This is a genomic window from Stenotrophomonas sp. AR029 (assembly GCF_047520695.2).
GTDB classification, from domain to species: Bacteria; Pseudomonadota; Gammaproteobacteria; order Xanthomonadales; family Xanthomonadaceae; genus Stenotrophomonas; species Stenotrophomonas sepilia.
Genome location: NZ_JAXBQQ020000001.1, coordinates 404,883 through 459,458 on the forward strand (window position 1 = coordinate 404,883; position 54,576 = coordinate 459,458).

At 65.6% G+C, this 54,576-nt stretch carries 60 protein-coding genes, 4 tRNA genes and 1 pseudogene (2 of these 65 running past the window's edge); 15 read left to right on the forward strand and 50 right to left on the reverse strand.

Annotated features, from left to right (window positions below):
• Together ACM0PB_RS01915 and ACM0PB_RS01920 are read right to left on the reverse strand one after the other, a co-directional pair.
• Positions 1–4, reverse strand: partial view of a DUF3011 domain-containing protein gene (locus ACM0PB_RS01915; RefSeq protein ID WP_005417825.1) — the 5' end (the start) only. The gene continues 554 nt to the left of window position 1, outside the view; the window shows 4 of its 558 coding nt (coding positions 1–4); it begins with the start codon at positions 2–4; the stop codon falls past the left edge of the window.
• Positions 5–137: 133 nt separating this feature from the next.
• A complete protein-coding gene (locus ACM0PB_RS01920; RefSeq protein ID WP_065196610.1) occupies positions 138–344 on the reverse strand; it encodes a hypothetical protein in 207 nt (68 codons plus the stop codon).
• A gap of 402 nt (positions 345–746) precedes the next feature.
• On the opposite strand from ACM0PB_RS01920, the gene ACM0PB_RS01925 reads away from it, so the two are divergent.
• Genes ACM0PB_RS01925 through ACM0PB_RS01935 form a run of 3 tightly spaced genes read left to right on the forward strand, consistent with a single transcriptional unit; the run spans position 747 to position 1,643 of the window.
• Positions 747–1,031, forward strand: coding sequence for a hypothetical protein (locus ACM0PB_RS01925; protein WP_065196609.1), 285 nt, complete (start codon positions 747–749; stop codon positions 1,029–1,031).
• Positions 1,032–1,043: 12 nt separating this feature from the next.
• Complete coding sequence (locus ACM0PB_RS01930) at positions 1,044–1,277, forward strand: DUF1653 domain-containing protein (protein ID WP_171955570.1); 234 nt, start codon at positions 1,044–1,046, stop codon at positions 1,275–1,277.
• Between the two features lie 33 nt (positions 1,278–1,310).
• Positions 1,311–1,643, forward strand: a complete 333-nt coding sequence (locus ACM0PB_RS01935; RefSeq protein ID WP_065179577.1) for an SMR family transporter — start codon at positions 1,311–1,313, stop codon at positions 1,641–1,643.
• Positions 1,644–1,679: 36 nt separating this feature from the next.
• Here ACM0PB_RS01935 and ACM0PB_RS01940 read toward each other — a convergent pair whose 3' ends face one another.
• The 5 genes from ACM0PB_RS01940 to ACM0PB_RS01960 form a co-directional block, all read right to left on the reverse strand.
• Positions 1,680–1,853 (reverse strand): DUF1328 domain-containing protein, encoded by a 174-nt coding sequence (locus ACM0PB_RS01940; RefSeq protein WP_005417836.1) that lies wholly within the window; start codon positions 1,851–1,853, stop codon positions 1,680–1,682.
• A gap of 94 nt (positions 1,854–1,947) precedes the next feature.
• The gene (locus ACM0PB_RS01945) at positions 1,948–2,589 is read right to left on the reverse strand and encodes a LysE family translocator (protein WP_005417837.1); all 642 of its coding nucleotides are present in this window, start codon (positions 2,587–2,589) and stop codon (positions 1,948–1,950) included.
• Between the two features lie 98 nt (positions 2,590–2,687).
• Positions 2,688–3,296 (reverse strand): ATP-dependent Clp protease proteolytic subunit, encoded by a 609-nt coding sequence (locus ACM0PB_RS01950; RefSeq protein WP_005417839.1) that lies wholly within the window; start codon positions 3,294–3,296, stop codon positions 2,688–2,690.
• Positions 3,297–3,333: 37 nt separating this feature from the next.
• Entirely contained in the window at positions 3,334–3,684 is a 351-nt protein-coding gene (locus tag ACM0PB_RS01955; protein ID WP_065179579.1) for an SRPBCC family protein, read from the reverse strand.
• On the reverse strand, positions 3,684–3,995 hold the full coding sequence (locus tag ACM0PB_RS01960; RefSeq protein WP_005417843.1) for an ArsR/SmtB family transcription factor: 312 nt from the start codon (positions 3,993–3,995) through the stop codon (positions 3,684–3,686). Before ACM0PB_RS01960 ends, ACM0PB_RS01955 begins: the two co-directional genes overlap by 1 nt.
• Before the next feature lie 86 nt (positions 3,996–4,081).
• Between ACM0PB_RS01960 and ACM0PB_RS01965 the strand changes: the two genes are divergently transcribed.
• Positions 4,082–4,774: an aspartate/glutamate racemase family protein gene (locus ACM0PB_RS01965; protein ID WP_053499236.1), complete on the forward strand. Its 693-nt coding sequence runs from the start codon at positions 4,082–4,084 to the stop codon at positions 4,772–4,774.
• Positions 4,775–4,786: 12 nt separating this feature from the next.
• Here the strand turns inward: ACM0PB_RS01965 and ACM0PB_RS01970 are convergent, their stop codons facing one another.
• Positions 4,787–5,182, reverse strand: a complete 396-nt coding sequence (locus ACM0PB_RS01970) for a hypothetical protein (RefSeq protein ID WP_032954354.1) — start codon at positions 5,180–5,182, stop codon at positions 4,787–4,789.
• Positions 5,183–5,423: 241 nt separating this feature from the next.
• On the opposite strand from ACM0PB_RS01970, the gene ACM0PB_RS01975 reads away from it, so the two are divergent.
• Positions 5,424–5,939 (forward strand): DUF3011 domain-containing protein, encoded by a 516-nt coding sequence (locus ACM0PB_RS01975; protein WP_005417847.1) that lies wholly within the window; start codon positions 5,424–5,426, stop codon positions 5,937–5,939.
• Between the two features lie 137 nt (positions 5,940–6,076).
• Positions 6,077–6,163: pseudogene (locus ACM0PB_RS01980) on the forward strand (GNAT family N-acetyltransferase); the annotation flags it as partial.
• Here the strand turns inward: ACM0PB_RS01980 and ACM0PB_RS01985 are convergent.
• Together ACM0PB_RS01985 and ACM0PB_RS01990 are read right to left on the reverse strand one after the other, a co-directional pair.
• Complete coding sequence (locus ACM0PB_RS01985) at positions 6,142–6,483, reverse strand: low molecular weight protein tyrosine phosphatase family protein (RefSeq protein WP_414604304.1); 342 nt, start codon at positions 6,481–6,483, stop codon at positions 6,142–6,144. The pseudogene ACM0PB_RS01980 and the gene ACM0PB_RS01985 sit on opposite strands and share 22 nt — an antisense overlap.
• Positions 6,480–6,680 (reverse strand): hypothetical protein, encoded by a 201-nt coding sequence (locus ACM0PB_RS01990; RefSeq protein ID WP_005417854.1) that lies wholly within the window; start codon positions 6,678–6,680, stop codon positions 6,480–6,482. The genes ACM0PB_RS01985 and ACM0PB_RS01990 overlap by 4 nt, the downstream gene beginning before the upstream one ends.
• 556 nt (positions 6,681–7,236) lie before the next feature.
• Here ACM0PB_RS01990 and ACM0PB_RS01995 point away from each other — a divergent pair.
• Complete coding sequence (locus tag ACM0PB_RS01995) at positions 7,237–7,698, forward strand: carboxymuconolactone decarboxylase family protein (protein ID WP_069139815.1); 462 nt, start codon at positions 7,237–7,239, stop codon at positions 7,696–7,698.
• Between the two features lie 115 nt (positions 7,699–7,813).
• On the opposite strand, the gene ACM0PB_RS02000 is transcribed toward ACM0PB_RS01995, so the two are convergent.
• Together ACM0PB_RS02000 and ACM0PB_RS02005 are read right to left on the reverse strand one after the other, a co-directional pair.
• On the reverse strand, positions 7,814–8,257 hold the full coding sequence (locus ACM0PB_RS02000; protein ID WP_005417857.1) for a RidA family protein: 444 nt from the start codon (positions 8,255–8,257) through the stop codon (positions 7,814–7,816).
• A 70-nt stretch (positions 8,258–8,327) separates the two neighbouring features.
• Positions 8,328–8,831, reverse strand: a complete 504-nt coding sequence (locus ACM0PB_RS02005; protein WP_414604305.1) for a hypothetical protein — start codon at positions 8,829–8,831, stop codon at positions 8,328–8,330.
• Positions 8,832–8,850: 19 nt separating this feature from the next.
• Here ACM0PB_RS02005 and ACM0PB_RS02010 point away from each other — a divergent pair, with 19 nt between their 5' ends.
• Positions 8,851–9,324: a tyrosine-type recombinase/integrase gene (locus ACM0PB_RS02010; RefSeq protein WP_005417861.1), complete on the forward strand. Its 474-nt coding sequence runs from the start codon at positions 8,851–8,853 to the stop codon at positions 9,322–9,324.
• A gap of 82 nt (positions 9,325–9,406) precedes the next feature.
• On the opposite strand, the gene ACM0PB_RS02015 is transcribed toward ACM0PB_RS02010, so the two are convergent.
• The 9 genes from ACM0PB_RS02015 to thrS all read right to left on the reverse strand — a co-directional run bounded on the left by ACM0PB_RS02015 (position 9,407) and on the right by thrS (position 17,201).
• Positions 9,407–9,483: transfer RNA gene (locus ACM0PB_RS02015), tRNA-Pro, on the reverse strand.
• Positions 9,484–9,551: 68 nt separating this feature from the next.
• A complete protein-coding gene (locus ACM0PB_RS02020) occupies positions 9,552–9,908 on the reverse strand; it encodes a MerR family transcriptional regulator (protein ID WP_005410431.1) in 357 nt (118 codons plus the stop codon).
• Positions 9,889–10,188, reverse strand: a complete 300-nt coding sequence (locus tag ACM0PB_RS02025) for an integration host factor subunit alpha (RefSeq protein WP_005410432.1) — start codon at positions 10,186–10,188, stop codon at positions 9,889–9,891. Before ACM0PB_RS02025 ends, ACM0PB_RS02020 begins: the two co-directional genes overlap by 20 nt.
• Before the next feature lie 27 nt (positions 10,189–10,215).
• Positions 10,216–12,597, reverse strand: a complete 2,382-nt coding sequence (pheT, locus tag ACM0PB_RS02030) for a phenylalanine--tRNA ligase subunit beta (protein ID WP_065186676.1) — start codon at positions 12,595–12,597, stop codon at positions 10,216–10,218.
• 87 nt (positions 12,598–12,684) lie between these two features.
• On the reverse strand, positions 12,685–13,680 hold the full coding sequence (locus tag ACM0PB_RS02035; protein WP_005417865.1) for a phenylalanine--tRNA ligase subunit alpha: 996 nt from the start codon (positions 13,678–13,680) through the stop codon (positions 12,685–12,687).
• A 193-nt stretch (positions 13,681–13,873) separates the two neighbouring features.
• Positions 13,874–14,233, reverse strand: a complete 360-nt coding sequence (rplT, locus tag ACM0PB_RS02040) for a 50S ribosomal protein L20 (RefSeq protein ID WP_005410435.1) — start codon at positions 14,231–14,233, stop codon at positions 13,874–13,876.
• An 11-nt stretch (positions 14,234–14,244) separates the two neighbouring features.
• The gene (gene rpmI / locus ACM0PB_RS02045) at positions 14,245–14,442 is read right to left on the reverse strand and encodes a 50S ribosomal protein L35 (protein ID WP_005410436.1); all 198 of its coding nucleotides are present in this window, start codon (positions 14,440–14,442) and stop codon (positions 14,245–14,247) included.
• Between the two features lie 266 nt (positions 14,443–14,708).
• Positions 14,709–15,251, reverse strand: a complete 543-nt coding sequence (infC, locus tag ACM0PB_RS02050; RefSeq protein ID WP_080104334.1) for a translation initiation factor IF-3 — start codon at positions 15,249–15,251, stop codon at positions 14,709–14,711.
• Positions 15,252–15,299: 48 nt separating this feature from the next.
• On the reverse strand, positions 15,300–17,201 hold the full coding sequence (thrS, locus tag ACM0PB_RS02055) for a threonine--tRNA ligase (RefSeq protein WP_005417872.1): 1,902 nt from the start codon (positions 17,199–17,201) through the stop codon (positions 15,300–15,302).
• Between the two features lie 428 nt (positions 17,202–17,629).
• Here thrS and ACM0PB_RS02060 point away from each other — a divergent pair, with 428 nt between their 5' ends.
• Genes ACM0PB_RS02060 through ACM0PB_RS02070 form a run of 3 tightly spaced genes read left to right on the forward strand, consistent with a single transcriptional unit; the run spans position 17,630 to position 19,759 of the window.
• Entirely contained in the window at positions 17,630–17,926 is a 297-nt protein-coding gene (locus ACM0PB_RS02060; protein WP_005410439.1) for a hypothetical protein, read from the forward strand.
• Positions 17,926–18,189, forward strand: a complete 264-nt coding sequence (locus ACM0PB_RS02065; RefSeq protein ID WP_049413666.1) for a hypothetical protein — start codon at positions 17,926–17,928, stop codon at positions 18,187–18,189. The genes ACM0PB_RS02060 and ACM0PB_RS02065 overlap by 1 nt, the downstream gene beginning before the upstream one ends.
• Positions 18,190–18,199: 10 nt before the next feature.
• A complete protein-coding gene (locus ACM0PB_RS02070; protein ID WP_414604306.1) occupies positions 18,200–19,759 on the forward strand; it encodes a PepSY-associated TM helix domain-containing protein in 1,560 nt (519 codons plus the stop codon).
• A 24-nt stretch (positions 19,760–19,783) separates the two neighbouring features.
• Here ACM0PB_RS02070 and ACM0PB_RS02075 read toward each other — a convergent pair whose 3' ends face one another.
• Positions 19,784–20,188, reverse strand: a complete 405-nt coding sequence (locus tag ACM0PB_RS02075) for a VOC family protein (RefSeq protein ID WP_005417880.1) — start codon at positions 20,186–20,188, stop codon at positions 19,784–19,786.
• 97 nt (positions 20,189–20,285) lie between these two features.
• On the reverse strand, positions 20,286–21,476 hold the full coding sequence (locus tag ACM0PB_RS02080; protein ID WP_414604307.1) for a glycoside hydrolase family 18 protein: 1,191 nt from the start codon (positions 21,474–21,476) through the stop codon (positions 20,286–20,288).
• Positions 21,477–21,691: 215 nt separating this feature from the next.
• Between ACM0PB_RS02080 and ACM0PB_RS02085 the strand changes: the two genes are divergently transcribed.
• Positions 21,692–22,684: a tetratricopeptide repeat protein gene (locus ACM0PB_RS02085; RefSeq protein ID WP_231109138.1), complete on the forward strand. Its 993-nt coding sequence runs from the start codon at positions 21,692–21,694 to the stop codon at positions 22,682–22,684.
• A gap of 121 nt (positions 22,685–22,805) precedes the next feature.
• Here ACM0PB_RS02085 and pnp read toward each other — a convergent pair whose 3' ends face one another.
• From pnp to ACM0PB_RS02220, 27 genes are all read right to left on the reverse strand, one after another.
• Positions 22,806–24,914 (reverse strand): polyribonucleotide nucleotidyltransferase, encoded by a 2,109-nt coding sequence (gene pnp, locus ACM0PB_RS02090; RefSeq protein WP_053499253.1) that lies wholly within the window; start codon positions 24,912–24,914, stop codon positions 22,806–22,808.
• Between the two features lie 151 nt (positions 24,915–25,065).
• A complete protein-coding gene (gene rpsO, locus ACM0PB_RS02095) occupies positions 25,066–25,326 on the reverse strand; it encodes a 30S ribosomal protein S15 (RefSeq protein WP_414604308.1) in 261 nt (86 codons plus the stop codon).
• A gap of 173 nt (positions 25,327–25,499) precedes the next feature.
• Complete coding sequence (truB, locus tag ACM0PB_RS02100) at positions 25,500–26,408, reverse strand: tRNA pseudouridine(55) synthase TruB (protein ID WP_414604309.1); 909 nt, start codon at positions 26,406–26,408, stop codon at positions 25,500–25,502.
• Between the two features lie 108 nt (positions 26,409–26,516).
• Positions 26,517–26,900 carry a 30S ribosome-binding factor RbfA gene (gene rbfA / locus ACM0PB_RS02105; RefSeq protein WP_005410447.1) on the reverse strand — a complete coding sequence of 128 codons (384 nt, stop codon included), beginning with the start codon at positions 26,898–26,900 and terminating at the stop codon, positions 26,517–26,519.
• Positions 26,901–26,992: 92 nt separating this feature from the next.
• Positions 26,993–29,641, reverse strand: coding sequence for a translation initiation factor IF-2 (infB, locus tag ACM0PB_RS02110; protein ID WP_053499259.1), 2,649 nt, complete (start codon positions 29,639–29,641; stop codon positions 26,993–26,995).
• Positions 29,642–29,733: 92 nt separating this feature from the next.
• Entirely contained in the window at positions 29,734–31,245 is a 1,512-nt protein-coding gene (gene nusA, locus ACM0PB_RS02115; RefSeq protein ID WP_005417911.1) for a transcription termination factor NusA, read from the reverse strand.
• A 4-nt stretch (positions 31,246–31,249) separates the two neighbouring features.
• Complete coding sequence (gene rimP, locus ACM0PB_RS02120) at positions 31,250–31,840, reverse strand: ribosome maturation factor RimP (protein ID WP_005417913.1); 591 nt, start codon at positions 31,838–31,840, stop codon at positions 31,250–31,252.
• Between the two features lie 367 nt (positions 31,841–32,207).
• Positions 32,208–32,284 (reverse strand) — tRNA-Met (locus ACM0PB_RS02125).
• A gap of 82 nt (positions 32,285–32,366) precedes the next feature.
• A tRNA-Met gene (locus tag ACM0PB_RS02130) sits at positions 32,367–32,443 on the reverse strand.
• 127 nt (positions 32,444–32,570) lie between these two features.
• Positions 32,571–34,031: an NADH-quinone oxidoreductase subunit NuoN gene (gene nuoN, locus ACM0PB_RS02135; RefSeq protein ID WP_065179770.1), complete on the reverse strand. Its 1,461-nt coding sequence runs from the start codon at positions 34,029–34,031 to the stop codon at positions 32,571–32,573.
• 15 nt (positions 34,032–34,046) lie between these two features.
• The gene (locus tag ACM0PB_RS02140; RefSeq protein WP_005410452.1) at positions 34,047–35,555 is read right to left on the reverse strand and encodes an NADH-quinone oxidoreductase subunit M; all 1,509 of its coding nucleotides are present in this window, start codon (positions 35,553–35,555) and stop codon (positions 34,047–34,049) included.
• Between the two features lie 23 nt (positions 35,556–35,578).
• Positions 35,579–37,744, reverse strand: a complete 2,166-nt coding sequence (nuoL, locus tag ACM0PB_RS02145) for an NADH-quinone oxidoreductase subunit L (RefSeq protein ID WP_065186671.1) — start codon at positions 37,742–37,744, stop codon at positions 35,579–35,581.
• A 7-nt stretch (positions 37,745–37,751) separates the two neighbouring features.
• The gene (nuoK, locus tag ACM0PB_RS02150; protein ID WP_005417921.1) at positions 37,752–38,057 is read right to left on the reverse strand and encodes an NADH-quinone oxidoreductase subunit NuoK; all 306 of its coding nucleotides are present in this window, start codon (positions 38,055–38,057) and stop codon (positions 37,752–37,754) included.
• Positions 38,054–38,710, reverse strand: coding sequence for an NADH-quinone oxidoreductase subunit J (locus tag ACM0PB_RS02155; RefSeq protein ID WP_005417923.1), 657 nt, complete (start codon positions 38,708–38,710; stop codon positions 38,054–38,056). Before ACM0PB_RS02155 ends, nuoK begins: the two co-directional genes overlap by 4 nt.
• 9 nt (positions 38,711–38,719) lie before the next feature.
• Positions 38,720–39,208, reverse strand: coding sequence for an NADH-quinone oxidoreductase subunit NuoI (gene nuoI / locus ACM0PB_RS02160; RefSeq protein ID WP_005417924.1), 489 nt, complete (start codon positions 39,206–39,208; stop codon positions 38,720–38,722).
• A gap of 3 nt (positions 39,209–39,211) precedes the next feature.
• On the reverse strand, positions 39,212–40,306 hold the full coding sequence (gene nuoH / locus ACM0PB_RS02165) for an NADH-quinone oxidoreductase subunit NuoH (RefSeq protein WP_065186670.1): 1,095 nt from the start codon (positions 40,304–40,306) through the stop codon (positions 39,212–39,214).
• Positions 40,303–42,537: an NADH-quinone oxidoreductase subunit NuoG gene (gene nuoG / locus ACM0PB_RS02170; RefSeq protein ID WP_171955642.1), complete on the reverse strand. Its 2,235-nt coding sequence runs from the start codon at positions 42,535–42,537 to the stop codon at positions 40,303–40,305. The genes nuoH and nuoG overlap by 4 nt, the downstream gene beginning before the upstream one ends.
• Positions 42,534–43,874 carry an NADH-quinone oxidoreductase subunit NuoF gene (nuoF, locus tag ACM0PB_RS02175; protein ID WP_005417934.1) on the reverse strand — a complete coding sequence of 447 codons (1,341 nt, stop codon included), beginning with the start codon at positions 43,872–43,874 and terminating at the stop codon, positions 42,534–42,536. The genes nuoG and nuoF overlap by 4 nt, the downstream gene beginning before the upstream one ends.
• Before the next feature lie 4 nt (positions 43,875–43,878).
• The gene (gene nuoE, locus ACM0PB_RS02180; protein ID WP_005410460.1) at positions 43,879–44,406 is read right to left on the reverse strand and encodes an NADH-quinone oxidoreductase subunit NuoE; all 528 of its coding nucleotides are present in this window, start codon (positions 44,404–44,406) and stop codon (positions 43,879–43,881) included.
• 97 nt (positions 44,407–44,503) lie between these two features.
• Positions 44,504–45,811 (reverse strand): NADH-quinone oxidoreductase subunit D, encoded by a 1,308-nt coding sequence (locus ACM0PB_RS02185; protein ID WP_005417935.1) that lies wholly within the window; start codon positions 45,809–45,811, stop codon positions 44,504–44,506.
• Positions 45,808–46,557: an NADH-quinone oxidoreductase subunit C gene (locus tag ACM0PB_RS02190; RefSeq protein WP_005410462.1), complete on the reverse strand. Its 750-nt coding sequence runs from the start codon at positions 46,555–46,557 to the stop codon at positions 45,808–45,810. The genes ACM0PB_RS02185 and ACM0PB_RS02190 overlap by 4 nt, the downstream gene beginning before the upstream one ends.
• Before the next feature lie 33 nt (positions 46,558–46,590).
• Positions 46,591–47,145 (reverse strand): NuoB/complex I 20 kDa subunit family protein, encoded by a 555-nt coding sequence (locus ACM0PB_RS02195; protein WP_005417936.1) that lies wholly within the window; start codon positions 47,143–47,145, stop codon positions 46,591–46,593.
• On the reverse strand, positions 47,136–47,492 hold the full coding sequence (locus ACM0PB_RS02200) for an NADH-quinone oxidoreductase subunit A (RefSeq protein WP_005417937.1): 357 nt from the start codon (positions 47,490–47,492) through the stop codon (positions 47,136–47,138). The genes ACM0PB_RS02195 and ACM0PB_RS02200 overlap by 10 nt, the downstream gene beginning before the upstream one ends.
• A gap of 111 nt (positions 47,493–47,603) precedes the next feature.
• Positions 47,604–47,688, reverse strand: a tRNA-Leu gene (locus tag ACM0PB_RS02205).
• A gap of 51 nt (positions 47,689–47,739) precedes the next feature.
• A complete protein-coding gene (gene secG, locus ACM0PB_RS02210) occupies positions 47,740–48,177 on the reverse strand; it encodes a preprotein translocase subunit SecG (protein WP_065179767.1) in 438 nt (145 codons plus the stop codon).
• Between the two features lie 31 nt (positions 48,178–48,208).
• A complete protein-coding gene (gene tpiA / locus ACM0PB_RS02215) occupies positions 48,209–48,964 on the reverse strand; it encodes a triose-phosphate isomerase (RefSeq protein WP_005417939.1) in 756 nt (251 codons plus the stop codon).
• Positions 48,965–49,759: 795 nt separating this feature from the next.
• Positions 49,760–50,737, reverse strand: a complete 978-nt coding sequence (locus ACM0PB_RS02220; protein WP_049414703.1) for an isopenicillin N synthase family dioxygenase — start codon at positions 50,735–50,737, stop codon at positions 49,760–49,762.
• 150 nt (positions 50,738–50,887) lie between these two features.
• Between ACM0PB_RS02220 and ACM0PB_RS02225 the strand changes: the two genes are divergently transcribed.
• The 3 genes in view from ACM0PB_RS02225 to ACM0PB_RS02235 are tightly spaced (at most 20 nt apart) and all read left to right on the forward strand, a layout consistent with a single transcriptional unit that may run on beyond the window.
• Positions 50,888–52,765, forward strand: a complete 1,878-nt coding sequence (locus tag ACM0PB_RS02225; protein WP_414604494.1) for a DUF3413 domain-containing protein — start codon at positions 50,888–50,890, stop codon at positions 52,763–52,765.
• A 20-nt stretch (positions 52,766–52,785) separates the two neighbouring features.
• The gene (locus ACM0PB_RS02230) at positions 52,786–53,931 is read left to right on the forward strand and encodes a glycosyltransferase family 4 protein (protein ID WP_065179154.1); all 1,146 of its coding nucleotides are present in this window, start codon (positions 52,786–52,788) and stop codon (positions 53,929–53,931) included.
• Positions 53,924–54,576: the 5' portion of a polysaccharide deacetylase family protein gene (locus tag ACM0PB_RS02235; protein WP_065179155.1), read on the forward strand. 205 nt of this gene lie beyond the right edge of the window; the window shows 653 of its 858 coding nt (coding positions 1–653); it begins with the start codon at positions 53,924–53,926; its stop codon lies beyond the right edge, outside the window. Before ACM0PB_RS02230 ends, ACM0PB_RS02235 begins: the two co-directional genes overlap by 8 nt.

A 54,576-nucleotide genomic window follows, 5' to 3' on the forward strand; every position in this document is an offset into this window, starting at 1 on the left:
CCATCGAGATCTCCAGATGAATACGATGGCGCAAGCATCCGGGATTCACGGCCCGGCGCACAGAGGGAGGCGCGATGGCAGTTGTTCCTCCATTCAAACAACTCAACCGTGGCTGACTGCACTACGGGGGGCTGGCGTCACTCTCCAACGTAAAGCGCGTCTACCGTGTTGCCAAGCGCCTCGACCCGCACCGTGCTGCGCTGGCCGGTGCGGCGGTGATGCTCCAGGGCCAGCGCGGCGGCGGCATCAAAGGCGTCGGCGCCCCGGGCGTAACCGGTGGTGTCGCTCATCTGCGGATGCAGTACGGACCAGCGCTGGGCATTGCATTGGACGGTGATGACCATCGGGAGGCTCCTGCGGATGAAAGGGTGCAGTGGCAGGCAGCGGGCCGCTTGCCGTTACACCATCAGGCTAGCGACCGCCTCCGGGATGGCCTATCAGATTTGTACGAAAATGCCGCGCCTTCGCGTCGGATCTTGGCTTTCCTCACATCCCTGAGTCCGTTTAGCCCGTTCATTCCGTGATCCTTGTCACGGAGTCAGGCTGGCTTCACACTACCGTCATCAACAGGGGCCCCTTCCACATGCGCACCTTCTTCTCACAGCAACGCTGGACGTTGCTGAAGTTCTATTTCGTGGCCAGCTATCTGATCCTGATCGAAGAGTTGATCCGCGCCGCCGTGCATTGAGCGCTTGCTGTCGAGCTATTTGCGACAGAAAATGTCGCTTTAGGCGCGGAGCTCGCACATGAAGGTGCTTCTTCTGATCCCGGCCCTGCTGGCTCTGGCCGGCTGTGCCAGCCAGGACACGGCGACCGCGCGCGCTGATGCCGCTGAGGCGTCGCCAGCGACGCCGGTGGTGGGGGGCGACCGTGATGCGCACGGCTGTATCGGCTCTGCCGGGTATCAGTGGTGCGAACACAGCCAGCGCTGCGAGCGCCCCTGGGAGCTGGCGCAGGCGCAGGGCCTGGCCAACACGGCCGAGGCCATCGACGCGTACTGCGCCAAGCCCGCCAGCCCGGCGCGCAAGTGAGCACGCCCTGCCATGGCTGAGCTGACTCCCCTGCCCGATCTCGCCCGTGGCCGGTATCGCCACTTCAAGGGCGGCGACTACGAGGTGATCGACATCGTCCGCAGCAGCGAGACGTTGGAGCCGATGGTGCTCTATCGCGCACTCTATGGCGAAGGCGGCCTGTGGGTACGCCCCTACCCGATGTTCATCGAGCAGGTTCCGGGCGAATACGGCCCGCAGGCGCGCTTCGCTCGCATCGACGACTGATCCGGTGCGACCCGCAGTGAACCGGAGCCCACGATGAACCCCTATGTCTACCTGGCCGCCGCCATCGTGCTGGAAGTGATCGCCACGTCGCTGCTGAAGGCCTCGGACGGCATGAGCCGGCTGTGGCCGACAGTGGGCGCGCTGGTTGGCTATGGGCTGTGCTTCTACCTGCTGTCGGTCACCATGAAGTCGGTGCCGACCGGCATCGCCTATGCAATCTGGTCCGGCGTCGGCATCGTGCTGATCTCGCTGATCGGCTTGGTGGTGTTCAAGCAGCGGCTGGATGCACCGGCATTGATCGGGATCGGCCTGATCTGCGCCGGCGTACTGGTGATCAATCTGTTCTCGCGCAGCAGCGCGCACTGAAGACGCTGCTGCGCGAACGGCGATAGCTGACCTTCTTCAGCTGACCTTCTTCGCCACGCTCATGCCGATCAGGAACAGCACCACGGCGATGATGATGCCTGCCCAGAACAGGAACTTGGCGATGCCCACGGCGGCGCCAGCGATGCCGCCGAAGCCCAGCACGCCCGCGATGATGCCGATGATGGCGAAGATGATGGCCCACTTGATCATGTCGATCCTTTCCCAGCAGGGAATGCAAACGGTGCGATCAGGCTAGGCCTCCACCGATGCGGCGCTCGTGAACGGGCCGCGTGTGCGGCGTGAATCAACGCGGCCGGAAGCGCAACAACGCCACTGCGAAAGCCAGGAACACGCTTCCCACCAGCCGCTCGAACCAGCGCCGTGCGAATGGCTTGGCGAGCCAACGGCGCAGGCCGTGACCACCGGCCGCATACATCACGTACCAGAACAGTTCGCAGGCCGCGAAGGTCGCCACCAGCACGCTGTACTGCACGGCCTGGCTGCGCGACGGGTCGACGAACTGTGGCAGGAACGCTGCGGCGAACAGCAGTAGTTTGGGATTGCTCAGGCCGACCCACAGGCCGCCGCGGAACACCGTTCCTGCGCCATGTACCGGCGCCAGTGTGACCTCGTCAGCATCGGCCACCGCGGGTGCGGGCCGGCAACTGTCGCGCCAGGCCTTGATGCCGAGCCAGGCCAGGTAGGCCACACCGAGATAGCGCAGCACCTCGAACAGCATGGGCGAGGAATGCAGCAGCGCACTCAGGCCCGCTGCGGAAGCCGCCAGCACCAGCAGCATCGCCAGCAGGCAGCCGGCCATGGCCGGCACGCTGCCGCGAAATCCCAGCCCGACGCTGCGGCCAAGGATGTGCAGCATGTTGGGCCCAGGCGTCCCGCACAGCACGAAGACCGTGGCCAGGAACCACCACCAGGTATGCAGGGCCATGTCGGGCGTCCACTTCAGAACATCCAACCAGCATAGAGTGCGCCGGCCTGGCGCGGCACACACAGTGCAGCATGGATGCGGTGGTTACAGAGGCAGGCTCAGGCCGCGAGCGCGTCGCGCCGTACCAGTACCTGGTCGATCAGGCCCCATTCGCATGCCTGCTCGGCGCTCATGAACCGATCGCGGTCCAGGGTCTGTTCGACCTCCTCGAAACTGCGTCCGCAATGCCGCGCATACAGCTGGGTGATGCGCTGCTTGGTGCGCTGCATCTCCTCGGCGTGGATGAAGATGTCCGAAGCCTGGCCCTGCACCCCGCCCAGCGGCTGGTGCACATGCAGGCTGGCATTGGCCAGCGCCGCGCGGTGACCCGGCTCGCCGGCCATCAGCAGGAACGAACCCATCGACCGCGCGGTGCCCATGCACAGCGTATGCACCGGGGCCGAGATGTATTGCATCGTGTCGTACATCGCCAGGCCGCTGGAGATCACCCCACCCGGCGAGTTGATGTACAGATGGATCGGCTTCTCCGGATTTTCAGATTCAAGGAACAGCAGTTGCGCGCAGACCAGCGCCGATACGGTGTCATCGACTTCGCCGTTGAGAAAGATGATGCGCTCGCGCAGGAGCCGCGAGTAGATGTCATAGGAGCGCTCACCGCGCTCGCTGCGTTCCACCACCATCGGTACCAGCTGCATTCTGTCCCGCATGTGCCTGCTCCCTGTAGCGTTCGATCCAGGCGCCGGCTCACGCCGCGCGCATCACCGTGCGATGGTCATCGTTGGACGCCGGCGGTATCAGCGCGCGCCGGTCGGTGAGCCGATGCACGATGGTCAGCACCGTTCCCCCATCCTCATCAGCGCGCAGCCGGAAACACACCAGGCTGTGCAGATGTGGGGGCTGTGCATCGCGCAAGCGGAATCCGAGCTCCCGCCCCTCCTCGAACAGGCAGGGCTTTGGATCGGCAAGATCGGCGGCAGGCAACCAGCGCTCACGCAGTGCCGGATCGAACAGTGCGCGCCAGACCCGTTCCGGTGGCGCAGGCAACCGCTGCTCCATCACCAGCGCGGGAGCCGCTTCCTTCAGAACATCGTCCATCAGTCCATCTCCTCCAGCAGGTTCTGCAGTGCGGACATCCGCGCCGGCCAGTAGGCCCGGTAACGCTGCAGCCAGCGTCCGATGTGGGCCAGCCCGCGCGGATCGACTTCATAGTGGACGAAGCGCCCCTGGCGCTGCTCACGCACCAGCCCTGCATCGCGCAGCACTGCCAGGTGCTGGGACATCGCAGACTGGCTGATCGCAATGCCCTCGCGCAGCGCGCTGGCATGCCGCCCGCCATCGGCCAGCTTTTCGAAGATGTGGCGGCGGGTGGGGTCAGCCAGCGCCTTGAACAGGGCGTTCTCGATCATGATCAACACATTAGCAACTACTAATGTGTAGTGCAACTGCCACAGCCGCTGTGCTGCAATGACGGCTTCCTGGCATGGAGCAGTGCATGAAGACCCTTGGCCTGATCGGCGGCATGAGCTGGGAAAGCTCGGCGCAGTACTACCGGCTCATCAACGAGGCGGTGCGGAATCGCCTCGGTGGCGCGCATTCGGCGCAACTGCTGCTGTGGTCGGTGGATTTCGCCGACATCAAGCAGTTGCAGCACGACGGTCAGTGGGATGTGCTGGGCAACCACATGCTCGATGCCGCGCGGCGACTGCAGGCCGGTGGCGCCGAGCTGCTGGTGATCTGCACCAACACCATGCATATGCTGGCCGGCCGGATCGAAGCCGAATGCCCGCTGCCCCTGCTGCATATCGCCGACCCGACCGCCACGGCGATCCTGCAGGCAGGCATCCGCAAGGTGGGACTGCTCGGCACCGCCTTCACCATGGAGCAGGCGTTCTACCGCGACCGGCTGCAGGACCGCTTCGGGCTGCAGGTACTGGTTCCGGAGGCTGATGATCGCCGCTGCGTGCACGACATCATCTACCAGGAGCTGATCGCCGGCGTGGCCAGCGAGCACTCGCGGCAGGTGTACGCCGGCGTGATTGCGCGGCTGGTCGCGCGCGGCGCCGAAGCGATCATCCTCGGCTGTACCGAGATCATGCTGCTGGTGCGCCCCGAGGACAGTGCGGTGCCGTTGTTCGACACGACCACCCTGCACGCGCTTGCGGCGGTGGACGCTGCGCTGGCCTGACCGCGCGCAGCGTCAGCCTAGGCCCTGGACTTCCAGTGCGGTGATCAGCCAGTCGACCACAGCCTGCGAATCACACAGGAAGAAGATGGCATCGCCCGAACGCGCTTCGGTCAGCAGCCGATAGACGGTAATCGCCACCGCCGACTGGTTGGCGATGAACACCTCCGGGCTGCGCGGCCCTTCGCTGTGGCCGGCCACGGCGTGCAACGCCTTGCGCGCAGCCACGGTGGCGGGCGGGTCTGCGCTGCGGGTCAGTTCCGGCCCGCGCAGGCCCCACGCAATGAACACATGCTTGCCCTTGAACGTGGTGTCCAGGACACGCACCTGCCCGGCCTCTGCGCCAGCCGAGCGATGAATGACGGTACTGCTGATCAACGCAACCCCCTGTGGTCGTCGTGGTCCGCGCATCCTCCTCCGCAAGCCGGCTGCACGCCAGTGACGGCAGCCACAGGCTGCGCCGGCATGCGTGGGAGACATGTAAGAAGGTGTAAGCCGATGCGATCGGATGTGCCGCGATGATAAGGGATGTAAGGCCCTGCATGGGCCGGTGCGCACTACTAAATCCCCACTGAGCCAGCGCCGGAACGATCCGTTCCGACGGCCTCGGGCTGGTCCATTCTTGCGGCCCATTCCCCTGCCGAGGCTCTCCATGACCCATCGCCTGTTGCCGCCCATTGCCACCTCCGCCCTGGCCCTGCTGCTGGTGGCCACCACGGTGGCCGCCCAGGACTACGACAGCGATCACATTCCGCCGCTGCGTTGCGAGTCGCAGTTCAACAAGACCCAGCAGTGCCCGATCGAAGGCCGCATGCGCATGGCCAGGCAGCTGTCGGTCACCCGCTGCGTCGAGGACCAGAACTGGGGCCAGAGCCGCCGCATGCTCTGGGTCACCGAAGGCTGCCGTGCTGAGTTCGTGGCAGACGAACAGGGACGCGGCCGCTGGCCGGGGCGCGGCCGGGATCGTGATCGGGATGACGACGGCGAGCGCCTGGTCTGCGAGTCCTACGAGCAGAAGGACAAGGAATGCCGCATCCGGGTGCGCCATGAAGTGCGCCTGGTCAAGCAGAAGTCGGTGACGCCGTGCGTCGAGGACCGCAACTGGGGCTGGGACCGCCGCGGGGTGTGGGTCAGCGACGGCTGCCGTGCCGAGTTCCGCGTGTATTGACTGCCGACCACACGCTGGCTTTGGCGGATACGCAGACACGGCCGACGTGATCGATGGACTGGGCGCATCCAGTCCAGGAGCCTGCGATGGCACCACCCGATCCTTCCTCGACGATGCTGCATATCCGCGAGGTGATGCCCGCCTCGGGTTTCATCGACAGCGGCATCGGGCATGGATTGGACGAAGGCGATCCGGAGCTGATCTACCGCTTTTCCGGCAGCTGATCGAGATACGTGGTCACCTTTGCGTCCAGCAGGTCCATCAACACCGGATCCATGCAGCGATAGTCGTCGGGGATGTCCAGGCAATGCAGGCGCTTGTGTTCCAGCAGGCGCGCGTATGCGGCCCGCAGGCGATGCTGGTGCTTGGCCTCCATCACGAAGATGACATCGGCCCAGCGGATATCCGCCGGGCCGATGGGGCGTCGTGCATGCGGGCTGGTGCCGGCCGACAGCGCGTTGAAGCCGGGCCGCCGTCGCCACATGGTTTCGGCGGTCGGGCTCCGCAGCTGGTTGCGGCTGCAGACGAACAGCAGGTTGATCATTCCTGTTCCTGCAGTTGCCGGGCGCTGAGGACCGGATAGGTGAAGCCCAGCTGGCGTGCACGCGCGAGCTTGGCATCGCGCGTATACAACAGCTTCCAGCTCTTCTCGGGCTTGTAGCGGTAGGCGGTCGTGGCGCGGTCGCCACCACGATTGCGGGCCTGGCTGCGACGCCAGGCACGGTTTCTTGCAGATTCCATGATGTGTTCTCGTGAGTACCGGGTTCAGCAGCCGCGGTAGTACGAGTGGCGCGCAGCATACACCGCACGCACAAAAAAGCCCACGCATCGCTGCGCGGGCTTCTTGATTCATCACAGTGGTCGGGACGGCCGGATTCGAACCGACGACCCTCTGCCCCCCAGGCATCGTTCCAGATAGGCCCATCCCGTTGATCTGTAAGGGTTTCAGGCCTTCGCAGGGCATCCCAAAAGTGCAAATTGCGCCCCAATCCGATCAATCACTTACGAGCCGATAGGGTGCATATGGCGGCTCTACCCGACGCCATCCGAACGGCGGCGATGCGATCCCCCCATCAGCCAATCCCCTTCCCTGTCCCGCCAATCGAGGATCTTCTCCGGGTGCTCCCCGCCGCGCCCCGTATCTAGCGCCCCACGGCCAGCATCCCCTTCCTCGGCGAGCGTACATGCAGCGGATCGCGACGAGCCTAGGCAGGTGTCACGAACTGCTGCCCGTCGGCGTCCTTGCTTCGGGTGGGGCGGTTCCGGCCCCACAGATACCCGAAAAGGACCCATTAAAATGAATCGAGCGAACTGGTTCGTAGTCTCTCCCGAGGGCGCCAAAGCCGTGGGGCAACTGCATCACTTTGTGACCGCGAACACATCTCTGCCGCCGAAACTGGTGCATCTGGTGTTTTTGCGTGTGTCGCAGCTAAACGGCTGCGCCCACTGCATCGACATTCATACCCGTGATCTGCTTAAGGAAGGCATGCCGTTCGACACAATCGCTCTCCTACCTGTTTGGCACGAGGCCGCCTATCTATTCTCGGAACAAGAGCGCGCCGCACTGGCATGGGCAGAGGAAGTGACGCTCGTGAGCGAAACCCATGCATCTGATGAGGCGTACGAAAAAGTAGCCGCAGTATTCGGCGAGAAAGACCTGGTCGACCTCACGCTCACCATTGCGGCCATGAACGCGATCAACCGGATGGGCGTGAGCTTCAGATTGAAGCCCCGCGCCAAGCCCGCTGCGGAGAAGTAGCGTACGGCACGCCGGAGATCGTCCTGGCTTTGTCCGGGCCGAGGCGCTCGTAGGAACCATCGGTGGCCTACTCACCGCAAGGAACGGGCGGAGCAAGCCCCGCCCACATAGTGCCTTAACCCTGGACTTCCGCCCGGAAGGCAATCTCAATCAGCTGCTCGGGGAAGGCCAACGCCGAGACCCCGATCAGGTTGCTGGCCACCTGCGGCACCGGCTGGCCATACACGGCCGGCCGGACTTTGCTACTGGCCGCGAAAGCGGCCGGAACGTCGATGACGAACAGCGTTTCCTCGACCACGTCCGCGATCGACCCACCCAGCTCTGCCAGCAGCACCTGCGCGTTCTCGTAGGTGCGCCTCATCTGGGCTTCCATGGTATCGAAGTTGGCGGGCTTGCCGTCGGCCCCCAGCTCCGCCGGCGCAACCAGCTCGCCCTGCGGCGTGTGCGAGAGCTGGCCGGACACGAAGATCGTGTTGTTGACGCGGACGGCCTGTACGTACCCGTAGGCCGATTCCCACGGCACTCCGAAGCTGGCGGTCTTTCGATTGGTAGCGTTCATCATTGCTCTCTCTGGTGAAAGGGCAAGTGTGGCAAGCATTTTGAGTCGACCGCCTCCCCTGAACGGGGGATCAGATTCGAGCGCGGGACAGCTGCTCTCTACCTGCCTTGACCCACGCCTTCATCGGATCCCTCGCCCTGGGCTTGGTCTCCTTCGGCGGTCGGCGCGGTTCCAGCGCTTCCTTGATCCGCGCCAGTTCCAACCGCCCGGCCTCGGCCAGGCGCCGGGCCTGTTGCTGCTGCTCGCGCGTCGGCGGCAGGCCTGGCAGCGGCGGCTCGGGCTGGATCGGAGTGCTGTCGGTCAGCCGGGCGACCGCCTGGCGCAGGGGAAGATCGGGATACAGCCTGGCCGCGCACCAGCGCCCGGCGTACCGCTTCGCCTGCCGGACGTTGGCCGCGCGCACTTCCTTCACCTGCCACATCTTCTGGCCTTCCATCCATAGCCGGACCCCGGAACCGCCGTCGGGCGTGACGCTGGCCGTCTCCCGGCCGTTGTACCAAAGCGCCCAGCGCTCGCCGGTCTGGACCCAGCCAGAGGGGATTGGGGCGGTGCGGAAGCCGTGGGAAGAACGCATGGCCGGAAGGATACGGCTGGTGACGGTGAAGTTTGCCGACGTGCGCGACGGCCACCTGTGGGTAGTGCCGTCGAAAACCGAGGGCTCGACGAACGTTCGACTACAGATCGCCGTGGCCGGGCCGCTGCTCGACCTGCTGGCCAGGTGCCGCGATGACGTGGTTTCGCCGTTCGTGATCCACCGCCTGCCGGAAAAGGCCAGGCCCAGCGACAAGCGCGCGAAGGACCGAGCGCACCACACGCAGGTGCTGCCCGAGCAGCTGTCGCGTGCGTTCGCAAAGGCACGCGATGCTGCCGGCGTGGGTGGCGAAGCACCGCCAACATTCCATGAGATCCGCAGCCTGGGCGGTGCGCTGCTGCGCGATGCGGGCTGGACCACGGAACAGATTCAAGCGCTGATGGGACACGGCAACGCGTCGATGACTGAGCATTACCTGGGTGGCCATGAAGCGCCGTGGCAGCCGGTCACCACGGGTATCGCGCTACCTCGATAGGGTGGCGATAGGGTGGTAATAGGGTGCACAACGAAAAAGGGCCTGCACCGCATGGCGCAAGCCCTTGTTCTATCGCTGCTTTTGGTCGGGACGGCCGGATTCGAACCGACGACCCTCTGCCCCCCAGGCAGATGCGCTACCAGGCTGCGCTACGCCCCGACTGATGCTGCGATGTGCCCGCCAGTGCGGCGGGCCGTGAAGTATAGCGGATTACGATGGAAATTGGATCAGCGGCGCAGCAACTGCAGCACTTCTTCCAGCTCCATGCGCACCTGCTTGATGATCTGGTTGCTCAGCGCCGATTCCTCGCGGGCATCGGGACCATCCAGGCGCAGGCGTGCACCACCGATGGTGTAGCCCTGTTCGTACAGCAGGCTGCGGATCTGCCGCACCATCAGCACGTCATGGCGCTGGTAGTAGCGGCGGTTGCCTCGGCGCTTGGCCGGCTCAAGGCTGGGAAACTCGGTTTCCCAGTAGCGCAGGACGTGCGGCTTGACGTCGCACAGCTCGCTGACCTCACCGATGGTGAAGTAGCGCTTGGCCGGGATCGGCGGTAGTTCGCGATTACTGCCCGGATCCAGCATAAGCTTCCACCCTCTCCTTGAGCTTCTGGCCCGGACGGAAGGTGACCACCGTACGGGCGGAAATCGGAATTTCCTCGCCGGTCTTCGGGTTGCGACCCGGGCGCTGGTTCTTGCGCCGCAGATCGAAATTACCGAAGCCCGACAGCTTCACCTGACGTCCCTGTTCCAATGCTTCACGCAGCACATCGAAAAACGCGTCGACGAATTCCTTGGCTTCCCGCTTGTTCAGACCGACTTCGTCGAACAGCTTTTCCGCCATCTCCGCCTTGGTCAATGCCATTGCCTGCTACCCCCGAGTGCCGCCCGCTCAGCCGCGGATCCGGGCGTGGTGTTCACGCTCGATGGCAGTGACCGCCTCGGCCACCACCGCATCCACGTCGCGGTCCGTCAGAGTGCGCGACTTGTCCTGCAAAATCAAGCCCATAGCGAGACTCTTGAATCCCGGCTCGACGCCCTGGCCGACGTAACGGTCGAACAGGTTCAGGTCGCGCAGCAGCGGGCCGGCGGCCTGGCGCACGGTCGCCGCCAGATCGGCCCAGGCCACCTGTTCAGGCACCAGGAACGCGAGGTCGCGACGCACCGCCGGGAAGCGCGACAGCTCGCCGGCACGTGGCAGGCGACGGGCGGTCAGCGGTTCCAGATCCAGCTCGAAGGCGTAGACATCGGCCTCGATATCCATCGCCTTGGCCAGACGCGGGTGGATCTGGCCGATCCAGCCGATCACCACGCCATCGCGGTACACCTCGGCCGACCGCGCCGGGTGGCCGTAGGCACGGGCCGACGGGCGGAACTCCAGTACCGCACCACTGGCAGCCGCCAGCGATTCCAGGTCGCCCTTCAGGTCATGGAAGTCGACCTTGCGAGTCGGCAGGCCCCACTGCACCGCCTGCGCGTCACCGCAGACAGCTGCCGCCACGCGCGGCGTTTCCAGCGGTGCCGGCTGGCCATCTCCGGCCTGCTGGGCGAACACGCGGCCGAGCTCGAACAGGCGCACGCGGCCGAGCTGGCGGGCGGCGTTGCGGCCCAGTGTGGCGACCAGGCCCGGCAGCAGCGACGGACGCATTACCGCCAGTTCGGCCGACAGTGGATTGGCCAGTGGCACCAGGCCGTCGCGCAGCTGCCACTGGGCCAGCAGCGCATCGTCGACGAAGGCGAAATTGACGGTTTCCTGCTGGTCACGGGCGATCAGCTGGCGGCGCACGCTCAGCGCGTCCAGCTGGGTCTCGCTCGGCATCGCCACGCGGGCGGCACCGCCCGGCAGCGTGGTCGGGATCTGCTCGTAACCGTGGATGCGGGCCAGCTCTTCGATCAGGTCTTCTTCAATGGCGATGTCGAAGCGGCGGCTCGGCGCGACCACCTGCCAGCCGTCGGCAGCAGCAACCACGTCCATGCCCAGCGCGCGCAGGATGCGCTCGACTTCCGCATCGTCGATGGTGATGCCGAGCACGCGGGTGATGCGGGCGCGGCGCAGCACGATGGTTGCCGGCTGCGGCAGATCGGCTTCACGCACGGCCTCGGTAACCGGCGCCGGGGTGCCGCCCGCCAGGTCCAGCACCAGGCGAGTGGCGTACTCGATCGCGATGCGCGGCAGCGCCGGATCGACGCCGCGCTCGAAGCGGTGGCCGGCATCGGTGTGCAGGCCCAGCTTGCGGCCACGGCCCATGATCGCAGCCGGCGCGAAGTGCGCGGCTTCCAGGAACACGGCGGTGGTTGCGTCGGTGACACGGGTGTCGAAGCCGCCCATCAGGCCAGCCAGGCCGATCGCACGATCGGCGTCGGTGACCACCAGGAAGCTGTCGTCCAGCGCGGCATCGCGGCCGTCCAGCAGCTTCAGCGTCTCGCCCGCGCGCGAACGGCGCACGGCAATGCTGCCCTGCAGGGTGCCGAGGTCGTAGGCATGCATCGGCTGGCCCAGCTCCAGCATCACATACTGGGTGATGTCGACCAGCAGCGAGACCGGACGCACGCCACTGCGGCGCAGGCGCTCGGCCATCCACAACGGAGTCTTGGCGGCGGCGTTGACGCCCTCGATGACACGGCCCAGGTAACGCGGCGCTTCGGCGCCGGCGTCGAGCTGGATGCTCAGCTCACGGCTGCCGACTGCCGGAATGGCCTCGGCAGCGAAGTCCAGCACTTCGCTGCGGGTGGCGGCGGCGACGTCATAGGCGATGCCGCGCAGGCTGAAGCAGTCGGCGCGGTTCGGGGTCAGCTTGATCTCGATGCTGGCGTCCGGCAGGCCCAGGTAGTCGACCAGGGCGTGGCCGACCGGCGCGTCATCGGGCAGCTCCAGCAGGCCGGAGGCATCGTTGTCCAGGCCCAGCTCCTTGGCCGAGCACAGCATGCCGTTGGACTCGACGCCGCGCAGCTTGGCCGGCTTGATCTTCAGCTCGCCGATCTGCGCACCCACCATGGCCAGCGGCGCGACCAGGCCCGGGCGCGCGTTCGGTGCGCCGCAGACGATCTGCAGCAGTTCGCCCTGCCCGGCATCGACCCTGCACACCTGCAGGCGATCAGCTTCGGGATGGCGCACGGCCTCGACGATGCGCGCCACGACCACGTGATCGAGGCCTTCGCCCAGCGCGGTCACTTCTTCCACTTCCAGGCCGATGGCGGTCAGCACTGCACTCAGTTCATCGCGCGAGGCGCCGGTCGGGACATGGCTGCGCAGCCAGTTTTCGGAGAATTTCATGGTGTCACCCTGGTGGGCCCGGCGCATGCGCCTGGGCCTGCGAATTTAGGAGCAGCCGAGCATGGCTCGGCTCTACATGGTTGCGGCTTACGCGAACTGTTTCAGGAATCGCACGTCGTTCTCGAAGAACGCGCGCAGATCGTTGACGCCGTAACGAAGCATCGCGAAACGCTCCACGCCCATGCCGAACGCGAAGCCGGTGTAGCGCTCCGGATCGATGCCGACGTTGCGCAGCACGTTCGGATGGACCATGCCGCAGCCCAGCACTTCCAGCCAGCGGGTGCTGCCGTCGGGCTGCTGCCAGGCAATGTCCACTTCCGCGCCCGGCTCCACGAACGGGAAATAGCTGGGGCGGAAGCGCATCTCGAAGTCGCGCTCGAAGAACGCGCGCACGAACTCGGCCAGCGTGCCCTTCAGGTCGGCGAAGGTCGAATGCTCGTCCACCAGCAGGCCTTCCACCTGGTGGAACATCGGCGAATGGGTCTGGTCGCTGTCGCTGCGGTACACCTTGCCGGCGGCGATCATGCGCAGTGGCGGCGCGTGGTCGCCCATGTAGCGCACCTGCACGCCGGAGGTGTGCGTGCGCAGCAGGCGGCCGTCGCCGAAGTAGAAGGTGTCGTGCATGGCGCGCGCCGGATGGTGCGGCGGGAAGTTCAGCGCCTCGAAATTGTGCCAGTCGTCCTCGATCTCCGGCCCTTCCGACAGCTCGTAGCCCAGCCGGCCGAAGATGCCGGTGATGCGCTCCAGGGTGCGGGTGATCGGGTGCAGGCCGGCACGGTCGCCGTTGCGGCCCGGCAGGGTGATGTCGATGGCTTCGGCGGCCAGGCGCGCATCCAGCGCCGCGTCCTCCAGCAGCGCCTTGCGCTCGCCCAGCGCGCGGGTCAGCGCGTCGCGGGCCTGGTTGATCGCTTCACCAGCGGCCTTGCGCTCGTCCGCCGGCAGGGCGCCGAGCTGCTTGAGCTGCGAGGTGATGCTGCCACTCTTGCCAAGCAGGGCCACGCGCAGCTGTTCCAGCACGTCGGGACTCTGTGCGGCGGCCACATCGGCCAGCGCCTGGGTGGTGAGGGATTGGATGTCGCTCATGGGGGGCCGGAACTCCAGTCGATCTGCCATCGCGATGCGCGAAGGGCCGACCCCTGTCGCCACCGCCGTCCCCGCGCTGCCGCCATGGCCTCGCCGGAACCCAAAAAAGAATGGGGAAGGACTTGCGCCCTTCCCCATGCATTGCCTTGACCTGACACCGTTCCGAGTGAACGGTTACGGCATCGGGAAGGACTTATGCCGCCAGCGCGCCCTTGGCCTTTTCGGCCAGCGCAGCAAAACCGGCTGCGTCGTGCACGGCGATGTCAGCCAGGACCTTGCGATCCAGGGTGATGCCAGCCTTCAGCAGGCCGTTCATGAAGCGGCTGTAGCTCAGGCCGTTGATGCGGGCAGCCGCATTGATACGGGTGATCCACAGCGAACGGAAGTTGCGCTTCTTCTGCTTACGGCCGATGTAGGCGTACTGCTGTGCCTTGATGACCGCCTGCTTGGCGACGCGGAAGACCTTGCGACGGGCGTTGTAATAGCCCTTGGCGAGATCCAGAATCTTCTTGTGGCGGCGACGCGCCTGTACGCCACGCTTAACTCGTGCCATTTTTCAGTTCCTCAGAGGTAAGGGAGCATGCGGTCCAGACGGCCTGCGTCTTCTGCACGGACATGGCCCGTCTGACGCAGATTACGCTTACGCTTGGTCGCTTTCTTCGTGAGGATGTGGCTACGGTTGGCGTGGCCGCACTTGTACTTGCCCGAGGCGGTCTTGCGGAAACGCTTGGCCGCTGCCCGGTTGGTCTTGATCTTGGGCATTGCAATGTCCTTGATGGGATATGACCCTGGTTTCTGACTGATCTGGCGGCGGCCTGGGCCGCTCTTTCCGTCCTGCCATGATCGGCGTACGACCCGTCCTGGGTGGGTCGAGCCGGGCATGATACAGGCAAAACCGCCCTGCCACCAGCCCCTGCAGCCCTTTCGCCGGCACTTCACCGGCATCCTGCAAAAGCAAAGGGACGCCAGCGGCGTCCCTTTATCCTGAACCATTCAGCCAGGCGCCCCGGAAGGCGGCCCGTCCGGCCTCAGGTCTTCTTCTTCGGCGCGATCATCATGACCATCTGGCGCCCTTCCAGGCGCGGACGGGATTCAATGACGATGTCCTCGCCCAGATCGGCCTCGATCCGGTTGGCCATTTCACGACCCAGTTCCTGGTGGCTCATTTCACGGCCACGGAAGCGGATGTTGACCTTGATCTTGTCGCCTTCTTCAAGGAACCCGCGCATCTTGCGCAGCTTGATCTGGTAGTCGCCCTCGTCCGTGACCGGACGGAACTTCACTTCCTTGATCTCGACCTGCTTGGTCTTCTTCTTGGCCTCGCTGGCCTTCTTCTGCGCTTCGAACTTGAACTTGCCGAAGTCCATGATCTTGCAGACCGGCGGATCGGCCTGCGGCTGGATCTCGACCAGGTCCAGGCCTTCATCTTCGGCCATGGACAGCGCTTCGTCGCGCGACAACACGCCGATCATTTCTCCGTCACTGCCGATCACGCGGACGCGCGGCACACGGATTTCCTGATTCTTGCGGTTCTGTTTGTTGTCAGGGGTGCTGATATTACGTTCTCCCAAGGGTATCGAACCGGTCCGGGTGCCTGTGCGCCCGGACCGGACCTTTGCTTACGCGCCCTCGGCCTGGAGCCGCTCGATGAAGGCCTGCAGGCTCATGCTGCCCAGGTCTTCGCCAGAACGCGTACGCACCGCCACAGCCCCATTCTCCTTCTCGCGGTCACCGATGACCAGCAGGTAGGGCACGCGCTGCAACGTATGCTCGCGGATTTTATAGCCGATCTTCTCGTTACGCAAATCCGAGCTGACGCGGAAGCCTTGCTCCGCAAGGGTTTTGGTCACGCCCGAGACGTAGTCGGCCTGGGCGTCGGTGATGTTGGCCACCACCACCTGGGTCGGTGCCAGCCAGGCCGGGAACTGGCCGGCATGGTGCTCGATCAGGATGCCCAGGAAGCGCTCCATCGAGCCGACGATGGCGCGGTGCAGCATGACCGGGTGCTTCTTCTGGCTGTTCTCGTCCACGTACTCGGCGCCCAGGCGGCCCGGCATCATGAAGTCGACCTGCATGGTGCCCAGCTGCCAGGTACGGCCGATCGCGTCCTTCAGGTGGTACTCGATCTTCGGGCCGTAGAAGGCACCCTCGCCCGGCAGCTCCTGCCATTCCACGCCACAGGCGGTCAGCGCCGAGCGCAGCGCGCCTTCGGCCTTGTCCCAGGTGGCGTCGTCACCCAGGCGCGACTCCGGACGCAGCGCGATCTTGATCTGGATCTCGTCGAAGCCGAAGTGCCGGTAAACCGCCAGCGCCTGCTGGTGGAAGGCCGTCACTTCCGACTCGATCTGGTTTTCCGTGCAGAACACGTGGCCGTCGTCCTGGGTGAAACCACGCACGCGCAGGATGCCGTGCAGCGCGCCGGACGGCTCGTTGCGGTGGCAGGAACCGAACTCACCGTAGCGGATCGGCAGGTCGCGGTAGCTGTGCAGGCCCTGGTTGAACACCTGGATGTGGCCCGGGCAGTTCATCGGCTTGACCGCGTACGTGCGCTTCTCCGATTCGGTGAAGAACATGTTGTCCTGGTAGTTGTCCCAGTGGCCGGACTTCTTCCACAGGCTCACGTCCAGGATCTGCGGGCAGCGCACTTCGCCGTAGCCGCTGCTGCGGTAGACCTTGCGCATGTACTGCTCGACCACCTGCCACAGTGCCCAGCCCTTCGGGTGCCAGAACACCAGGCCCGGGGCTTCTTCCTGCAGGTGGAACAGGTCCTGCTGCTTGCCGATGCGGCGGTGGTCGCGCATCTCGGCTTCCTCGATGCGCTTGATGTACGCCTCCAGCTGCTTCTTGTCAGCCCAGGCGGTGCCGTAGATGCGCTGCAGCTGCTCGTTCTGCGCGTCGCCGCGCCAGTAGGCGCCGGAGATGCGGGTCAGCTTGAAGGCCTTCAGGAAGCGCGTGTTCGGCACGTGCGGGCCCCGGCACATGTCCACGTATTCCTGGTGGTAGTACATGCCCATCGCCTGGATGTCGTCGGACATGTCTTCGATCAGGCGCAGCTTGTAGTCCTCGCCACGGGCCTTGAAGATCTCGATCACCTCGGCGCGCGGCGTCATCTTCTTGATGACGTCGTAGTCCTGGGCGATCAGTTCACCCATGCGCTTCTCGATCGCGGCCATGTCGTCCGGCGTGAACGGGCGCTCGGAATAGATGTCGTAGTAGAAGCCCTCGGCAATCACCGGGCCGATCACCATCTTCACGTCCGGGTACAGCTGCTTGACGGCGTGGCCGACCAGGTGGGCGCAGGAGTGGCGGATGATCTCCACGCCCTCCTCGTCCTTGGCGGTGATGATGCGCAGGCTGGCATCGTGGTCGATGACGTCGCTGGCATCGACCAGCACGCCATCGACGGAACCGGCGATGGTGGCCTTGGCCAGGCCGGCACCGATCGACTGGGCGACGTCCATGACGCTGACGGGATTTTCGAACTCGCGGCGGCTGCCGTCGGGAAGGGTAATGTTGATCATCGCAGTGGCTTCGTGCGGGGCCCGCGGGGCGGGCTGGAAAGCGTTCCCGGGCCGCGGCCCGGGCAATAAAAAAGCGCCGCGAGGGCGCCTGGAACACAGGGCCTTCGGGGGCAGGTCAACAGTGGGCGGTGGTAGTGCTCATGTCGCACGCTCGGCCGGCGCTGGGCGCGGGCCACCTTGTTCCAGTCAGGAGTCTGCGACGATCTTAAACCAGCGCACCGGAAAGCCCAAGGGCTGCCGTGCGGTCCGCTGAATGGCCGGCGCTGGCGGCGTGAAAACGCAATGATTACCATGTCCGCGCAGCCCGCCCCGTGCCAGCCTGCCCGCTTCCCCCAGGACCTCGTGATGCGCCACCCGCTCCGACCGGCTCCCGCCGGCCCCGCCCGTGCCCCGCGTTCGCCGGCCCACTGCCGCGGCGCCCGCCCGCAATGATCACCGTCGGCCTTTCCACCCTGGGCTTCTGCAGCCTGGGCATGCTGGCAGCGATGTTTTCGGCACTGGCCTTCTATGCCGCCTCGCCGCACTGCCGTTGGCCCCGCCTGCGCCGTGCCGGTCGTCTCGGCCGCCAGATCGGCCTGGTCGCCGCCGCTGCTGCCCTGTGGTTGTGGATGGCCGAACTCGGCTTCGCTGCCGGCCTGGTGGCGATGCTGTGCACCTGGATGCTCGCTGCGATGCTGTTGCCGGCGCTGGCCGCCTGGCATCGCCCGGGCACGGAGTCACCCTGATGTGGCCGCGCGCCTTCGCCGGCATCATCGCTGGCTTCCTGCTTGCGGCCGCCGCTACCGGCCTGCTGGCCTGGCTGCCGCCCGGCCCGTGGCAGCGCGCACTGGTGCCGACCCTGATCGCCTTCATCCCGTTATGGATGCTGGCCGCCCTGTGGGCGTTCAGCTTCCGCAGCGCACTGCGCGCCTGGCTGGTTCTGGGTGGCAGCGCCGCGGCCGGCTTCGCCGTGCTCGGGCTGCTGCGCCTGACCGGCGCGGTGCAATGAGAGCTCCCCCATGAAGTTCAGTTCGCAGACGCTGCGCACGTTCACCACCCTGCACACCTGGGTCGGCCTGGTCGCCGGCTTCGGCCTTTTCGTGGCCTTCTATGCGGGTGCGCTGACCCTGTTCCATCACGACTTGCCGCTGTGGCAGACCCCGGGCGCAGCCACCGCCTTGCCGGCGGGCCTGGACGATGCGCAGTACCTGCTGGAAGACGTACTGGCGACACACCCGGAGGCCCGCCGCCACGTTGGCATGACCTTCCCCGGTACCGAACACCCGCAGCCCCTGGCGTACTGGCAGGCCGATGACGGCAGCTGGCGCTACGCCTGGCCGGGCCAGATCGCCGGCAGCCCCGCGCCGCCGCAGACCGGACTGGCAGAACTGGTCAACGAACTGCACTACAGCCTCGGCCTGCCGGTGGCCGGCATCTATGTGATGGGCATCGTCAGCCTGCTGTATGGCATGGCGCTGCTGAGCGGCCTGGTGATCCACCTGCCGAGGCTGTTCGGCGACCTGTTCGCGCTGCGCCCGGGCCGCAACCTGAAGCAGCTGTGGCAGGACGCGCACAACGTGATCGGCGTGCTCAGCCTGCCTTTCCACCTGATGTTCGCAGTCACGGGCGCCCTGCTGTGCCTGGTGTTCGTGCAGATGGCCCTGCTCAATCCGCTGATCTACGACGGCAAGGCGCTGCAAGCGGTACCGACCGCGATGGACACTGCGCCGGTGCGCGATGCCAGCGGGATTCCGGCACCACCGGGCAGCCTGCGCGTGCTGCATGCGCGCGCACTTGAAGTGGCCCGCGCGCAGGGCGTGGCCAACTTTGAACCGGCCTATCTGAAGCTTGCCAATGGCGGCGATGCCAACGCCACGATCGAGATCACCGGCGAGGCCAGTGGCACCCTCGGCCCGCTTGGTGCCGTGGCATTGGACGTCGCCACCGGCAACCTGCTCGCGTCGCAGCTGCCGGGCCAGCGCGACGCCAACCACGCCACGCTCAGCGCCGCCTACGCGCTGCACTTCGGTGAGTTCGGCAACGGCGTGGTGGTCTGGCTGTACTTCCTGCTCGGCCTCGGCGGTGCGTTCCTGTTCTACTCCGGCAACCTGCTGTGGATCGAGTCGCGGCGCAGGCGTCGCCAGCCACAACAGCCACGTGCCGGTGTGAACATGGCGCGGGCCACGGTCGGGGTGTGCATCGGCCTGTGCGTGGCGATCTCGATCGCGTTCGTCACCGCACTGGTGCTGGAGCGGCTGGCACCGTCGGCGCTCGACCACGGCATCCGCTGGGCCTGCTTCGGCAGCTGGGCAGCCTGTGCGCTGTGGGCTGCACTGCGCCGCCCCGCGCAGGCCGCGCGCGAACTGCTGTGGGCCGCAGCGATCAGCACTGCACTGGTGCCGGTCCTGCACGGTGCACTCAATGGTGACTGGCTGTGGCGCGCCGCCGCGCGTGGCCAGTGGCCGCTGTTCTGGATCGATGCCATCGCGCTGGCCATGGCCTTCGGCTTCGCCCGCCTGGCCGTCGCCAGCCATCGCCGCGCCCGCAACGGCGATCCGAACAGCGTCTGGGCGAACTGAAGCGTCGCCGGACACGGGCCGGCGCTACCGCTGCGGGCGCTCTTCGCCCGGGTAACGACTCACTTCGATCAGGTTGCCATCCGGGTCGCGGAAGTACACTGATTCGATCGGTCCCAGCGCACCGGTACGCGCGACCGGCCCCTCCTCCACCACAATGGCCTGCGCCTGCAGGTGTGCCAGCACATCGACCATCACTGTGCGCGTGACCAGGCACAGATCGGCACTCCCCGGCGTGGGTCGCAGCGCATGCGGCTGCAGTGGCGCATTGGCCGGATGCAGGTTGATCTTCTGCTGGCCGAACTGCAGCGCGCTACGTCCCGCGCCGAAGCGTACGACCTGCATGCCGAGCACGCGCTGGTAGAAGTCACAGCTGCGTTCGATGTCGGCGACGGTGAGAACCAGGTGGTCCAGGCGTTCGAGATGGATCATGCGCAAAGCGTAGCGCCGCCGGCGTCATCGCACTGTGCGGTGCCGGGTCGCTGGCGTTGCAGCATGGCGCCGGACATCGGCCGGCGCCACCCGGTGCTCAATCGCCGATGCGCGCCTTCTGCCACGGGCCGAGCATGGCGTTGAGCAGGCTGGCCTGATCGTCGTCACCGGTCAGCTCCCACATGAACACTCCGGCCAGGCCCTGCTCGCGGGCGAACTGCGCACGCAGGCCGATCGAACGCGGGTCCTCATAGCTGATGAGGATCTTCTGCCCGGCGTTGTACAGCCACGGGCTCTGCGCCTGCGGCTGCCAGTGCCTGGTCCAACCCGGCTGGTCGAGATAGCGCGCCTTGATCACCCGCCAGTCGCCGGCATCGGCCGGTGCACTGTAGGGCTGATACAGGCCGTCCGGTGCATCGCCGGTGACCTTGAAGCCGCGCCCGTAGAACGGCACGCCCAGCACCAGCTTGTCGGCCGGCACGCCATGTTCACGGTAGTACTGCACGGCGCCGGCCACGTTGTTCCAGCGGCGCAGCTCCGGCGCCAGCGGATCGGCCGGCACTTCATGCAAGGGCGCATTGAAGGTCGACACCGACGAGAAGCCGGTGCCCATGTCGTAGCTCATCAGGTTGATGAAATCGAACACTCTGGCCAGCGCCGGCAGGTCGTAGCTCGCCGCCGGATCATAGGGGCCATCGGTCTGCAGGCGACCGGCGGCCAACGCGGCGGTCAGCAGCATCGGCTGGCCAACCTTGCGACCGCGCGCATCGAGTGCCTGGCGGAAGGCCTGCGCAAGCCGGGTCAGGTTGGCGCGATCCTGCGGGCGGTGTGCCAGCTCCTTCGGCCCACCACTGACCGGGAATTCCCAGTCGATGTCCACACCATCGAAGCTGCCTGCATGGCGCTCGAAGAACAGCGCAATGCATGAGTCGACCAGGCGCTTGCGGCTGGTTTCGGTCAGTGCCGCATCGGAGAAGCCGCCTGCGCCCCAGCCGCCAATGGAAATCAGCGTGCGCAGCTGCGGGTGCGCCTTCTTGAGTTCGGCCAGTGCGGCGAAATTCTTCGGCGCTTCCGCACCGACCGTGCAGCGGCCGTCCTCGATGGTGGAGAACGCGTAGAACAGGTGGGTCAGGCGCTCGGCCGGAATGCTCGACACCGGATAGCGCTCGGCCGATCCGCCAGGGTAGTAGGCGCCGAAGATCGGCGGCTGTGCGGGCGCTGCGTGCGCGGCAATGGGCAAGGCACCGGCAATCAGCACGGCAAGGACGGCCACGGTCTGGCGGAACATGGGATCTCCCGGTTCAAAGGCGCCGCCACGTTAGCAAACGGAAGGACCCATGGGACGGATGTCGCGGCATGTCGCCCCGTGACAGGCACACCGCATCCCGTGACGACAGCGGGGCAGACACGCGATTGCCGTCATGCACTGCAGCAGGACACGCACCGACGCCGCCGCCCCATGCATCGGCTAAGGTAGCCGCAGACCTTCAATCGCGCATGGACATGAGCATCGACTACGACAGTATCGACGACGGCGACCTGCTTGGCGACGAAACCCTCGACGACCGCGAGGCACTGGAGGCGCGCGCCTACGCCGCCTTCCGCGAAGGCGACCTGCAGCAGGCGGTGGCGCTGTTCGGCGAGCTGATCGCACTCGCTGCCGAAGTGCCGTACCTGCATTACATGCGCGGATTGGCACACAAGTACCTGCGCGACTGGGCCTCCTCACTGCAGGACAACCTCCAATCAGAACAGCTGCGCGGCGAGTTCGATGAAGCCACCGCGTGGAATGCCGGTATCGCCGCCACCGGCGTCGGTGACTGGGCCGAAGCACGCCGCCAATGGTCCCGCTGTGGCATCACCCTGCCCGAGGGCGAAGGCCCGATCGAGGGCAACTTCGGCGTAGCCTGCGTGCGCTTGGCACCGTGGTCCGACGCCGAAGTGGTGTTTATGAGCCGCATTGATCCGGTGCGTGCACGCATCGACAACGTACCGCTGCCTGAAAGCGGCTTCCGCTTCGGCGACATCGTGCTGCACGACGGGGCCTCGACCGGCCAACGTGCCTATGACGAGCGCCAGGTGCCGGTGTTCAATGCCATGCAGCGCCTGCAGCCTTCGGACATGGCGACCTTCACCGTGTTCGTGCAGTGCGACTCGGCCGATGACATCGCTGCTCTGGAGGCCATCACGCTGCCCGGCATCGGCATGGTCGAGGACTGGACGGCCACCGTGCGCCGGCTGTGCCGCCGCTGCAGCTACGGCACGCCTCACCATCATGGCGATGAGGCACCACGTGAAGACCAATGGAGACGCGAACGTGACCTCGGCGTGGCCGCACAGGGCCGGGCCGCGGTGGAAAAGCTCATGGCGATGTGGGTTGCTGCAGCCCCCGGCCGCGTGCTGGAGGCCATCGAACAGCGCGAGCACCCGCTGAGTGACCCCGAGCCGGGCCAGGTGTGGTGGCTGGGAGAGGAGGAAGAAGGCGCGCAGGTGTAGGGACCAACGATCCTCGCCCACAGGATTCCAGGCAAAGAGAAAGCGGGCCGAAGCCCGCTTTCTCATTTGCGAAAGCGTGAGGACCAACGGTCCTCACCCACCGCACGATCAGCAGTACCGATTATTCGGCGCTGGCGCCTTCGCCTTCTTCGACGGCCTTCATCGACAGGCGGATACGGCCCTGCTTGTCGACTTCCAGCACCTTGACCTTGACCACATCGCCTTCCTTCAGCTTGTCGCCGACCTTCTCGACGCGCTCGCTGGAGATCTGCGACACGTGGACCAGGCCGTCCTTGCCCGGCAGGATGGTAACGAACGCACCGAAGTCCATGATCTTGGCGACCTTGCCTTCGTAGATGCGGCCCGGCTCGACGTCCGAGGTGATCTGCTCGATGCGGGCCTTGGCGGCCTGGGCAGCGATGGCGTTGACCGACGCGATGACGATGGTGCCGTCGTCCTGGATGTCGATCTGGGTGCCGGTTTCCTTGGTGATGGCCTGGATGGTCGAGCCACCCTTGCCGATCACTTCGCGGATCTTGTCCGGGTGGATCTTGATGGTCAGCAGGCGCGGCGCGTAGTCCGACAGCTCCTCACGCGGAGCGGTCAGGCCGTGGGCCATTTCACCCAGGATGTGCAGACGGCCAGCCTTGGCCTGCTGCAGGGCCTGCTTCATGATCTCTTCGGTGATGCCTTCGATCTTGATGTCCATCTGCAGGGCGGAGATGCCCTCAGCGGTACCGGCCACCTTGAAGTCCATGTCGCCCAGGTGATCTTCGTCACCCAGGATGTCGGACAGGACCACGAAACGGTCGCCTTCCTTGACCAGGCCCATGGCAATACCGGCCACCGGTGCCTTCACCGGCACGCCGGCGTCCATCAGGGCCAGCGACGAGCCGCAGACCGACGCCATCGACGAAGAACCGTTCGACTCGGTGATTTCCGAGACGACGCGGATGGTGTACGGGAAGGCTTCCAGCGACGGCATGACAGCCAGCACGCCGCGCTTGGCCAGACGACCGTGGCCGATTTCGCGGCGCTTCGGGCCCATCATGCGGCCGCACTCGCCCACCGAGAACGGAGGGAAGTTGTAGTGGAACAGGAAGTTTTCCTTGTACTCACCGGCAACGGCATCGATGACCTGGCCATCACGGGCGGTGCCCAGGGTGATGGTCACGATGGCCTGGGTTTCGCCGCGGGTGAACAGCGAGGAACCGTGGGTACGCGGCAGCACGCCAGTCTTCACGGCGATCGGGCGGACGGTGTCCAGCGCACGGCCGTCGATACGGACCTTGGTGTCCAGCACCGAGTCACGCATGGTGCGGTATTCCAGCTCGCCGAATTCCTTCGACAGCTCAGCCGGGTTCCAGCCTTCGGCGGCCACGCGGCCCGCCAGGGCTTCGAACACGTCCTTCTTGATCGCCGAGATGGCGTCACGGCGCTGCAGCTTGTCGCGCACCTGGAAGGCTTCGCCCAGGCGCGGGCCGATGGCTTCCTTCAGCGCGGAGATCAGCGCGTCGTTCTTGGCCGGGGCTTCCCAGGTCGACGGCTTGGTGCCGGCTTCGACGGTCAGCTCGTTGATCGCGTTGATGACCTTCTGCATTTCGCGGTGACCGAAAGTCACGGCGCCCAGCATCACGTCTTCGGACAGCAGCGCGGCTTCGGATTCGACCATCAGCACGGCGTTGGAGGTACCGGCAACGACCAGTTCCAGCTGCGAGTCAGCCAGTTCGCTGACGGTCGGGTTCAGGATGTACTCGCCGTTCTTGTAGCCGACCTTGGCAGCGCCGATCGGGCCCATGAACGGGGTGCCGGCCAGGGCCAGGGCAGCCGAGGCGCCGATCAGGGCCGGGATGTCGCCGTCCACGTCCGGGTTCAGCGACATGACCGTGGCGATGATCTGCACTTCGTTCTTGTAGTCTTCCGGGAACAGCGGACGGATCGGACGGTCGATCAGACGCGAGATCAGCGTTTCCTTCTCGGTCGCACGGCCTTCACGCTTGAAGAAACCACCCGGGATGCGGCCGCCGGCGTAGAACTTTTCCTGATAATCGACGGTCAGCGGGAAGAAGTCCTGGCCTTCGCGCGCGCTCTTGGCGGCGACGGCGGTGACCAGCAGTACGGTGTCGTCCATCTTGACGATGACCGCGCCGCTGGCCTGGCGGGCGACTTCGCCGGTCTCAAGCGTGACGGTGTGCTTGCCGTACTGGAAGGTTTTGGTGATTTTTGCCACGGAGGGTGTCCTTGGGGATGCTGTCTGCGAATTTGGACCGTCGGCGACCCTTGCCGCCAGCGGGTGGCCGGATCGTTCCGGCCTGAATCGGGGATTGCGGTGCTACAAAACAAAACCGCGGCGCATCGCTGCGCCGCGGGGGATTCGTTGCTTAGCGACGCAGGCCAAGCTTTTCGATCAGGGCCTTGTAACGCTCGACGTCCTTCTTCTTCAGGTAGTCGAGCAGGCTGCGACGGCGGTTGACCATCTGCAGCAGGCCGCGGCGGCTGTGGTGATCCTTCTTGTGGGTCTTGAAGTGGCCGGTCAGCAGTTCGATGCGGGCGGTCAGCAGGGCAACCTGGACTTCCGGGGAGCCGGTGTCAGCGACGCTGCGCTTGTTGTCTTCAATGACCTTCTGGGTGTCGATCGACATTTCTTTTTTCTCTGTGATGCGTGGCCGGCAGGAACGCGCTTCGCGCACCGCCAGGCTCGCCGTGGACTACGAGGATGAAACCTGCGGGAGGCAGGTTGCCGGAAAACGGCCGCTAAATTGTAACGGCCAGGGGCTTCCGGGACAAGGACCGGGGCTGAACCACCCTGCCCCGGTCAGAGGTTGAAACGGCGCTGCGGGGCCAGCAGGCCACTGTCGTCGACCTGGCCCAGGCCCTGGACAGCATCGTCCGGACCGAACACGGCCACCAGACCATGCGGCCAGGACATGTCACGCTGGCGCTGGCCGACGCAGAAACGGTGAGCCTGGGCGGCGTCGAGGTCAACCCGCGGATACTCGGCCAGGCCGGCCGCCAGCGGCAGCAGCAGCGCGTCCATGCCCGCCTCGTCGCCGGCCTCGGCCATCACCCGCAGCTGGTCCAGGGTGACCATCACCGGTTCACGGAACGGCTCGACCCATAGCCGGCGCAGCGCACTGATATGGGCGCCGCAGCCCAGGCGTTCGCCAAGGTCGCGTGCCAGGCTGCGGATGTAGGTGCCGGAGCCACAGGTCACGCGCAGCCGCAGCCGTTCCTGCTGCTGCTCGAGTACCTCGATGGCGTGCACCTGGACCTCGCGCTCCGGGGCCTCGATGGCCTCGCCGCGGCGGGCCTTCACATACAGCGGTTCACCGCCCTGCTTCAGCGCCGAATAGATCGGCGCCCGCTGGCGGATGTTCCCCGTCAGTGGTGCCAGCGCAGCCTGCAGGGCCTCGGCGCTGATCGCCGGCACCGGACGCTGCAGCAGCACCTGGCCCTCGGCATCATCGGTATCCGTGGTCTGGCCGAGCACGATCTCGGCATCGTACGCCTTGGCCGAACCCAGCAGCAGGCCGGCGATCTTGGTCGCCTCGCCGAAGCATAGCGGCAGCAGGCCGGTGGCCAACGGGTCGAGGCTGCCGGTGTGGCCCCCCTTCTCGGCACGGAACAGGCGGCGCGCCACCTGCAGGGCGGCGTTGGAGCTCATGCCGGTCGACTTGTCGAGCAGCAGGATGCCATCCAGGCGGCGGAACTGAATTCGGGTCATGACAGATACGGGTAGCGCCGGGCCATGCCCGGCGAGCGCGAAGCGCGGCCAGCGTCCGGCCTCGCACGGTCAGAATGAAAAGACGCCGGGCATGGGCCCGGCGCTAGCTTATTCTTCGTCGCTCTCGCGACGCTTCTCCGCGGCCAGCGTATCGGGCAGGTCGCGCAGGATGTTGTCGATGTGCTCACCACGGTCGACCGAATCGTCGTAGTGGAAATGCAGCTCCGGCACGTGGCGCAGCTTCATCGCACGGGCCAGGTCCATGCGCAGGCGGTAGCCCAGCTCCTTCAGGCCGGCCACGGCTTCAGCCGAGCGTTCCGGCATCAGGGCGGTGACGAACACCTTGGCATGGGCCATGTCGCGGGTGATTTCCACGTCGGACACGCTCACCGAGGGCAACCCGTGCTCGCGCACGGCGTTGTGCACCAGGGTGCCGAGTTCACGGCGCAGCTGGGCGGAGACACGGTCGGTTCGATGGAAAGTCTTGGGCACGAGCAGCTCTTGGTTCAGTTGTCGCCCGACCAACGGTCGGGCGCTACAGGTACATGGTAGGGCCCGACCGTTGGTCGGGCCACCTTGCAGCATTACAGGGTGCGCGGCACTTCGATACGCTCGAAGCACTCGATCTGGTCGCCTGGCTTGACGTCGTTGTAGGCCTTCACCGCGATACCGCATTCGGTACCGTTGCGGACTTCCTCGACGTTCTCCTTGAAGCGACGCAGCGATTCCAGCTCGCCCTCGAAGATCACCACGCTGTCGCGCAGCACGCGGATCGGCTTGTTGCGCTTGACCACGCCCTCGATGACCATCGAGCCGGCAACGGCGCCCAGCTTGGAGCTGCGGAAGACGTCGCGGACCTCGGCGATACCGATGATCTCTTCGCGGATCTCCACGCCCAGCAGACCGGATGCCACCTGCTTCACCTGATCGATCACGTCATAGATGATCGAGAAGTAACGCAGGTCGACGCCGTTGGATTCAATGATGCGACGGGCCGAAGCATCCGCACGCACGTTGAAGCCGATGACGGTGGCCTTCGAAGCAGCCGCCGAGTTGGCGTCCGATTCGGTGATGCCGCCGACGCCGGAGTGGATCACGTTGATGCGGATGTCTTCGTTGGACAGCGCGACCAGTGCCTGGCTCAGGGCCTGCACCGAACCCTGCACGTCGGCCTTGATGACCAGGTTGAGAACCTGCTGGCCCTCGCCCTTGCCCAGGGTCGCCATGATGTCTTCCATGCGGCTGCCAGCGGTGGCGACCAGGCGCGACTCACGGCGCTTGGTCTCACGCTGCTGCGCAACATCCTTGGCCAGGCGCTCGTCCTCGACCACCACGAAGTCGTCTCCGGCTTCCGGTACACCGGACAGGCCCAGGACCTGCACCGGGATCGACGGGCCGGCGAACTCCGGCTGCTTGCCGGTTTCGTCGAACAGCGCACGCACGCGGCCGTACTGGATACCGCACACCAGGTAGTCGCCCTTCTTCAGGCGGCCCTGCTGCACCAGCACCGTAGCGACCGGGCCGCGGCCCTTGTCCAGCGACGATTCGATCACCACGCCCGAGGCGCGGCCTTCGTCGACGGCCTTCAGTTCCAGCAGTTCGGCCTGCACCGACACCGCGTCCAGCAGGTCGTCGATGCCCAGGCCGGTCTTGGCCGAGATCTCCACCATCTGGATGTCACCACCGAACTCTTCGGCCACGACCTGCTCGGAGAGCAGCTCGTTCTTGACCCGCATCGGGTCGGCACCGGACTTGTCGATCTTGTTGATCGCCACGATCAGCGGCACACCCGCCGAACGGGCGTGCTGGATCGCTTCCTTGGTCTGCGGCATGACGCCGTCGTCGGCAGCAACCACCAGCACCACGATGTCGGTCAGCTTGGCACCGCGGGCACGCATCGAGGTGAACGCGGCGTGGCCCGGGGTATCCAGGAAGCTGATGACGCCCTTGGGCGTTTCGACGTGATAGGCACCGATATGCTGGGTGATGCCGCCGGCTTCGCCGTGGGCAACCTTGGTGCGGCGGATGTAGTCCAGCAGCGAGGTCTTGCCGTGGTCGACGTGACCCATGATGGTGACCACCGGCGGGCGCTGCACGGCTTCGCCCTGGTTTTCACCGGTCGAAGCCAGCAGCGCGTCTTCGGCATCGTTGTCGTTGGCACGGATCGCCTTGTGGCCGAGTTCTTCGGTCACCAGCGCAGCGGTGTCGTGGTCGATGGACTGGGTGATGGTCGCCATCACGCCCATCTTGAACAGCGCCTTCACCACCTCGCCGCCCTTCAGCGCGAGCTTCTGCGCCAGGTCGGCCACGGTGATGGTCTCGCCGATCGCGACTTCACGCACGACCGGGGCGGTCGGGCGTTCGAACGCGTGCGGACCGGCATTGTTGCCACCACGCGACATGTCGCGACGGCCACCGGACTGGTTGCGGCCACCCGGACGTCCACGCGAATTGCTGTTGTTGCTGTTGCCGCGACGCGCACGGTCGGCGGCCGACAGGTGCATCTGGCCGGCGAAGCGGTCGCCCGGGCCACGCTCGTTGCGCGGCGCGCTGCGGTTGTTGCGCTCGTCGTTGCGCGGCGGCGGCGGCGGAGCACCACGCGGCGCAGCCGGGGCGGCGGCCGGGGCGCGCGGCGGGCGCGGCGCGGTTTCGTCGATCGGAGCACGCTTGGGCTTGCTGGCGGCCAGTGCCTCGGCCGCCTTGGCCGCAGCCGCAGCTTCCTCGGCAGCCTTCTTCTCGGCTTCGGCGCGTTCCTTGGCGGCGGCCTCTTCCTCACGGGCACGGACGATGGCCTCGTCGCGCAGACGATCCTTCTCGGCCAGGGCCTGCTGTTCGGCGAGGTTGCGCGCGCGCGACTCTTCCAGCTTGCGCAGGATGTCGGCGCGCTCTTCGTCCGGCGTCATGGCGCGAGCACCATCCTTGACGTAGGTACGCTTCTGGCGCACCTCGACATTCACGGTCGTCTTGCTGCGACCGGAATTGACCGTCACTTCCTGCTGCTTCCGGCGGTTGAGCGTGATCTTCTTCGCAGACTGATCGGTCTCTTCCGGGGCCTGCTCGGGCTTGCCGTGCGAACGACGAAGGAAGCCCAGGAGCTTTACCTTCTCGGAGCTGGTCACGACCTGGTCGGGACCGCTGAACTTCATGCCGGCACCGGCCAGCTGTTCCAGCAGTTTTTCGACCGGCGTGTTGACCAGTTCGGCAAGCTTGCGGATGGTGGTTTGCTGCGACATTCGGATCCTATGATCTTGTGGGCGCCCCCCCGCATCTGGAGGTGGCGCGGATTCTACGCCCTGAGCGGCTCAGGGCCCTGTTCATTGCCGGCTCATTCGCCGCGTTCCAGTCGGGCGATCTCCTCGGCACGGGCGGCCAGGATCAGCGCAGCGGCGCGCGCCTGATCCAGTCCTTCGATGCCGAAGTCCATGACCTCGTCGGCGGCCAGGTCGGACAGGTCCTCGCTGGTACGCACGCCGTGGCCGGCCAGCGCATATGCGGTGGCTTCGTCCATGCCCTTCAGGGACAGCAGGTCCTGCGCCGGCTGGCCGTCTTCAAGGCCTTCCTCGACTGCCAGGGCCTCATTGAGCAGCGCATCGCGGGCACGAGCGCGCAGCTCTTCGACGATGTCCTCGTCGAAACCTTCCACGGCCAGCAGTTCGCCGACCGGGACATATGCGATTTCCTCGACGGTGCCGAAGCCTTCGCTGACCAGGATGCCGGCGATTTCCTCGTCCACTTCCAGTTTGTCCATGAACAGCTGGCGGGCGGCAGCCTGCTCGGCCTCCGACTTGGCAGTGACCTGGTCCTGGGTCATCACGTTGAGCTGCCAGCCGGTCAGGCGGCTGGCCAGGCGCACGTTCTGGCCGCCCTTGCCGATCGCCTGGGCCAGGCGGTCTTCGGCAACGGCCAGGTCCATCGAGTGCTTGTCCTCATCGACGATGATCGACTGCACTTCGGCCGGCGCCATCGCGTTGATGACGAAGTTGGCCGGGTTGTCGTTCCACAGCACGATGTCCACGCGCTCGCCATTGAGCTCGTTGGACACGGCCTGCACGCGCGAACCGCGCATGCCGATGCAGGCACCGATCGGGTCGGTGCGCTGGTCGTGGGCCAGCACGGCGATCTTGGCGCGGTCGCCCGGATCGCGGGCGCAGGCCTTGATTTCCACCAGGCCCTGGCCGACTTCCGGCACTTCCAGCTTGAACAGCTCGATCATGAACTCCGGCGCGGCGCGGCTGATGAACAGCTGCGGGCCACGCGGCTCCGAGCGCACTTCGGCCAGGTAGCCGCGCACGCGGTCGCCGGCACGCAGCACGTCGCGCGGAATGCCCTTGTCCTTCGGAATGAAGCCTTCGGCATTGCCACCGAGGTCGACGTAGATGTTGCCGCGCTCGGCGCGCTTGACCACACCGGTGATCAGCTCACCCACGCGATCCTTCCATGCATCCACGACCTGCTGGCGCTCGGCTTCGCGCACGCGCTGGACGATGACCTGCTTGGCGGCCTGGGCAGCGATGCGGCCGAAGTCCGGGTTCTCGATCTGCTCTTCGATGTAGTCGCCGACCTCGACGCCTTCGGCCTCGTCGACCGCGTCCATCAGGCGGATCTGGCGATCCGGCGATTCCATGACCACGTCATCGGCCACCACTTCCCAGCGGCGGAAGGTTTCGTAGCTGCCATCCTTGTGGTCGATGACCACGCGGGTCAGCACTTCCTCCTCGGGATAGCGCTTCTTCGCTGCCGAGGCCAGGGCGGCCTCGATGGCATCGAAGATCACTTCACGCGGCACGCCCTTCTCGTTGGCGACTGCGTCGACTACCAGCAACAGTTCCTTGCTCATTGGCTCACTCCGCGCGCGGCTTCTTTGCCGCCGGCTCGTTGGAAGAAGAATTCGTGTTCGGCTTCGGACGCTTCGGCGCCGGACCGGTCGGCTTGCTCGGGGCCAGCCCCAGCGCCACCCAGTCGGGCATGATCCGTGCCTTGTCGATGTTGTCGGCCGACACGACCACTTCAGCCTTGTCGACGATGAAGGTGATGGTGCCCGCGGCCTCGTCGATCGCTTCGATGCGGCCCTGCAGGCGACGACGGTTGTCCTGCGGCAACTTCAGCGTGACCTTGGCCGATTCACCCTGGTGGCGGCCGAACTGCTCCAGGTTGAACAGCGGGCGGTCCACGCCCGGCGAGGACACTTCCAGCGTGTAGTTGCCGCTGATCGGGTCTTCGACGTCCAGCTGCGCCGAGACTTCGCGGCTGACCCGCTCGCAGTCGTCGACATTGATGATGCGCTCGGGCTGTTCAGCCAGCGGCACGTCGATGTAAAGGCGCAGGGTCGCACCGCCGGGGGCCGGCAGATACTCAACGCCCAGCAGCTCCAGGCCCAGCGACACAACGGTCGGGGCGAGCAGATTCGCGATGTCGGTTGCCTTGTCGCTCACAGCCTGCCTTGATCTCTATGGTTGGGTGCCGGCCTTGGCCGGCGTGGAAACATGACGCCCCGGAAACGACAAAGGGCCCGTTGGGCCCCTTTTCCGGAAAGACTCCGGTGACTGGATTCCGGTTGCAACCTGCATTGCCTGCCGGTTGCGGCCCTCCTTCCGGGTCCGGACTCCCGCTGGGAGGCCGCCTTCAGGGGTACTGCTAGGCCGCTGATGATAGCGGCTGCACCGCGCTGGTGCAAGGTGCGGACCCGGGGTCAGACCCCTTTTCCACGGGAAAAGGGATCTGACCCCGATCACGCAGAAACGACGCAGACCCCAAAGAAAAACGCCCTCGAAGCAGCACTTCGAAGGCGATCTCTTTACTTGGTAGCGGGGGCAGGATTTGAACCTGCGACCTTCGGGTTATGAGCCCGACGAGCTGCCAGACTGCTCCACCCCGCATCAGAAGCGGAATTATGAGCGATGGCTCCAAAAACTGCAAGCCTTACCTCATTCATCAAACCGGTTGGCGCCGATCGGACGTTGGTAGCGGGGGCAGGATTTGAACCTGCGACCTTCGGGTTATGAGCCCGACGAGCTGCCAGACTGCTCCACCCCGCACCGGAAGTGTTTGAACTGCTGCCCTGCTCTTTCGAGGAGGGCTACCGCAACGATGTTCTGGCTGAACCGCTGCAGTGACAACTCAGGCTGCGCATATTACACGAATCGCGCAGCTTTGTGTCAACTTTTATGCAAGATGCGCAAATGCCTGCTGGCACCAGACCATGATCGGGTTCCAGGCCAGGCCCAGGGCCAGCAGCGCCAGGGCATTGACGCCCAGCACCACACCCAGCACGCGGTCGTTGTTGCGCGGCATGGCCTCGCCCACCGGCTCATCGAAGTACATGACCTTGATGACGCGCAGGTAGTAGAAGCAGCCGACCACGGCGCACAGCACGCCCAGGATGGCCAGCCACAGCAGGCCGCCGTTGACGGCCGCGCCCAGCACCGCCAGCTTGGTCCAGAAGCCCAGGAACGGCGGGATGCCGGCCAGCGACGCCATGATGCACAGCACCAGGCCTGCCATCCACGGGTTGCGGGCATTGAGGCCCTTGAAGTCCTCGATGTTCTCGGCTTCAAAGCCGGCACGCGACAGCGCGATGATCGCGCCGAAGGCGGCGGTCGACATGATGGCGTAGGCCAGTGCGTAGAACAGCGCAGCGGCATAGCCCTGCGCGCCACCACCGGCGATGCCCATCAGCAGGAAGCCGATGTGCGAGACGGTGGAGAACGCCAGCATGCGCTTGAGATTGCTCTGCGCGATGGCCATCAGGTTGCCGATGACCAACGAGACTGCGGCCAGGCCGGCGATCAGCAGCTGCAGTTCCGTCGACAGCGGGCCCACGCCCATTTCCAGCAGGCGGTAGGCCATGCCGAAGGCGGCCAGCTTCGGCGCCGAGCTGATGAACAGCGCGATCGGTGCCGGGGCACCCTGGTACACGTCCGGCAGCCACATGTGGAACGGTGCCGCACCCAGCTTGAAGGCGACGCCGGCGATCATGAACACCGCACCGGTGATCAGCAGCACGCGCTCTTCCGAGTGCGGGATGGCGTCACGGATGACGTCCAGGTGCAGGCTGCCGGTAGCGCCGTAGATCAGCGACATGCCGTACAGCAGCAGGCCAGAGGCCAGCGAGCCGAGCACGATGTACTTCATCGCCGCTTCCGAGGCCAGGCCGTTTTCGCGGTTGCTGGCGACCAGGGCGTAGGAGCACAGCGCCAGCAGTTCCAGGCCCAGGTAGACCATCAGCAGGCTGCCGGCCGACACCAGGATCATCATGCCGGCGGTGCCGAACAGGATCAGCACCGGGATCTCGCCCTGGAACAGGTTGCGGTCACGCAGGTAACGCCAGCCGTAGACCAGGGTCAGGCCGCTGAGCAGCACGATCCCGGTCTTCATCACGTCCGCGGCGGTATCGCGCACGAACATGCCATGGAAGACCTCGCCCTGCCCGCCCACGCCGGTGACCAGCATGAACAGCACCACGGCCAGCGCAGCGAGCGAGAACAGGTGGGTGACGATCTTGTTCCGGTTGCTGACGAACAGGTCGAGGATCATCAGGGCGAAGGCGCTGCCGATCAGCACCAGCTCGGGAGCGAGCGGTGGCAGGTCAGCGGCGGTCAATGGCAGCAGCGGCGAGGTGGTCATCATCAAATCCTGGAATTACAGCAGCTTGCTGGATGCGATCTGCATCGCCAGCTTCGCGATCGAGGGCTCCATCAGGTCGGTCAGCGGCTTGGGATAGATGCCCAGGGCCAGCACGCCGATGGCGAACACGCCCAGCACCAGCCATTCGCGGCCGTTGATGTCCTTCAGTTCGGCAACATGGCTGTTGGCCACTTCACCGAAGAAGATGCGCTTGTACAGCCACAGGGTGTAGGCGGCGCCGATGATCAGGGTGGTGGCCGCGCCCAGCGCGATCCACGGATTGCGCTGGAAGGCCGACAGGATGACCATGAACTCGCCAACGAAACCGCTGGTACCGGGCAGGCCCGCGTTGGCCATGAAGAACAGCATGGCGAAGGTGGCGAACCACGGCATCACGTTGACCACGCCGCCGTAATCGGCGATGCGGCGGCTGTGCATGCGGTCGTACAGCACGCCGACACAGGAGAACATCGCGCCGGAGACGAAGCCGTGCGAGATCATCTGCACCATGGCGCCCTGCAGGCCCAGGCGGGCGGCATCGGCGTTGCCGGCTTCACGGACCAGCCACAGGGCAATGAAGGTGCCCAGGGTGACGAAGCCCATGTGCGCGATCGACGAATAGGCGATCAGCTTCTTCATGTCGTCCTGCACCAGGGCGACCAGGCCAACGTAGATCACTGCGATCAACGACAGCGCAATCACCAGCCAGGCCCATTCCTGCGACGCGTCCGGGACGATCGGCAGGTTGAAGCGCAGGAAGCCATAGCCACCGATCTTCAGGGCGATGGCGGCCAGGATCACCGAACCGGCGGTCGGCGCTTCCACGTGGGCGTCCGGCAGCCAGGTATGGACCGGGAACATCGGCACCTTGACCGCGAAGGCGATCAGGAACGCGAAGAAGATCCAGGTCTGTTCCTTGGCCGACAGTGGCAGTGCATACAGGTCGGCCAGCTGGAAGCTGCCGCCCTTCATGTACAGGTAGATCAGTGCCACCAGCATCAGCACCGAGCCGAGGAAGGTGTACAGGAAGAACTTCAGCGCAGCGTAGATGCGACGCGGGCCGCCCCAGACACCGATGATCAGGAACATCGGGATCAGCATCGCCTCGAAGAACACGTAGAACAGCATCGCGTCCGTCGCCGCGAAGATACCGACCGTGACGCCTTCCAGGATCAGGAAGGCCGCCACGTACTGGTTCACGCGCTTGTCGATGGCGCTCCAGGCGCCGATCAGGGCAAGCACGCTGACCAGGGTGGTCAGCAGGATCAGCGCCACGGCAATGCCGTCCACGCCCAGGTTGTAGCCGATCTTGTACGCCGGGATCCAGGCATGGGTCTCGACGAACTGCAGACCGTCGATGCCCGCGTTGTAGCCGCTCAGCAGCGAGAGGCTCGCCACGAACGTCAGCACCGCTACGCCCAGCGACGCCCAGCGGGCGGTCTGCGCATCACGGATCGCAAGGATCAGGGCGCCACCGATGATCGGCAGCCAGATGAGGACACTGAGTAGAGGCCAGTTCGACACGTCTTCTTATTCCGTACAGGTCATCAACGCAGGTAATGCATCAGCACGCCCAGCAGGGCAATCAGGCCGATGATCATCGCGAAGGCGTAGTGATAGAGGAAACCGGATTGGGTACGACGCAGCACGCCGGCTGCAACGTCCACAACACGTGCCGAGAGATTGACCACGCCGTCGACGATGTTGCTGTCGATCCAGCGCGAGACCTTGCCCAGCTTGACGCTGCCACCGGCAAAGCCATCGATCCACAGCTTGTCGAAGCCGTACTTGTTTTCCAGCACCGACACCAGCGGAGCGAAGGTCTTGCGCGCCTTGCCCGACAGGTCCGGCTTCCACAGGTAGAACAGTGCGGCCAGCAGGAAGCCCGCAACGGTCAGCATGAACGCCGGAGCCATCATGCCGTGCAGCGCGAAGGCGACCGGGCCGTGGAACTCCTCACCCAGGAAGCCGATGGTGTTCTTGGCCGGATCGTAGAAGTCGACGATTCCGGTGAAGAACGTATGCGCCTGGCCCTTGATGGCATCGTGGGCATGATGGCCGGCCCAGTCGGTGCCGTACAGCATCGGACCGATGCTGAAGAAACCGATGGCGATCGACGGGATGGCCAGCAGGATCAGCGGCAAGGTCACCACCCACGGGGTTTCGTGCGGCTCATGCGGACCGTGGCCATGGCCGTGGTCATCGTGATGCGCATCGCCGTGGTGGGCGTCGGCGGCGTGGTGAGCGTCATGGGCGTGACCATGATCGTCATGATGCACGTCGCGGAAACGCTCCTTGCCGTGGAAGGTCAGGAACAGCAGGCGGAAGCTGTAGAAGCTGGTGACGATCACGCCACCCAGCACTGCCCAGTAGCCGTAGGTGGCCACCCAGTTGTCGGACAGGTGCGCGTGCAGCTCGGCGGCCTCGATGATGGTGTCCTTCGAGTAGAAGCCGGAGAAGAACGGCGTACCCACCAGTGCCAGCGTACCGATCCACATGGTGATGAAGGTGATCGGCATGTACTTGCGCAGGCCACCCATCTTGCGCATGTCCTGCTCGTGGTGCATGGCAATGATGACCGAGCCGGCACCCAGGAACAGCAGCGCCTTGAAGAAGGCGTGGGTCATCAGGTGGAACACGGCTGCCGAGTAGGCCGACACGCCCAGTGCAACCGTCATGTAGCCCAGCTGCGACAGCGTGGAGTACGCGACGACGCGCTTGATGTCGTTCTGCACGATACCGATCAGGCCGGTGAAGAACGCGGTGGTGGCACCGATGAACAGCACGAAGTTCAGCGCGGTCTGCGACAGCTCGAACAGCGGCGACATGCGGGTGACCATGAAGATACCGGCGGTCACCATCGTCGCGGCGTGGATCAGTGCCGAGATCGGGGTCGGGCCTTCCATCGAGTCGGGCAGCCACACGTGCAGCGGGACCTGGGCCGACTTGCCCATGGCACCAATGAACAGGCAGATGCAGATGACGGTAGCGATCGACCAGATCACCGGCTCGTTGAGCAGCTGCATGCCCAGGATCGTGCCGTCCCAGATCTGCAGCTGGGCGCGCGGATCAGCCAGCATGCCGGCCTGCGAGAACACCTGCGAGTAGTCCAGGGTGCCGAACACCCACAGCACGCCGGCGATGCCGAGCAGGAAGCCGAAGTCACCGACGCGGTTGACCAGGAACGCCTTCATGTTGGCGAAGATCGCGGTCGGGCGCTTGAACCAGAAGCCGATCAGCAGGTACGACACCAGGCCCACCGCTTCCCAGCCGAAGAACAGCTGCAGGAAGTTGTTGCTCATCACCAGGGTGAGCATCGAGAAGGTGAACAGCGAGATGTAGCTGAAGAACCGCTGGTAGCCCGGATCGTCCTGCATGTAGCCGATCGTGTAGATGTGGACCAGCAGCGACACGAAGGTCACCACCACCATCATCATCGCGGTCAGCTTGTCGACCATGAAGCCGACGTGGGCCGAGTACTGGCCGACTTCGAAGAACGTGTAGATGTTCTGGTTGAACGGCTGTGCGCCGCCCCACAGCAGCTGGTAGAGCGTGTACATCGACAGGCCGCAGGCCACCGCGACGCCAAGGATGGTGATGGTCTGCGCGCCGAAGCGCTTGACCTGGCGACCGAACAGGCCGGCGATGATGCTGCCGAACAGCGGCGCAAGCACCACTGCGATCAACAGACTCTTGGAGAGAGTGATTTCCATCTGTGGATCAGCCCTTCAACGAATCGACTTCGCCGACATTGATCGTGCGGCGGGTACGGAACAGGGTCACCAGGATCGCCAGGCCGATGGCGGCTTCCGCGGCGGCGACGGTCAGGATGAAGAACACGAACAGCTGGCCGGACGGGTCGCCCAGCTGGCGCGAGAAGCCGACGAAGTTGATGTTCACCGACAGCAGCATCAGTTCGATCGACATCAGCAGGACGATGACGTTCTTCCGGTTGAGGAAGATGCCGGCCAGGCTGATGGCGAACAGCACCGCGCCAAGCGCAAGGATGTGGCCAAGGGTAATCACGGCTGGGTCTCCTCGCCGGTGGCCGGCTTGCTGTTGCTGTGCACGACCGGTGCTTCGGCACCCATCTTGACCATGCGCAGGCGCTGGCCGGCCTTGACCATGGTCTGCTCGCCCGGGTTCTGGCTCTTGACGCCGGTACGACGGCGCAGGGTCAGCATGACGGCGGCAACCACGGCCACGGTCAGGATGACGGCGGCGAACTCGAACGGCAGCAGGTACTCGGTGAACAGCGTGCGTGCCAGCCAGGTGATGTTGGAACTGTCGGCGGCGACCGCAGCGGCGTTGTCGGCCGGGAACGGCGTGACCGAGCGTGCCTTGACGCCGATCAGGATCAGCATCTGCGCCAGCATCGCCACCGCGACGATGAGGCCGACCGGCAGGTAGCGCACCCAGCCCTCACGCAGCTTGGTGGGGTCGATGTCCAGCATCATCACCACGAACAGGAACAGCACCATCACCGCGCCTACGTAGACCAGCACCAGGGCCACGCCGAGGAACTCGGCCCCCACCAGCAGCCACACGCAGGCAATGGAGAAGAAGGTCAGCACCAGGCAGAGCACGGCGTGAACCGGGTTGCGCACGCTGATCACCGCACCGGCCGAAACCGTTGCCGCGATGGCGAACACCCAGAAAGCGATATTTACCCAATCCATCTCTCGACCTCAGCGGTAAGCGGCATCGGCGGCACGACGCTCGGCGATCTCGGACTCGAGACGGTCGCCAAGGGCCAGCAGCTGCGGCTTGGTAACGATGTTTTCGCCACGGTTCTCGAAGTGGTACTCGAGGATGTGGGTTTCGACGATCGAGTCCACCGGGCAGCTTTCTTCGCAGAAGCCGCAGAAGATGCACTTGAACAGGTCGATGTCGTAGCGGGTGGTGCGGCGGGTGCCGTCCTCGCGCTTGGCCGAGTCGATGGTGATGGCCAGCGCCGGGCACACCGCTTCACACAGCTTGCAGGCAATGCAGCGCTCTTCGCCGTTGGGATAACGGCGCAGGGCGTGCAGGCCACGGAAGCGCGGCGACTGCGGGAACTTCTCCATCGGGTACATCATCGTGTACTTCGGCTTGAAGCTGTACTTCAGCGTCAGCCAGAGGCCGGCCAGCAGTTCGAGCAGCAGCAGGCTCTTGAAGTAATGGGTAATCCTGTTCATCACTTAGACGCCCTTTTGAATCACGCCGAAGAACACCATGACGGCGGTAACCGCGATCCACAGAATGGCCAGCGGGATGAAGACCTTCCAGCCCAGGCGCATGATCTGGTCATAGCGGAAGCGCGGGAAGCTGGCACGGAACCAGATGTAGGCACTGGCGAAGAAGAACACCTTGACGAACAACCACGGTGCACCGCCCTTCCAGATCCAGTCGACCAGCGGCGAGACATTGCCGAAGTCGACCCAGCCCTGGACCGGGCTCAGCCAGCCGCCGAGGAAGAAGATCGAGATCAGGAAGCTGATCAGGATCATGTTTGCGTATTCGGCCAGGAAGAACAGGGCGAAGGCGCCGCCGGAGTACTCGACCATGTGGCCGGCAACGATTTCCGACTCGCCTTCCACCACGTCGAACGGCGCACGGTTGGTTTCAGCCACGCCCGACACCCAGTAGATGACGAACAGCGGGAACAGCGGCAGCAGGAACCAGTCGAAGAAACCGGAGCTGCCGGCCTGCGCAGCGACGATGTTGCTCAGGTTCAGGCTGCCCGAGGCGATCATCACGCCGACCAGGGCGAAGCCCATGGCGATTTCGTAGCTGATCATCTGCGCCGAGGCGCGCATGGCGCCCAGGAACGCGTACTTCGAGTTGGACGCCCAACCGGCCAGGATGATGCCGTAGATGCCCAGCGAGGTCATCGCCAGCAGATACAGCAGGCCGGCGTTGGCGTTGGACAGCACGATCTGCGAATCGAAGGGCACCACCGACCAGGCCGCGAAGGCCGGCGCCAGGGTGATCAGCGGCGCCAGCAGGTAGATCGCCTTGTTGGCGCTGCTCGGCTGGACCACTTCCTTGAACAGCAGCTTGAAGACGTCGGCGAAGGCCTGGAAGATGCCCATGCCCACGTACATCGGGCCGTGGCGGACGTGCATCCAGCCGATCAGCTTGCGTTCCCAGACCACGTAGAAGGCCACCGAGATGATCACCGGAACGGCGATCACCAGGATCTTCAGGATGATCCAGATCAGCGCGCCGATGTCACCGAGGCCGAGCAGCCACTGGTGCAGCGGGTCGACCGCGTTCAACAGCAATTCGTTCATGCAGCCACCACCGATACGCGTGCGGCACCCAGCGGCGCGGTCGCGCCGTGGCCCGATTCAATCCAGACCGAACCCGCAGCGACGCGGGCGTCGACCACCACCGGCAGGGTGGCCTTGCCGGCGTCGGTGCCGACCTTGGCCATCTGCCCTTCCTGCAGCTGCAGGCGAGCGGCATCTTCTGCGTTCAGCACGATGCGCGGGGCGTTGTTGAGCGGATGCGACTGCAGTGCCGGCGCGCGACGGACCACCGCATCGGTGCGGTAGATCGCGGCAGTCGAAGCCACTTCCAGGCCTTCACCGGCAACTGCCGGCTGCGCCGAAGCAGCGACGGTGACCGACACCGGGGCCAGGCTGGCACGCAGGCCGGCCAGGTCGGTGAAGTCGAAACCGGCCAGCGCCATGTCGCCGCCCAGTGCGCGCAGCACGCGCCAGCCTTCGCGGGCCTCGCCCGGCAGCTTGCCGCCGGCACGGGCCGACTGCTCGCGACCATCGAGGTTGGTCAGGGTGGCGTCGATTTCCGGCAGCGCACCGATCGGCAGGATCACGTCGGCAACGTCGCGGGTCGAGGCGCAGGCGAACTGGCTGAAGGCCACCACCTTCGCACCCGCCAGCGCCTTGCGGGCGGCCGGGGCGTCGGCGAAGTCCAGGCCCGGCTCAAGGCCGTACACCACGTAGGCCTGGCGCGGCTGCGCCAGCATCGCGGCGACGTCCTTGCCAGCCGGCAGCACGCCTGCGCGGGTCAGGCCAACGGCGTTGGCGCCCTGCGGGATGCGGCACAGCTTGGCACCGGTAGCGGCAGCGAAGTCACGCGCGGCAGCGCGGATCGCGGCAGCCTGCGGGTGGTTCTCGGCGATGCCACCAACGATCAGCACGGTGTTGTTGCCGCCCTGCACTGCCGAACGCAGCTCGGCGTTGGCCAGCGCATCGACGAACTTCGACGGGGCAACGATCTGCTTGCCGGCGACACTGAAGGCGAAGTCGAAGTCCACCGGATTGACCACGTGGATCTTCGCGCCCTTGGTGGTCTGCGCCTTGCGCAGGCGAGCGTGCAGCAGCGGCAGTTCGTGGCGGATGTTGCTGCCCAGGACCACGATGCGGTCGGCGCCCTCGATCTCGGCCAGCGGCAGGCCGAACACTTCGGCGGTTGCGGCGTCGGAGAAATCGCGGTTGTTGATGCGGTGGTCGATGTTGCCCGAGCCCAGGCCCTTGGCCAGGCGGGCCAGCAGTGCGCCTTCCTCGTTCGAGGTCGACGGGTGCACCAGCACGCCCAGGTTGTCACCCTGGTTGGCCTTGAGGATTTCGGCGGCCGCGGCCAGGCCTTCGGCCCAGCTCACTTCCTTCCACTCGCCATTGACCTTGCGCAGCGGCTTGACCGCACGGTCTTCGCTGTACAGGCCCTGGTGCGAGTAGCGGTCACGGTCGGACAGCCAGCACTCGTTCACGGCTTCGTTGTCGCGCGGCACGGTGCGCAGCACTTCGCCGCGACGCACGTGCAGGAACAGGTTCGAACCCATCGCATCGTGGTAGCCCAGCGACTCGCGCGCGGTCAGTTCCCACGGGCGGGCGCGGAACTGGAACACCTTGTTGGTCAGCGCGCCGACCGGGCAGACGTCAACGACGTTGCCGGACAGCTCGGTGGTCAGCGGCTTGCCGTCGAAGGTACCGATCTGCAGGTTCTCACCGCGGTACATGCCACCCAGTTCGTAGGTACCGGCAACGTCGGCGGTGAAGCGGACGCAGCGGGTGCACTGGATGCAGCGGGTCATCTCGGTGGCGACCAGCGGACCCATGTCCTCGTCAGGCACCACGCGCTTGCGCTCGTTGAAGCGGCTGACCGAACGGCCATAGCCCAGCGACACGTCCTGCAGCTCGCACTCGCCGCCCTGATCGCAGATCGGGCAGTCCAGCGGGTGGTTGATGAGCAGGAACTCCATCACCGAGCGCTGGAACTTCAGCGCCTTCTCGCTGCGGGTGGCGACCTTCATGCCGTCCATTACCGGGGTGGCACAGGCCGGCGCCGGCTTCGGCGACTTCTCCACGTCCACCAGGCACATGCGGCAGTTGGCGGCGATCGGCAACTTCTCGTGATAGCAGAAGCGCGGAATGGAGATGCCGGCCTTGTCGGCCGCCTGGATGATCATCGAGCCCTTGGGCACGACCAGCGACTTGCCATCGATCTCGATGGTGACGTGATCGGGTGGGACGCTCGGATTTACGGGTTGCGCGCTCATGCAGCGGCTGCCTCCACCTTCTTGCCGTCAACCATCGAATGACCGTTGACGATGTAGTACTCGAACTCGTCCCAGAACTGGCGCAGGAAGCCCTGGATGGGCCATGCAGCCGCTTCGCCGAACGCACAGATGGTGTGGCCTTCGATCTGCCCGGCCACTGCCTTCAGCTGGTGCAGGTCTTCCATCGTGGCCTTGCCGGCGACGATGCGCTCCAGCACGCGGTGCATCCAGCCGGTGCCTTCACGGCACGGGGTGCACTGGCCGCAGGATTCCTTGTGGAAGAACTGGCTGATGCGGCAGGCGAACTTGACGCAGCAGACGCTGTCGTCGAGCACGACGATCGCACCCGAGCCCAGGCCGGAGCCCAGCGCACGGATGGTGTCGTAGTCCATCGGCAGGCCCTTCAGCTCGGCCGCGGTCAGCACCGGCATCGACACGCCGCCCGGGATCGCGCCCTTGAGCTTGCGGCCCGGACGCAGGCCACCGGCCATTTCCAGCAGGTCGTCGAAGGTGGTGCCCAGCGGTACTTCGAAGTTGCCGCCGTTCTGCACGCAGCCGGACACCGAGAAGCACTTCGGGCCACCGTTGGCGGTCAGGCTCAGGCCCTTGAACCACTCCGGGCCGTTGCGGATGATCGCCGGCACCGAACCGTAGGTTTCGGTGTTGTTGATCGTCGACGGCTTGCCGTACAGGCCGAAGTTGGCCGGGAACGGCGGCTTGTAGCGCGGCTGGCCCTTCTTGCCTTCCAGCGATTCCATCAGCGCGGTTTCTTCGCCGCAGATGTACGCGCCAGCGCCCAGCGCGCCGTAGATGTCGATGTCCACGCCGCTGCCGAGGATGTTCTTGCCCAGCCAGCCGTTCGCATAGGCGTCGGCCAGGGCCTGCTCGAAGTGCTCGAACGGCTCGTGGTGGAATTCACCGCGCAGGTAGTTGTAGCCCACGGTCGAACCGGTGGCGTAGCAGGCGATCGCCATGCCTTCCACGACCGAATGCGGGTTGTAGCGCAGGATGTCGCGATCCTTGCAGGTGCCCGGCTCGGATTCGTCCGAGTTGCAGAGGATGTACTTCTGCATGTTGCCCTTGGGCATGAACGACCACTTCAGGCCGGTCGGGAAGCCGGCGCCACCGCGGCCGCGCAGGCCCGAGGCCTTGACCATCTCGATGACCTGCTCCGGCGGGATCTTCTCTTCGAGGATCTTGCGCAGGGCAGCGTAGCCACCGGTCTTCAGGTAGCTTTCGTACGACCACGGGGTGTCGTAATGCAGGGTGGTATAGACCACCTGGTGCGGCAGCGGCGCGGGGCCGACCGGACCCTTGGATTCGTGGTGATGTGCCATGCCCTTACTCCAGCCCGTCCAGCAGCTCGTCGACCTTTTCCAGGGTCAGACGCTCATGGTAGTGACCGTTGATGACCATCATCGGCGCGCCACCGCAGCCGGCCAGGCACTCTTCCTCGCGCTTGAGATAGACGCGGCCGTCAGGGGTCGATTCACCGTGCTTGATGCCCAGCTTCTTCTCGCAATGGCGCACGATGTCCTCGGCGCCATTGAGCCAGCAGCTGATGTTGGTGCAGATGGCCACGTTGTTGCGGCCCACCTTCTCGGTCTCGAACATCGAGTAGAAGCTGGCGACCTCGTAGGCCCACACCGGCGGCAGGTCCAGGTACTTGGCCACGCCGGCGATCAGTTCGTCGGTCAGCCAGCCCTGGTTCTGCTCCTGGGCCGCATGCAGGCCCTGCAGCACGGCAGAGCGCTTGCGGTCCGGCGGGAACTTGGACAGCCAGTGATCGATGTGAGCGCGGGTCTTGTCGCTCAGCACCACCATCGGGTCGACGTCGCGCGCCGCCTCGAAATTACCTGTCGCCTTCATCGGCCGACCTCAGCGAAATGCATAACGTGAAATTCCAGAAACTGCGGCGCCGGCTTGCGCCGGCTGCCTGCAGCGGGCGTTGGCGTGGCGGACGGCATTACCGGTCAACCTCGCCGAACACCAGGTCGTAGGTGCCGATCATCGCCACCACGTCAGCCAGCATGTGGCCGCGCACGACCGAATCGATCGAGGACAGGTGGGCGAAGCCCGGCGCACGCAGGTGCACGCGGAACGGCTTGTTGGCGCCATCGGAGACCAGGTAGCAGCCGAATTCACCCTTCGGGGCTTCCACCGCCGAGTAGGTCTCGCCGGCCGGCACGCAGTAGCCTTCGCTGAACAGCTTGAAGTGGTGGATCAACGCTTCCATGTCGTCCTTCATGTCCTCGCGCCTGGGCGGAGCGACCTTGAAGTTCTTCACCATCACCGGGCCCGGGTTGGCCTTCAGCCACGCCACGCACTGCTTGATGATGCGGTTGGATTCGCGCATTTCGGCAACGCGGACCAGATAGCGGTCGTAGCAGTCGCCTTCCTTGCCCAGCGGGATGTCGAAATCGACGGCATCGTACTTGGCGTACGGACGCTTCTTGCGCAGGTCCCAGGCAATGCCCGAACCGCGCAGCATCACGCCGGTCATGCCCCACTGGTGGGCCAGTTCGGGAGTGACCACGCCAATGCCGACGGTACGCTGCTTCCAGATACGGTTGTCGGTCAGCAGGGTTTCGTATTCGTCGATGCGCTTGGGGAACTCGACGGTGAAGTTCTCCAGGAAGTCCAGCAGCGAGCCTTCGCGCGAAGCATTGAGCTGCTTCAGCGCCTTGCCCTTGTGCCAGCGCGATTCCTTGTACTTCGGCATGTGGTCCGGCAGGTCGCGGTAGACACCGCCCGGACGGTAGTACGCCGCGTGCATGCGCGCGCCGGAAACCGCTTCGTAGCAGTCCATCAGCTCTTCGCGTTCGCGGAAGGCGTACAGCATCACCGCCATCGCGCCCAGGTCGAGCGCGTTGGAGCCCAGCCACATCAGGTGGTTGAGGATGCGGGTGATTTCATCGTACATGGTGCGGATGTACTGGGCACGCTCCGGCGCCTCGATACCCATCAGGGTCTCGATCGCGCGCACGTACGCGTGCTCGTTGCACATCATCGACACGTAATCCAGGCGATCCATGTAGCCGATCGACTGGTTGAACGGCTTGGACTCGGCCAGCTTCTCGGTACCACGGTGCAGCAGACCCACGTGCGGATCGGCGCGCATGATGGTTTCACCGTCCATTTCCAGGATCAGGCGCAGCACACCGTGAGCGGCCGGATGCTGCGGGCCGAAGTTCATGGTGTAGTTGCGGATTTCCTGCCGGCTCTCGGCGGCGTTGCTGGCGAATGCTTCGCCGGCCTGGTGTACGTGGCTCACTTCACTGCCTCCTGCGCGCGCTCACCTTCTGCGGTCTGCAGACGGGCGTCGTCGCGGATCACGCGCGGCACGCCGACGCGCGGCTCCACCGAGGTGACCGGTTCGTAGATCACGCGCTTCTTTTCTTCGTCGTAGCGGACTTCGACATTGCCGATCAGCGGGAAGTCCTTGCGGAACGGATGGCCGACGAAACCGTAGTCGGTCAGGATCCGGCGCAGGTCCGGGTGGCCTTCGAAGATCACGCCGTACAGGTCGAACGCCTCGCGCTCGAACCAGTTCAGGCCCGGCCAGATGCCGGTCAGCGAGGACACCACCGGCAGTGCTTCGTCAGGGGCGAAGCAGCGCAGGTGCATCATCAGGTTGTGCTGGTAGGAACGCAGCTGCGCGACCACCGCAAAGCGCTGGGTCGGCATGTGCTGCGGGCGGGCACCGTCGGCACCGTTTTCCTCGGTGGGGAACTCGCCCCACGCGAAGCGGCCCTGGGCCTTGCCTTCGACGCCTCGGCTGAAACCCTGCGAGGACACGTCAGCGGTGTCCCATTCGTCGGAGCCATAACCGAGGTAGTCGACGCCGCACAGATCCACGGCCTGCTCGAAACCAAACTCGTCACGCAGCGCCAGGGCGGTGGCGTGCCACTCGGCGGCAGGCACTTCCAGCGTCACTTCGCCGCGGGGTTCGACCACGATGACCTTCGCACCAGCGAAACGTGCGGAGAGTCGGTCGATGAAGGATGCTTGCTCTGCCATGGGGGCTTGGCGCGCTCTAGTCAGGTGAAGGGGTCAGCGGGCGATGGTCTGTGTACGCCAGATCTTCTTCTGCAGCTGCAGGATCCCGTACACCAGCGCCTCGGCGGTCGGCGGGCAGCCCGGGACGTAGACGTCCACCGGCACCACGCGATCACAGCCGCGCACCACAGAATAGGAGTAGTGGTAGTAGCCGCCACCGTTGGCGCAGCTACCCATCGAGATGACCCACTTCGGGTCCGGCATCTGGTCGTAGACCTTGCGCAGCGCCGGGGCCATCTTGTTGACCAGGGTGCCGGCCACGATCATCACGTCGGACTGACGCGGCGACGGGCGGAACACCACGCCGTAGCGGTCCAGGTCCAGGCGCGCGGCGCCGGCATGCATCATCTCGACCGCGCAGCAGGCCAGGCCGAAGGTCATCGGCCACATCGAGCCGGTGCGCGCCCAGTTCAGCAGTGCGTCGACGCTGGTGGTGACGAAGCCCTTTTCCAGCAGCGGGTTGTCGCCTTCCGGCCGCAGGATGTCATCAACCCGGCCTTCCGGCGACGGGTTGTTCATGAGGCCATCGAGAGTCTGAATCACTCCCATTCCAGCGCTCCCTTCTTCCAGACGTAAATGAAACCGAGGAACAGCATGCCGACGAACAGGCCCATGGTGACCAGCGAACGGGCGCCCAGTTCCATGAAGACCTGGGTCCACGGCACGATGAAGATGATTTCCAGGTCGAAGACGATGAACTGGATCGCGATCAGGTAGTAGCGCACGTCGAACTTCATGCGCGCGTCTTCGAAGGCTTCGAAGCCGCACTCATACGGCGACAGCTTTTCCAGATCGGGGCGGCGGGGACCGAGGAATCGACCAACCAGCATCAGCGTAACGCCGATACCGGTGGCAACGATCAGAAACAGCAGAGACGGCAAATATTCGGCCAGCACAGCGATTCTCTCTTGCCTCTGCCGCCGCGCCTGCAGGCGCTTTGGCATGGGGGAGTGGACGGGAACCTGCCTGGCGCCTTGGGCGCCAGACGAACCCGCTTTACTTACAAATGGTGCCCAAGAGGGGACTCGAACCCCTACGACTTGCGTCGCTACCACCTCAAGGTAGTGCGTCTACCAATTCCGCCACCTGGGCAAACGATCACATCAGACTATCTTTCCGATGCGCCGCGTATTGTAACCGGCTTCAGTCTTTCTGGGAGCCTTCTGAAGGCTTTTCTTCACCAGAAACCGAAGATTCCGCCTGAGCCGGCACATTCGCGGCCGGAACCTGGGCTGCCGGGACCGCATCGGCCTTCGGGACGGCCGGCAGCTCGCCCGCCGGAGCCGCCGGAGCAGCCGCTGCCGGGGCGGACATCAGACCCAGATCCTGGTCGGCTGCCGGACGGGTGCCGTGACCGGCATACCAGGCCATGAAGAGGCTGATGCCAAAGAACACGACAGCCAGCCACTTGGTCGACTTGGACAGGAAGTTCGAGGCGCCACGCGCACCGAACACCGTACCCGAGGCACCAGCACCAAAGCCCGAACCTGCCGCCGCACCCGAGCCACGCTGCATCAGGATCAGCGCGATCATGGCCACAGCGACCAGCACGTAGACGACATTGAGGATCAACATCAGCATTGGAAACCGCCCTCGGACAATACTTCTAGGATTAGTTCGCGGCCGCCGCCCGTGCGATGGCCAGGAAGTCCGCGGCCACCAGGGAGGCGCCGCCGACCAGCCCACCATCGACATCCGGCTGCGCGAACAGTTCCCCGGCATTGTCGGGCTTCACGCTACCGCCGTAAACAATGGGCAGTGAATCGGCGATTCTAGCATCGATACGCGCGACTTCGCCACGGATGAACGCGTGCACCTGCTGCGCCTGCTCCTTGCTGGCGGTACGGCCGGTGCCGATGGCCCAGACCGGCTCGTAGGCGACCACGGCGTTGGCGAAACCGGCCGCACCGACCAGTTCCAGTACCGGCGCCAGCTGGCTGGCGATGACCGTTTCGGTCTGCCCGGCCTCTCGCTGTTCCAGGGTCTCGCCCACGCACAGCACCGGGACCAGGCCGGCATGCTGGGCAGCGGCGAACTTGCGCGCGACCAGCTCGCTGCTTTCATGGTGGTACTGGCGGCGCTCGGAATGGCCGACCAGGCCATAGCGGGCCCCGACCTCGACCAGCATGGCCGCGCAGACTTCGCCGGTGTAGGCGCCCTTCTCGTTGCTGCTCACGTCCTGTGCGCCAAAGGCCAGGCCGGTCGCGCCGAAGTCCTCGACCAGCTCGCCCAGGTACGGCAGCGGGGGCAGGATCACCACGTCCACGCCCTCCAGCGGCAGCCCGGCGGCCACCTGCCCCAGCAGTTCATTGGCGAATTGACGGCTGCCATGCAGCTTCCAGTTTCCGGCGACGATCTTGCGGCGCATGAGCGGGTGGCTCCTGTGTGAAGTCAGCCGGTCATGATACCCGTTGCGGCAAAAATCCGTTTCCTTGTAAGCGGTTACATGGATTTTCAGCCAACGGCGCAGCCCCTCGTGGCGGAGGGGGGGGGGCGGGGTTTGGGTGGTCGCGGAGAGCCCGGCTAGATCTGGGGCTTGGCCGGGCGGGTAGGACTGCGCGGGGGGCGCTGCAAGTACGTCCATGTAAGCTCGATCGCCGCATCCATGCGACTCACGCCCCTGCGCAGCCCCACCCGCCCGGCCTCTGACACAGTCCGGCGGTTCCGCCCGCCACGGAAAGAAAAAAGAAGAACAAGAGCAAAGGCAAAAGCTGCATTCCGGGTTGATGCTGACTGGACCAACCCCCTGCCCCACTTCGATCCGAGAGATCTCATCCACGCATGGCGTGGATCTACCGTGTCGACCAAGGTCGATACACACCGGGAATCGCGATTTACCCGCCGTCACCGGGAAGCTGTCGGGGGTGGGGCGGTGTGAGTTGGCAGGACCGTTGGCGCCATGGATGGCGCCATCGAGCCCCCAGGGGTGAGGGCGCTTTGCTTGCGAAGCACTGCTTCGCAAGCGCCCGAACGCACAGCCGCCAGCGGCTGGGCCGGTCTGGGGGTTCACGGCGTGTCCTGCCAACCCACGCCGCCCCGCTCAACCGGCACGAATCCAGAACCGCCTTGGCTTTGGGCTTGCCGGCCAGCGGCCGGCACTACCGCGGGCGCAGGGTGCGACCCTGCAAAAAACAAGGCCGCCTTTCGGCGGCCTCACTTTTCTTTACTTCAGCTTGATCTCGCGCAGGCGTTCCTCGAGGAAGCCGTGGGCGGTGATCGGCTCCGGGTACCGGCTCGGGTTCTCCGGGGTGATGCACGAGGGCAGCACGTCGATCAGGAAGTCCGGGTTCGGGTGCAGGAAGAACGGCACCGAGTAGCGCGGCTGGCGCGCCAGCTCGCCCGGAGGATTGACCACGCGGTGGATGGTCGACGGATAAACATGGTTGGTCAGGCGCTGCAGCATGTCGCCGATGTTGACCACGATCGTGTCCGCGTCCGAGGTGAACGGCACCCACTCGCCGTCGTGCGACTGCACTTCCAGGCCCGCGGCACTGGCACCCACCAGCAGGGTGATGAAGTTGATGTCGCCATGAGCACCGGCACGAACGTTCGGGATGTCGTCGGTGGTGATCGGCGGGTAGTGGATCGGGCGCAGGATCGAATTGCCGAAGTTGGTCTTGTCGGCGAAGAAATTCTCCGGCAGGCCGATATGCAGGGCGAGCGCCGACAGGACGCGCGACCCCAGGTTGTCCAGTGCCTGGTACAGGCCGTACCCCCGCTCGCGGAAGCCCTCGACTTCGGTCGGCCACAGGTTCGGCGCCATCACGTCACGGTACTTGGAGTCGTCCGCGATCTCGCGGCCGATGTGCCAGAACTCCTTCAGGTCGAAGTGCTTGGAGCCCTTGGCGGTCTCCACGCCGAAGGGGGTATAGCCGCGGGCCCCGCCGCTGCCAGGCACGTGGTACTTGCGCTTGACCTCTTCCGGCAGGGCGAAGAAGGCCTTGAAGGCATCGTAGGCCGCGTCGATGTCGGCCTGCGGGATGCCGTGGTTGCGGATGCCCGCGAATCCCCATTGGCGATAGGCCGCGCCCAGCTCGGCCACGAAGGCCTCGCGGTCGCTGTCGAAACGGGTGATGTCGAGGGTGGGGATCTGGCTCACAGCGGTTCCTGGCTTGTCATTGGGTCTGGGGGGCCAGCGCATTCATGGCCCGCCTGAACATTGTGACAGATCGCCCGGGGGACGCCACTCGATACGAAGAAACAAACCGATACAATGCGCGACCCGCGCGCGGATTAACGCTTCCGTCACGTGGGGCCCGACCTTTTCCCCGCTCCCTGAATCCGCTTCGCCATGTCTGCAGCCGCCCCTGCCGCACTCGCCCTTGAAGGCTTCACCCGGCGTTGGCGCCGGCTGGCCTGGTGGTCGCTGTTCGTCGCCGGCAATGCGGTCCTGGCTGCGGCGATCGCACTGGGCAACGTGCCGCTGCGGGACAATCCAGGCGGCAGCGCGGGCCTGGCCTACCTCGCGATTGCCCTGCCCGGCCACCTGCTCGCGTTCGGCGCGCTGGCCGGCCTGCTGCCGTTGCTGCTGGGGCTGTGGCCACGCACTGCCCGTACGCTGAGCATCAGCGCCGTTCTCCTGCAGGGCCTGTGGCTGTGCCTGCTGCTCGTCGACGCCAAGGTGTTCACCCTGTACCGCTTCCACCTCAACGCCATGGTCGTGAACATGGTGTTCGGCGGCGCCCTGCAGGACCAGGTCGCCCTGTCCTGGAAGACCTGGCTGCAGGTCGCGCTGCTGGTCGCCGCGGTCTTCGCCGCCGAAGGCCTGCTGGCCTGGGCGTGCTGGAAGCTGCTGCCGGCAGTGCCGCGTCGGCGACGGGTGCTGCAGGCGTGGGCAGCGGTCGCGCTTCTGATGGCCGGCGGCCAGGTGGCCACCGCCTACTACGACGCCCGCGGCGACCGCGATGTGATCGCGCAGTGGAACTACCTGCCGTGGGCGCAACCGATCACCGCCAAGAGCTTCATGCGGCGCCTGGGCGTGGTCAGCCAGCAGCAGGCCGGCCTGCCCGACCCGCGCCATGCGCAGCTGCAGTACCCACTGCACCCGCTGCGCTGCCAGAACCCGCATCGCCCCAATGTGCTGATGGTGGTGCTGGAATCGCTGCGCCAGGACGTGCTGACACCGCAGCTGATGCCCAACACGTCGGCGCTGGCGCAGGACGCGCGCGTGTTCGACCAGCACTTCAGCACCGGCAATGCCACCCGCTACGGCCTGTTCGGGCTGCTGTACGGCCTGCCCGGTGGCTACTGGCCAAGCATGCTCGACGAGCAGCGCGGCTCGCAGCTGTTCCAGGTGCTGGGCCAGCAGGGCTACGACCTGCACCTGTACGGCAGTGCGCCGTTGTACAGCCCGGAATTCGATCGCACGGCTTTCGCCGATGTGCGCGACCAGCTGCACCAGGGTCCATCGGCACTGAAGTCCGACGGCCGCGACCGCGCGATCATCAGTGCACTGCAGCAGGACATCCGCGCCAGCCAGGCGGCGCAGCGCCCGTGGTTCGGCTTCGTGTTCCTCGACTCCACCCACGCGCCCTATTACATGCCCGATGGTTACCCGCCCGTGGCGACGCCGATGGCTGCGGACATCGACTTCCTCAAATTCGGCCCGGAGCACGACCCGACGCCGGAACTCAACCGCTACCGCACCGCCGTGCACTACGCAGACAGCCTGATCGGCTCGCTGCTGGACGACCTGCGCGCACAGGGCCTGGCCGAGGACACCATCGTGCTGGTCACCGGCGACCATGCCGAAGAGTTCAACGACCTCAAGCTGAACTATTGGGGCCACAACGGCAACTTCTCCGACTACCAGCTGCAGGTCCCGTTCGTGCTGCATTGGCCAGGCAGGGCCGCTGGCCGCGACGCCCGCACCAGCTCGCACGAAGACTGGGTACCGACACTGATGCGCCACGCGCTGGGTTGCGAGAACGCACTGACCGATTACAGCACCGGCCAGGACCTGCTGGCCGAACCGCAGGGCCCGCGTGCGCTGGTGGTCGAAAGCTGGTCGCAGCGCGCGATACGCCATGGCGACGCGATCTACGTGTTCGACAAGTTCGGCAACGCCACAGCGCTGGACCGGCACTACCTCCCGCTGCCCCAGCAGGCCCCTGATGCGGCTGCCGTACGCACTGCATGGGAAGCGTTGACCCGCTTCCGCAATCGTTGACCTTCAAGGATCGATCCCGCATGAACCGTCCGCTGCGCATCCTGCACACCGAAGCCGCCAAGGGAATGGGCGGACAGGAGATCTACATCTTCCGCCACATGCAGGTGATGCGCGCGCGTGGCCACGAGGTGGCGCTGCTGTGCCAACCCGAAGCGCGACTGGCCAAGCTGGCACACGACGACGGTTTCACCGTGCACACCCTGCGCATGGGCGGCCTGCTGCGTCTGCTGCGCGGCATCTGGTCGGTCTCGCGCCTGGTGCGCCGCGAACGCTATGACGTGGTCAACACCACCAGCCGCCGTGACGCGCTGATCGCCGCCGCCGGCGCACGCCTGGGCGGCACGCCGCTGGTGGTGCGCTCGCGCCACCTGATGAGCCCGGTCAACTCGCTGCTGACCTATACCGGCCTGCCGCACCGGGTGCTGACCGTCAGCAGCTTCGTCAAGCAGTTGCTGGCCGAGCGCGGCATTCCGGCCGAACACATCGGTATCGTGCCGCCCATCGCGGTCCCGCCGCGCTGGAGCGAGATCCGCAAGGACGACCCCTGGCAATGCCTGCAGGAGGTACGCGCGGAAGTGCGCGCCGAGCTCGGCTTCGGCGAACAGGACATCGTGGTCGGTTGCGTGGCGGTGCTGCGCGAACCCAAGGGCCACGCCGACCTGCTGCAGGCGATGGTGCCGCTGTGCAAGACGCACCCGAACCTGCACCTGGTGGTGGTCGGCGATGGCCAGCCGGTCATGGATCGACTGCAGGCGCTGCGCGACGAGCACGGGCTGCAGCAGCAGGTCCACCTGCTCGGCTATCGTGACGGCGCGTGCCGGCTGATGGCCGGCTTCGACATCTTCGCGCTGGCTTCGCACAAGGAAGCGGCCGGTACCGTCTTCCTGGAGGCCGCCTATGTCGGGGTGCCGATCGTGGCCACGCGCGTGGGTGGCGTGCCGGAAATGGTGGTCGATGGCAGCAATGCGATCCTCACCCGGCTGGGCGACAATGCAGCCCTGACAGGCGCCCTGCGCCTGCTGGTGGACGATCCGGAACGGCGGCGGCAGATGGGCCGCGCGGGCTGGGACTGGATGCGCAGCGCGCACCGGTTCACTCCCGACGGCCACGGTGAGACCACCGAATACTATTACCGCCAGTGGCTGAAGGAGCTGGGACATGGCTGATGCCCGAACCGTACCGGTGCTGATGCACCACCACGTCAGTCCGTCGCCGGGCATGATCACAGTGTCACCGGAGAATTTCGAAAGCCAGATCGCCTGGTTGGCCGGCAACGGCTGGACCTCGCTGACACTGGACCAGTACGCCGGTTTCCTGGCCGGCAAGCCGGTGCCGCGCAAGTCGATCGTGATCACCTTCGACGATGGCTACCTGGACAACTGGGTGTATGCGCACCCGATCCTGCAGAAGTACGGCATGCACGCAGTGGTGTTCGTGGTCACCGGCTGGATGGGCGAAGGCCCGGAGCGGCCCCATGCGGGGCTTGCCGGGGCAGTGCTGCCTGCCACGCCGGACCACCGCGGCTGCGAAGCGGCGATCTACCAGCAGAACCGCAGCGACGACGTGATGATGCGCTGGAGCGAAGCGCGCGCGGCCATCGCCGCCGGCACCTTCGAAGTGCATTGCCACACCCATACCCACACCCGCTGGCTGCGCCGCGACGACCTGGACCGCGCACAGCGCCGTGCCGGCCTGAGCCACGATCTGGCAGTCTCGCGCGAAGTCCTGCGGGACAAGCTCGGCGAGGTGTCCGATACGCTGTGCTGGCCTTACGGCGATTTCGACCAGGACCACATCGAGGTGGCGCGCGA

Coding starts and splice junctions, on each gene's coding strand:
- ACM0PB_RS01920 (WP_065196610.1), bottom strand. CDS start 344: ATGGTCATCACCGTCCAATGCAATGCCCAGCGCTGGTCCGTACTGCAT.
- ACM0PB_RS01925 (WP_065196609.1), top strand. CDS start 747: ATGAAGGTGCTTCTTCTGATCCCGGCCCTGCTGGCTCTGGCCGGCTGT.
- ACM0PB_RS01930 (WP_171955570.1), top strand. CDS start 1,044: ATGGCTGAGCTGACTCCCCTGCCCGATCTCGCCCGTGGCCGGTATCGC.
- ACM0PB_RS01935 (WP_065179577.1), top strand. CDS start 1,311: ATGAACCCCTATGTCTACCTGGCCGCCGCCATCGTGCTGGAAGTGATC.
- ACM0PB_RS01940 (WP_005417836.1), bottom strand. CDS start 1,853: ATGATCAAGTGGGCCATCATCTTCGCCATCATCGGCATCATCGCGGGC.
- ACM0PB_RS01945 (WP_005417837.1), bottom strand. CDS start 2,589: ATGGCCCTGCATACCTGGTGGTGGTTCCTGGCCACGGTCTTCGTGCTG.
- ACM0PB_RS01950 (WP_005417839.1), bottom strand. CDS start 3,296: ATGCGGGACAGAATGCAGCTGGTACCGATGGTGGTGGAACGCAGCGAG.
- ACM0PB_RS01955 (WP_065179579.1), bottom strand. CDS start 3,684: ATGGACGATGTTCTGAAGGAAGCGGCTCCCGCGCTGGTGATGGAGCAG.
- ACM0PB_RS01960 (WP_005417843.1), bottom strand. CDS start 3,995: ATGATCGAGAACGCCCTGTTCAAGGCGCTGGCTGACCCCACCCGCCGC.
- ACM0PB_RS01965 (WP_053499236.1), top strand. CDS start 4,082: ATGAAGACCCTTGGCCTGATCGGCGGCATGAGCTGGGAAAGCTCGGCG.
- ACM0PB_RS01970 (WP_032954354.1), bottom strand. CDS start 5,182: ATGCGCGGACCACGACGACCACAGGGGGTTGCGTTGATCAGCAGTACC.
- ACM0PB_RS01975 (WP_005417847.1), top strand. CDS start 5,424: ATGACCCATCGCCTGTTGCCGCCCATTGCCACCTCCGCCCTGGCCCTG.
- ACM0PB_RS01985 (WP_414604304.1), bottom strand. CDS start 6,483: ATGATCAACCTGCTGTTCGTCTGCAGCCGCAACCAGCTGCGGAGCCCG.
- ACM0PB_RS01990 (WP_005417854.1), bottom strand. CDS start 6,680: ATGGAATCTGCAAGAAACCGTGCCTGGCGTCGCAGCCAGGCCCGCAAT.
- ACM0PB_RS01995 (WP_069139815.1), top strand. CDS start 7,237: ATGAATCGAGCGAACTGGTTCGTAGTCTCTCCCGAGGGCGCCAAAGCC.
- ACM0PB_RS02000 (WP_005417857.1), bottom strand. CDS start 8,257: ATGAACGCTACCAATCGAAAGACCGCCAGCTTCGGAGTGCCGTGGGAA.
- ACM0PB_RS02005 (WP_414604305.1), bottom strand. CDS start 8,831: ATGCGTTCTTCCCACGGCTTCCGCACCGCCCCAATCCCCTCTGGCTGG.
- ACM0PB_RS02020 (WP_005410431.1), bottom strand. CDS start 9,908: ATGCTGGATCCGGGCAGTAATCGCGAACTACCGCCGATCCCGGCCAAG.
- ACM0PB_RS02025 (WP_005410432.1), bottom strand. CDS start 10,188: ATGGCATTGACCAAGGCGGAGATGGCGGAAAAGCTGTTCGACGAAGTC.
- pheT (WP_065186676.1), bottom strand. CDS start 12,597: ATGAAATTCTCCGAAAACTGGCTGCGCAGCCATGTCCCGACCGGCGCC.
- ACM0PB_RS02035 (WP_005417865.1), bottom strand. CDS start 13,680: ATGAGCGACATCCAATCCCTCACCACCCAGGCGCTGGCCGATGTGGCC.
- rplT (WP_005410435.1), bottom strand. CDS start 14,233: ATGGCACGAGTTAAGCGTGGCGTACAGGCGCGTCGCCGCCACAAGAAG.
- rpmI (WP_005410436.1), bottom strand. CDS start 14,442: ATGCCCAAGATCAAGACCAACCGGGCAGCGGCCAAGCGTTTCCGCAAG.
- thrS (WP_005417872.1), bottom strand. CDS start 17,201: ATGATCAACATTACCCTTCCCGACGGCAGCCGCCGCGAGTTCGAAAAT.
- ACM0PB_RS02060 (WP_005410439.1), top strand. CDS start 17,630: ATGATCACCGTCGGCCTTTCCACCCTGGGCTTCTGCAGCCTGGGCATG.
- ACM0PB_RS02065 (WP_049413666.1), top strand. CDS start 17,926: ATGTGGCCGCGCGCCTTCGCCGGCATCATCGCTGGCTTCCTGCTTGCG.
- ACM0PB_RS02070 (WP_414604306.1), top strand. CDS start 18,200: ATGAAGTTCAGTTCGCAGACGCTGCGCACGTTCACCACCCTGCACACC.
- ACM0PB_RS02075 (WP_005417880.1), bottom strand. CDS start 20,188: ATGATCCATCTCGAACGCCTGGACCACCTGGTTCTCACCGTCGCCGAC.
- ACM0PB_RS02080 (WP_414604307.1), bottom strand. CDS start 21,476: ATGTTCCGCCAGACCGTGGCCGTCCTTGCCGTGCTGATTGCCGGTGCC.
- ACM0PB_RS02085 (WP_231109138.1), top strand. CDS start 21,692: ATGAGCATCGACTACGACAGTATCGACGACGGCGACCTGCTTGGCGAC.
- rpsO (WP_414604308.1), bottom strand. CDS start 25,326: ATGTCGATCGACACCCAGAAGGTCATTGAAGACAACAAGCGCAGCGTC.
- truB (WP_414604309.1), bottom strand. CDS start 26,408: ATGACCCGAATTCAGTTCCGCCGCCTGGATGGCATCCTGCTGCTCGAC.
- infB (WP_053499259.1), bottom strand. CDS start 29,641: ATGTCGCAGCAAACCACCATCCGCAAGCTTGCCGAACTGGTCAACACG.
- nusA (WP_005417911.1), bottom strand. CDS start 31,245: ATGAGCAAGGAACTGTTGCTGGTAGTCGACGCAGTCGCCAACGAGAAG.
- nuoN (WP_065179770.1), bottom strand. CDS start 34,031: ATGACCACCTCGCCGCTGCTGCCATTGACCGCCGCTGACCTGCCACCG.
- nuoL (WP_065186671.1), bottom strand. CDS start 37,744: ATGGAAATCACTCTCTCCAAGAGTCTGTTGATCGCAGTGGTGCTTGCG.
- ACM0PB_RS02155 (WP_005417923.1), bottom strand. CDS start 38,710: ATGGATTGGGTAAATATCGCTTTCTGGGTGTTCGCCATCGCGGCAACG.
- nuoI (WP_005417924.1), bottom strand. CDS start 39,208: ATGAACAGGATTACCCATTACTTCAAGAGCCTGCTGCTGCTCGAACTG.
- nuoH (WP_065186670.1), bottom strand. CDS start 40,306: ATGAACGAATTGCTGTTGAACGCGGTCGACCCGCTGCACCAGTGGCTG.
- nuoG (WP_171955642.1), bottom strand. CDS start 42,537: ATGAGCGCGCAACCCGTAAATCCGAGCGTCCCACCCGATCACGTCACC.
- nuoF (WP_005417934.1), bottom strand. CDS start 43,874: ATGGCACATCACCACGAATCCAAGGGTCCGGTCGGCCCCGCGCCGCTG.
- nuoE (WP_005410460.1), bottom strand. CDS start 44,406: ATGAAGGCGACAGGTAATTTCGAGGCGGCGCGCGACGTCGACCCGATG.
- ACM0PB_RS02190 (WP_005410462.1), bottom strand. CDS start 46,557: ATGGCAGAGCAAGCATCCTTCATCGACCGACTCTCCGCACGTTTCGCT.
- ACM0PB_RS02195 (WP_005417936.1), bottom strand. CDS start 47,145: ATGGGAGTGATTCAGACTCTCGATGGCCTCATGAACAACCCGTCGCCG.
- secG (WP_065179767.1), bottom strand. CDS start 48,177: ATGCTGATGTTGATCCTCAATGTCGTCTACGTGCTGGTCGCTGTGGCC.
- tpiA (WP_005417939.1), bottom strand. CDS start 48,964: ATGCGCCGCAAGATCGTCGCCGGAAACTGGAAGCTGCATGGCAGCCGT.
- ACM0PB_RS02220 (WP_049414703.1), bottom strand. CDS start 50,737: ATGCGCTGGCCCCCCAGACCCAATGACAAGCCAGGAACCGCTGTGAGC.
- ACM0PB_RS02225 (WP_414604494.1), top strand. CDS start 50,888: ATGTCTGCAGCCGCCCCTGCCGCACTCGCCCTTGAAGGCTTCACCCGG.
- ACM0PB_RS02230 (WP_065179154.1), top strand. CDS start 52,786: ATGAACCGTCCGCTGCGCATCCTGCACACCGAAGCCGCCAAGGGAATG.